The sequence below is a fragment of the Ketogulonicigenium vulgare WSH-001 genome, from assembly GCF_000223375.1.
Lineage (GTDB): Bacteria > Pseudomonadota > Alphaproteobacteria > Rhodobacterales > Rhodobacteraceae > Ketogulonicigenium > Ketogulonicigenium vulgare.
Genome location: NC_017386.1, coordinates 115,343 through 172,235, shown reverse-complemented (window position 1 = coordinate 172,235; position 56,893 = coordinate 115,343). Strand labels below are relative to the sequence as shown.

Sequence of the window (56,893 nt, the reverse complement as noted above, 5' to 3'; positions counted from 1 at the left end):
CCGAGGTGGAAACCGTCGTGCGCGAACTGGTCGCCTTTGCCGCCCAGGGATTTCTGGCGGCCTCTGCGGGGACACCGCTATCGGGACGTTGATTCGGCCCGCCAGCGCGCGCAGTGGTAGAATTTCCATTCTGCGAAACAAAGCGACTGCGTAATTCTTGATCTTATTTTGCATTGAAATGTGCAATCGCGGGCACCGCGCCTGACAACATGCTTGATCGCTCGAAAATGAAATGCATATTTGAATTACATTTTTGGGAGACAGGACCCTATGGCCCGCGATGCAGTTGCCCTAGAGATCATAAGCCGTAAGCTCTCTGCCGTTGCGGATGAGATGTATTTCGCGATCCAGCGGGCCTCGCGTTCGGCCTATGTGAAAGAGGCGGCCGATTTCGCGACCGCCATTTTGGATACCGAGGGCAATGTTTTTGCCTATCCGCCCTCGGCCACTTTCGCGTTTTTGGTCGACAGCAATTATCGCACATTGATCGATGCCATTCCCGATTTGCAGCCGGGCGATGTGGTGGCGACGAATGATCCCTACCGCTCGGGCGGGCTGGCGACCCATTTGCCGGATGTGAACCTGCTGCGGCCGCTGTTCCATGATGGCAAGCTGGTCGCTTATGCGTGGTCCTTTGCACATTTCGCCGATGTGGGCGGCAGCGTTCCGTCGTCAATGTCGCCCGCCTTGACCGAGATCTTTCAAGAGGGGCTGCGCATTCCGCCGCTGAAGCTGTTCCGCGCGGGTCAGCCCAACGAAGATCTGTTCGAAATGATCCGCATGAATTCGCGCGTGCCCGATATGGTGGTCGCCGATCTGCGGGCAATGGCCGGTGCGCTGGCCCTGGGCGAGGCGCGTCTGGCGGAATTGATCGATCAGATCGGCCCCCAGCCGTTCCACAGCTATATCCGCGATGTACAGGACTATGCCGAAAGCCGCGCCCGCGCTGTGCTGCGCCGCATTCCCGACGGCAGCTATGAATTCTGGGACTATATGGACGACGATATGGTCTCGCGCATTCCGGTGCGCATTCGTTTAAAGATGACGGTGAACGATGGTCACGTGACGCTGGATGTCAGCGGCACTGATCCGCAGGTCAAGACGGCGTATAACGTGCCATCGGCGGGCCAGCGGATGTATTGGCTGACCTTTCGCCTGACCGGATTCATCACCACGCATGATCCGGACATTCCGAAAAACGCGGGGATCTATCGCAATATTTCCATGATAAACCCGCCCGGCACCGTGCTGAATGCGGAATTCCCCGATGCAGTGAACCTGCGCGTCGCGGCGCCCTATCGCCTGTTTGATGCAACCGGCGGCGCGCTGATACAGGCGGTGCCGGAGCTGATGCCCGCCGCACCCGGTGGCACTATGGTGCCGTTTTCATTTGCCGAGGTGATGGACGATGGCAGCCGCCGCGTCGAAGTGGTCCAGCCGATGCGATCGGGCATGGGGGCGCTGAACGGGCGCGATGGCGTCGATGCGCGCGATAACTCGCTGAACAATATGCGCAATCATCCTGTGGAAACGGTCGAGGTGGAAAGCGCGGTTCTGATCACCGAATATGATATCCGCCCCGACAGCGGTGGTGCAGGGCGATGGCGCGGCGGCGTAGGGCAGATGATCACCATCCGCTCGAGCGTCGATGGCGGTGTCGTGCTGGCGCGCGGGATGGAGCGGTTGCGCTTTCCCCCATGGGGCATATTCGGCGGTGATGCGGGTGCAACGCTGCAGGCGGTGTTGAACAAGGGCAAATCCGGCGAGCGCCCGGTGCCGAAAATCCACGAATTGGTGCTGGATCGCGGCGACACGTTGACCTTGCTGATGCCGGGCGGCGGCGGTTATGGCGATCCGTTCCTGCGCGATCCCGCCGCCGTGCGCGAGGATGTGCTGGACGGTTTTGTGACCCGCGACGGTGCGTGGCGTGATTATGGCGTTGCGCTGAATGCGGATTTTACCATTGATCTGGCCGCCACGCTGGTGCGGCGCGATGCGCGCGGGCCGTTGCCCGTGCAGCCTTTCACCTTCGGGCGTTTTCGGCTGCTGTGGGAGGCCGTGTTCGACGACGCCTTTATGTTGGACATGAACCGCCGCCTTTATGCGCTGCGCAAACCCAGCCGCCATACAATCCGGCGCCGCATCTTTGAACGCATTTTGCCGGCGCTGGCGGATGGCAATGCGGATCTGAACGCCGCGCTTGAGCAGACCGAATCCCTGCGTCGCCACGCGGTGCAGGTGCTGGACGACATTCTTCCTCTGACTGCGGAAATAGCCTGATATGGACGATCTGACGTTTCACGCGCCTACAGGTGGATGCCGGATTGGCATTGATGTGGGTGGCACCTTTACCGATTTTGTGCTGGCTGATGCCGAAACCGGCGCGGTGACGATTTTCAAGGAACCAAGTGTCCCAAGCGACCCGTCGGCCTCGGTCGAGCTGGGCCTGCCAAAGCTGTTGGCGCGGGCTGGCAAGCGGCCACAGGATGTGCAGCTTATTGTGCACGGCACCACCATTGGGCTGAATGCGATTATCCAACGGCGCGGTGCGAAACTTGGCCTTGTTGTCTCGCGCGGGCATCGCGGTGTGCTGGAAATTGGCCGCAGCAATATGCCGAGCGCCTTTTCTTATCTGGTTCCCAAAGAGGAGGCGCTGGTCAAGCGCCGCCTGATCGCCGAAGTCAGCCAGCGCATCTTGCCCGACGGCAGTGTCGAGGGCGAAGCGACCGAAGATGCGTTGGACGCGATTGCCGCGCATTTCATCGCCTCAGGCGTTGACGCGGTCGGGGTGTTGCTGGTGCATTCGCACCGCCGCGCCGATGTTGAAATTGCGCTGGCTGATCGCCTTGCCGCGCGGATGCCGCAGGTTGCAGTCACGGCTTCGGCTGCGGTTTGGCCGGAACAGCGTGAATATGAACGCGGTCTGGTGGCGCTGATCAACGCCTATGTGCAGCCGATTATGACCAGCTATTTGAACCGCTTGCAGACCCGGGTCGCGGGACTTGGCATCGCTGCGCCGATTTACATCACCGCCAATAATGGTGGCACCCTCAGCCTTGCGACGGCGGCGGCGCGCCCGATTGATACGCTGCTGTCGGGGCCTGCATCTGGCGTGGTGGCGGCCGCGGCTGCGGCACGGGCCTCGGGGGTGCGGGATGTGATTACGGTCGATATGGGCGGCACGTCTGCGGATATGTCGGTCGTGTCTGACGGCCAGCCCGAAACCGGAAACCGCACCCATATCGGTGATTTTCCGATCATCGTGCCGGTGGTCAATGTCTCGGCAATCGGGGCGGGTGGCGGCTCGATCGTCTGGGTCGATCCGCATGGCGTGCTGAAAATCGGGCCGGCTTCGGCGGGGGCGGACCCCGGGCCGGTCAGCTATGGCCGTGGCGGCACAGCGCCCACTGTAACCGACTGCTTTCTGGTCAGCGGATTCATTGATCCCGACCGCTTTGTCGGCGGGCGGATGAGGTTGGATATCGCGGCCGCGCGCGCGGCGCTGGACGGGATTGGCGCCAAGATCGGCTTGCCCGCAGGTGAGACCCGAGCCGCCCGCGCGGCCGAGGCGGCCTTGCGTGTCACCACCGCCGTGATGACCGCCGAGATGGCCAAGAATATCGCGCAGCGCGGTCAGGATCTGCGCAGCTTTACGCTGCTGCCCTTTGGTGGCGCAGGGCCGACGCAGGCTAATCTGATCGCCGAAAGCGCTGGCCTGTCGCAGATTCTGGTGCCGGCGCGCCCTGGCACATTCTGCGCGCTGGGGGCGATTATGGCGGATGTGAAACGCGATTATGTGCGATCCAGCAGCTATAATCTGATGCAAGGGGATGCCGCCCCCGCACTTGCCGCCGCCATTGCCGATATGACCGCCGAGGCCGCGGCCTGGGTTGCAGGCGAGGGGGATATTCTGACCGGCCACGCTATCGCTGTGACCTTTGACATGCGCTATCACAAGCAGGCCTTTGACCTGTCGGTTCCGCTTGTCGGCGCGCCCGATGCCGCAGCCCTTGTCGAGGGGTTCCACCTTGCGCATGAGCGTCTTTATCACTTCCGCGACCCCGATGCGGATGTCGAGATCACAGCCATCCGTCTGCGCGTCACCGGCCATGTCGTGCCCCTGCGGCAAGAGGGCAATGGACAGGCCCTGACCACTGCATCCGGTACTGTCCCCGGCGCTGTTTCCGGCACTGGCGCCACGCAAAGCCGCCAATTGTTCTGGAACGGCGCGGCCCATCCGGCGGCGGTGCATACACGCGACAGCCTTGGCATTGGCAGCCGTCTGATCGGCCCTGCCATTGTCGAACAAGAAGACACGACCGTCGTCATACTGCCCGGTTGGACCGGCGAGGTTGATGATGCTGCTCATTTGATCGTGACCCGAAACGCCTGAATCGGCCCCGCCGACGCTATATAAAACAGGGAGTTAATGACGTGACGTTTAAACTTGCACGCCGCCCGCTGCTGGCAGGCTCTATCGCGACGCTGGCCATGATGGCCGCAATGGCGCAGGCCGAATTGGCCAGCCCACCCGACACAGTGCGGCTGGGCTTTGATATCGACTCGCTGTCGCTGGATGCGCGTCTGGCGGCGGAAACCACCAGCTACCGCCTCAATGACCTGCTTTATGATGGGCTGGTGCGTTTGGATCGCGACCTGCTGCCGCAACCCGCGCTGGCCACCAGTTGGGAGCAACCCGATGCGACCACGCTGATTTTCCATCTGCGCGAAGGGGTAACCTTTCACGATGGATCGGTCCTGAGCGCAGAAGATGTGGTCTATACCTATACGACGATGCTGGACCCGGCACTGAACGCGCGCAACCGCTCGCTTTATACGCCTATCGCGGCGGTGACCGCCATTGATCCCCTGACGGTCGAATTCAAACTGGCCGAGCCCTATGCGCCGCTGTTCTCGTATCTGGACCTTGGCATCGTGCCGCAGGCCCTGGCCGAGGGGAATGCCGATTTTGGCACCACGCCCGTCGGCACGGGTCCCTTCAAACTCGAGGCCTGGACGCGGGGCAGCCAGATCAATCTGACCGCAAACCCCGACTATTGGGGCGGTCGGCCTGCCGTGCAGAACATCGAAGTGGTGATCGTGGGCAACGGCACCGCGCGGGCACAGGCGCTGGCGGCGGGCGATGTGGATCTGATCATGACCCCCTTGCCCCCGGCGGAAACGCAGATGCTGGACGGTATGGGCCGCTTTGATCACACCATCACGCCCGCTGTGGCCTTTACCTATGTGAACTTCAACACCGGCGATGCGCTGCTGTCCGATCCGGCGTTGCGCGCGGCGCTGGCAAAGCTGATCGACCAGCCGACCATCGTCGATCAGATTTTTGGCGGCCTCGACCTGCCGGCGTCCTCGATCCTGATGCCCGCCTTTCCGTGGGTTGTGGATGACAGCATTGCGCAGCCCGGCTTTGATATGCAGGCCGCCATGGCCGAGCTGGATGCGCTGGGGTGGGTCATGGGACCCGCAGGTATACGCGTGAAAGACGGGCAGGAACTGGCACTCAGCATCGGCACCAATAGCGAGGATGCCGAGCGGATCCAGTCGGTCGAGTATCTGCAGAATGTCTTTACCGGCGCAGGTATCCGCACCGAGGCCGTGATCGTTGATTATCCGACGTTCATGCAGGGCAATCAGGGCAAGACCTATCAGATATCCTTCCTCAGCTGGGGTAATCTGGTCGACCCCGACCGCGCGATGTTCGGTCAGCTCCGCAGTGGCGGCAACTTTAACTGGGGCAGCTATGCCAATCCCGAGGTCGACGCCGCGCTTGATGCGGGCCGCGCCGCGACCACGGTCGAGGAACGCGCCTCTGCCTATCGCGCCGCCGCCGCGGTGATTTCCGCTGAAGTGCCGTATTATGTTATCTCGCATATGCAGCTTCATACCTTTGTGTCCGACAAGCTGGCAGGCTTTGCGCCCGATCCGCGCGGCTTCCTGACCGATCTGGCGGCGCCCGCGCAGTAAATACGGCCCCCCGCAGGATGGCCTGCGGGGGAAAACAAAGGGGAACAGATGCTGGCCTATGCAATCCGACGGGTGTTGATCCTGGTGCCGCTTGTCTTTGGCATGGCGATTGCGGCCTTTTGCCTGATGCTGTTCTTTCCGGGTGATCCGGTCACCGTCTTGCTGGGCGAGGCTGCGCCCCCCGAACAGATCGCCTTGATGCGTGACAGCCTTGGCCTGGATTTGCCGTGGCTTCAACGGCTTGGCCAGTATCTATGGGGGGTGGCGCAGGGCGATTTGGGGCTGTCGATTTTCCAGCGCCGCCCGGTTACGACTATAATTTTGGAACGCTTGCCCGCGACGGTTGAACTGGCTGTCTGTGCGATGCTGATTGCGGTGGTGTTGGGGCTGGTGCTGGGGGTGGTTGCAGCGCTGTGGCGCGGCTCGGCCATCGATCTGGGCGTGATGCTGATCGCGCAGCTGGGCATTTCGATGCCGGTCTTTTGGCTGGGGATCATGCTGGTCTATTATTTCTCGGTCACGCTGGGCTGGCTGCCTGCGATCAGCCGCGGCCCCGCGCTGGTTCCAGCGCTGGGGCAGGCCGTGACGGGCGATCCGGCGCCGCTTGGCACGGCCCTGCGCCATCTGCTGCTGCCTGCGCTATCGCTGGGCGTCGGGCAGGCGGCGATCATTGCGCGGCTTGTTCGTGCCTCTGTCCTCGAGGTGATCCGCGAGGATTTCGTCCGCACCGCGCGGGCCAAGGGCCTGTCCCGTCCGCGCGTCATGGTGGTGCATGTGCTGTCCAATGCGATGCTGCCGATCATCTCGGTGATTGGATTGCGATTTGGTGTGCTGCTGGCGGGGGCGGTGCTGACCGAACAGATTTTTGGCTGGCCGGGCCTGGGACAGCTTGCGATCAGTGCCGTCTCGCAGCGTGATCTGCCGCTGATCCTTGGGTTGTTGCTGACCTTTGGCCTGATGTTCGCGGTGGTCAATCTGATTGTCGATCTGCTCTATGGCTTGGTCGATCCGCGTATCACGTTGGAGTAGGCGATGCATTTCATCCGTCACAACCCGTCGCTGCTGATCGGTGCGATTATCACCGCCGCCCTGTGCCTGATTGCCATCTTTGCCCCGCTGCTTGCCACACATGGGGTCGAGCAGATGGATATGGCGAACCGGCTGCAAGGCCCCAGCGGCGCGCATTGGCTGGGCACCGACAATTTTGGCCGCGATCTATGGACGCGCCTTGCCTATGGGGCGCGTCTGTCGCTGGGGGTCTCGATCGTCGCCGTGACGATCGCCGTGGTCATTGGCACCGTCGTGGGGCTGCTCGCCGGCTATTTCGGAGGCTGGGTCGATATGGTGCTGATGCGGATCACCGATATTTTTCTGGGCTTTCCCGCGCTGATCCTGGCGATGGCGATTGTTGCGATCATCGGGCCGGGGACGGTCAATCTGATCGTCGCGATGGTCATGGTGTTTTGGACAGAATATGCCCGCGTCATTCGCGCCGCCACGCTTAGTCTACGCAGCCGCCCCTATGTCGAGGCGGCACGCACCACGGGCGCCTCGCATATCCGCATCATCTTTCGCGAAATTTTGCCCAATGCGCTGGGGCCGATCATCATTCTGGCCACGCTCGGCCTTGGTACAGCGATCATCACGGAAAGCGCGCTGTCCTTTTTGGGATTTGGTTTGCGCCCGCCCGCGCCGACATGGGGTGGGACGCTATCGTATGGCACGCGATTTTTGGCGCAGACGCCGTGGCTTTGCTTTGCCGCAGGGCTGACGATCATGCTGGCCTGCCTTGGCTTTAACATGTTGGGTGATGGGCTGCGCGATCTGCTGGACCCGAAAAATCGCCTGCGTAAAGGCGAGGCAACAGTATGACCCTGCTTTCAGTGCGCGATCTTTCGGTATCCTTTGCCGGCGCGGGTGCGGCGGTGCAGAATGTCTCGTTCGACATGGCGGCGGGCGAGACTTTGGCCATTGTCGGCGAATCGGGTTCGGGTAAAAGCGTCACCTCTATGGCGCTGATGGGCCTTTTGGACCCGCGCACAGCCCGTATTTCGGGGCAGGCGATGTTCCAAGGCCGCGATCTGTTGCAGATGGACGAGCCCGCCTTGCAGCAGTTGCGCGGCAATGAGATCGGCATGATCTTTCAAGAGCCGATGACCTCGCTGAACCCCGTCCTGACCATCGGCTATCAATTGGCCGAGGCGCTGCGCCGCCATCGCGGCTTGCGGGGCCGGGCGGCATTGGCCGAGGCCGAGGCGCTGCTGGAAAGGGTGCGTATCCCCGCTGCGCGCCAGCGTCTGTCCGAATATCCCCATCGTCTGTCGGGCGGTATGCGCCAGCGGGTGATGATTGCCATGGCGATGGCCTGCAATCCGCGTCTGCTGATCGCGGACGAGCCGACAACGGCGTTGGATGTGACGGTGCAGGCGCAGATCCTTGATCTCATGCACCGGCTGCAACAAGAGGAAGGCACCGCGATCCTGTTCATCACCCATGATATGGGAGTGGTGGCCGAAATCGCGGATCGCACCTTGGTCATGCACAAGGGGCGGGTTGTGGAAGAGGGCGAGACGGCGGCGCTTTTCGCCGCGCCGCGCGCAGCTTATACACGGGGTTTGCTGGCGGCCGTGCCGCGTCTGGGGTCCATGAATGGCGTGGCTTTGCCGCAGCTTTTCCCACATGTCGATTTGGAAACCGGCACCACCCGCGCGGCGGCTGCGCTGCCCGATACACGCCGCGATGCCATGGCACTGCAGGTCCAGAATCTGGTCACCCGTTTCGATCTGCGCAGCGGCATTTTCAAACGCGTCACCGCTCGTGTCCACGCGGTCGAGGATGTCAGCCTGACCCTTGGCGCGGGCGAGACACTTGCCCTTGTGGGCGAAAGCGGCTGCGGGAAATCCACCTTGGGCCGCAGTATCATGGGCCTGAACTTGCCCTCGTCGGGGCATGTGCGTCTGGCGGGGGATGCGCCGTTGCACCAACAGGTGCAGATGGTGTTTCAAGACCCGTTCGCCAGCCTCAATCCGCGTTTGACAGTCGGGGACAGTATCGCGGCGCCGCTGGTGATCCATGGTATGGCCGCCGCAGCGGCCTTGGCGCAGGCGCGTGTTTTACTGGATCAGGTCGGGCTCAGCGCTGCGATGGCTGCGCGATATCCGCATGAATTCTCGGGGGGGCAACGGCAGCGGATTGCGATCGCCCGTGCTTTGGCGCTGCGCCCGCAGGTGATCGTCGCGGATGAGGCCGTCTCTGCGCTGGATGTGGCGGTTAAAACGCAAGTGCTGAACCTGATGATGGATCTGCAGGTGCAGTTGGGCCTGTCTTACCTTTTCATCAGTCATGACATGGCCGTGGTCGAGCGTATCGCGCACCGCGTTGCCGTGATGTATCTGGGCCAGATCGTCGAGATCGGCCCGCGCGCCGCGATATTTCAGACCCCCCAGCATCCCTATACGAAACGCCTGTTGTCTGCCGTGCCCCTGCCGGACCCCGCACGCGGTCGCGCCCGCGGGCCGGTGCCGCTGCGGGAAATTCGCAGTCCCATCGTAAAATTGGGCGAGGCACGTCCCCCCATGGCATACCGCCAGATCGCCGAGGGGCATTTGGTGCAGGATTACAACCTTGCCGATTGGGCGGATTAGGCGGGCACGAACCGCAAGAACAGCCCCAGCGCGACCTCGGGCGTCAGGCTGATTGCATCATCGGCGCGCGTATAGGGCAGCGCGGCTGTTTCCAGCACCTGCGCGACCTGATCCAATGCTGTGCAGGTGATGTCCAGCGCAACCATGCGCATCGGTTCTGTTAAAAGATCGGGCAAAAGATCGGGCCGGTCGCCCCCAAGCAATAGTGCCAGCGCTTTGGGCGTATCGATGATCAATGTGGTTTGCGCCGTCTTGATCTGGTTGCCGGCGCGCGACAGGCCGGGCGTTTGCGCAAGCAGGTCAAGCACCACCTGCGGATTATTGGCGGCAATATAGGCCGCGCGGATATTTTGCGCGCCGTTTGGATGCTGCTGATCCGCCGCGCGCCAGATCAGTTCAGGCGTCTTGTGCTGACAAAAAAAGAACCGGCCATTTGCGATCAGACCACGATCCAGTTGAAAGGTACGAAAGGCCGCATCACATGTGGCGCCATCAACCTCGACCGGACGCGAGAAATCCTTCAGCGGCTCGACCGCAAGCCCGCGCGCCACCATCTGCGTATGGAGCGCGGCCGCGTCATCTGGGCGCAGGGCAAGACCGCTCAGACCCGGCGGATGTACCCACAGCTCGGCGCGTTTGCTGCGCTCGCCCGGCGCATATCCCAAAAGCTCAAGATAGGTGTCGCCAAATACGGCCAGATGGTTGATCGAACCCAGCGTATGATAACCGCGCGGCGTCAGCGCAAAGCCAAGGCTTGTGTACCGCGCTGCGGCCTGATCCATCTCGCCCAAAGTATTGATGACCCCATGATCGAACGGCAGCATGGCAAATTCCCCTAAAGCTTTGAAAATAATCGCAGCGCGGGGGTGAAAAGGCAACGCAATCCGCAGGTATTGCACAGATTTCGCGCGGGTCTGCACCGGCCCCTTGGGGCCGGTGGTGATTAGCTGCGCGGCTCGGCCATCAGGCCTTTGACCAGCGCGTAACAGGCGCCCAGCAGCACGATGGCAAAGGGGAAGCCGGTTGAAACCGCCATTGCCTGAAGTGCGGTCAGCCCGCCACCCAGCAGCAAAGCGATCGCGACCAGCCCCTCGAATGTGGCCCAGAACACCCGCTGCGGCACGGGCGCATTCACCTTGCCGCCCGCGCTGATCGTGTCGATCACCAGCGATCCTGAATCCGACGAGGTGATAAAGAACACCACCACCAGGATAATGCCGACAAAGGACGAGATCGCCGTCAATGGCAGATGGCCCAGCATCTCGAAGAGTTGCAACTCCAGCGCGGCGGTTTGCACGGTGGTATAGCCCTGATGGATCACCTGGCTGATCGCCGTGCCGCCCAAGGCCGTCATCCAGATTGTCGAGACCAGCGACGGGATCAGCAGCACCGCGATCAGGAATTCGCGCACGCTGCGTCCGCGGCTGACGCGGGCGATGAACATGCCGACAAAGGGCGACCAGCTGATCCACCACGCCCAATAGAACGCCGTCCAGCCGTGGCGGAAGTTGTCATCCGTGCGGCCAAACGGGTTCGACAGCGCCGGCAGATATTCCACATAGGCCAGCAGGTTTTTGAAAAACCCGCTGAGGATCTGCATCGTCGGCCCGACCGCCACGACGAACAGCAGCAGCAGCAGGGCAAGGGCCATGTTCACTTCGGAGAGCAGCTTGATCCCCTTGTCCATGCCCGAGACGACAGAGGCGGTCGCAATCGCGGTGATGATGATGATCAGCACCACCATCGATCCAATGCTGCTGGTCCAGCCAAACAGGAACTCCAGCCCTGCGCTGGCTTGCTGCGCGCCGATGCCCAGCGATGTCGCAAGGCCGAACATCGTCGCAAATACCGCCAGGATATCAATGATATGCCCCGGCCAGCCCCAGACACGCTCGCCAAAGATCGGGTAGAACACCGACCGCAGGGTCAGCGGCAGGCCTTTGTTATAGGCGAACAGCGCCAGCGATAGCGCGACGACGGCGTAAATCGACCAAGGGTGCAGCGACCAGTGAAAGATCGTTGCGGCCATCGCCAGACGGCGGGCGCCTTCCTCATCCCCGGCAAAGCCGTTCAGCGGCGCCCAATCGGTGCGCGCGCCATCGGGCCCGAATTCCGGCCCTGCAAAGGCGGCGGTGAAATTGCCCATCGGCTCGGACACGCCATAGAACATCAGGCCAATGCCCATGCCTGCGGCAAACAGCATCGAAAACCACGACAGGTAATTGTAATCCGGCGTCGCATCCGGCCCGCCCAGGCGCACACGGCCAAGGGGCGTCACGATCAGCCCGATGCAGACCAGCACGAACACATTGCCCGCGATGATAAAGAACCAGTCGAGATTGTTCGTCAAAAAATCGCGCAAGCCGCCAAAGACAGGCCCCAGCGCGGTCTGGAACATCAGCGTTGCAAGCGTAAAGGCGACGATGCCCAATGCGGATACGCTGAAGACGATATTGTGGATATCAAGTTCGAAGACGAAACGCCGCCGGTAGTTGATATTGTCTTGGCCAATTTCGTAATCGGTCTCGATGATTTCTGTGGCGCCTTCGGGTGCGGGAACCGCGTCATCGGGCGTTTGGGGCTCAATCGGGCCACGATTGTTATCTGGCAAACCCTCGTCCTTATGTTGTTGTTTTTATGATAGGGCCGTGCCCGCACCGGGGCAAAGGCATATGACCTAACGATCCTATGGCTCAAAAGGTTCCACGGGTGAAAAAACGTATGTTTTGGACGGTGAACAGACGGGTTATTGGCCCAAAATCGCAGGCCGGCGGTGTAATGTCAGGGCATTTGCCTGCAAGCGTTACGGCAAAACGGTCGATTTTGGCTGCATGATCTCTTCATAGATCTGCAAGGTCAGCAGATATTGACCCTGCAGTTCGGCCACCGCGGTTTCCACATCCCCCGCCAAAGTCGCATCGACAATCGCCTGATGCTCTTCGTTGCTTTTGCGGCGGGGATAGGTGTTCACCATGGAAATAAAGCGATAACGCTCGCCCAACAGCATCAGCTCATCCGAGAACCGCAGCAAATGCGCCGAGCCGCAATTGGCAATCAGCGCGCGGTGATAGATGCGGTGCCGCTCTTCCCACAGGCTGTTGTCGGGCGGTGGCATCCCCGGTTCGGTATGGGCGTAAAAGTGGATCGGCGTGTTGTTCAGGCGGTGGTTGGCCAGAATGATCGCATCTTCCCACGCCTCTGTTCGGTTGCGGATGGATTCCTCTAACGCCTTGCCCTCGACCCAACAGCGGGTTTGGACGATATCGCGGAAATCCTCGATCGAAATGGGCGGGACAAAGAAACCGCGCTGATCCTCGCGGTCGACCAGCCGCTCGGACGACAGGCGGTTCAGCGCCTCGCGCACGGGGTTGGTGCCTGCGGCATAGCGCTCGGCGATCTGGTCGATCAGCAGTTTATGTCCCGGCTCTAACGCGCCCCGCACGATGTCGCGTTTCAGCGCATGGTAAACCGTCGTCGCGGCGGTTTCCTTTTCGGCCTTACGCTTTGGCAATATGCGGGTCGTCATCAGGGGCCTTTCATCGGGCAGGTTTTAGCGTCGGTCGTCGATACCAGTAACCGAGGCGCGATGCCAGAACACCAGCCGCCGTTCCAGCAGCACCACCGACCAAAACAACGCAAAGCCAAGGACGCTGAGGTAAAGGATCAGCGAAAACACCCGTGGCGTCTGCAATTGACTGGCCGCAACGCGGATCAATTCGCCAAAGCCCTTGCCGCCGCCCAGAAATTCGGCGGTGATCGCCCCCGCCATCACACCCACCGCGCCGATTTTCAGGCCGGTAAAGATATGGGGCAGCCCGGCGGGGATCTTCATCCGCACCAATGTCTGCCAGCGCGAGGCGCCAAGGCTGCGGAACATCATGCGCGCGTTTTCATCCGCTGCATGGAGGCCTGCCGCCGTGCCGACAACAATCGGAAAGGTCGCGATAAAGGCGGCAAGCGCCACTTTGGACGAGATGCCAAAGCCCAGCCACGCCAGAAACAGCGGCGCAAAGGCGACCTTTGGCATCGTATCAATCGCCACCAGATAGGGCAGCACGGCGCGCTCGCCAAAGGTGGTCTCGCCCACCAGCACACCCAGCGAAAAGCCGATCAGGATCGCGAAAAAGAACCCCCACAGGATTTCCTGCGTCGTCATCCATAGCGCGGGCAGCATATAGCCGCCGGTCACCAGATTTTGCCCGACGAACAGGATGTCGCGGCCAACCTCTTGCGGAGACGGCAAAATAATGCGCGAGACGATCTGGAAATGATGCACGGCTCCCCAGATCAGTAGCACCACCAGCAGCAGCGCGATCATCGCAAGGCTGCGCGGGATGCGGTCGATCCAGGCGGTATGCTCGGCCCAGACGGTGTCGGTGAATGTCGCATCCTCGACCTCTATCGGGCGGCCAAGGGTCAGCGTATCGGTCGGTTTCATTGTGTGATGGCCCCCCCGTCCAGCCGGTTGCGAATATAACGGACGTATTCCCCGAACGCGGGCCACACCATCATATCCAATGTGCGCGGGCGGGGCAGATCAATGGGCACTTCCTCGACAAAGCGGCCGGGGCGCGCGGTCATGATATAGACGGTATCGGACAGCAGCACGGCCTCGGGGATCGAATGGGTGATCAGAAAGGATGTTGCCCCGCGCGACATGCAGATGCGCTGCAGCTCGATGTTCATGAAATCACGCGCAAGCTCGTCCAGCGCGGAAAACGGCTCGTCCAACAGCAGCACATCGGGTTCGGTAATCAGCATCCGGCAGATCGAGGCGCGCTGCGCCATCCCCCCCGACAAAGCGCGCGGATAGGCACCGTCGAACCCCCGAAGGCCCACCAGCTCTAGCAGGGCCAGCGCGTCGGCACGCTTGGCCTTGGCCGCTGCGCGACCGTCACGGATCAGGATCGGCAACAGCACATTGTCCAGCGTGGTCAGCCACGGAAACAGTGTCGCCTGTTGATACATCATGCCGATTTCGCGGCGGGGGCCCATGACGGGGGCCCCCGCCAGCATCACGCTGCCGCTGGAGGGCGGCGTCACCCCGCCATGATTTTCAGCAGCGTTGACTTGCCGCACCCCGACGGGCCGATCACCGCCGAAAACGTGCCTTGCCGCAGATCCAGATCAACCGGATCAAGCGCGATGACCCGTCCGTTGCCAAAGGATTTCGACACACCGCGCAGTTGATAGACCGGACGGGGCGGCGCTGCGTGCGGGGATGAGGCCTGTAGGGGCGCGTGTTGCATCATCCTACTGGCCCGCGTTCCACTGTTCGACGAACTGGTTGGTATAGGCGGCGGTCAGATCAGCGACGGGTTCGGCCAGATCGCCACTGCCGACCAGGCTGTCATGCCAAAGCTGCCAGGCGGCGGGTGGGAAATAGCCATGTGGGCTATCCGCGCTGACGGGGATGGTGCGGCTTTGGATGGCATCCAGCAGCGCACCCGCAAAGACCTGATCTTCGCTTTCTTGTGGATTGCCAGTGGCGACATGGCGCAGCACCGCCGCGCGGTTCGCAGGATCGAGGCCGAACTGCGTGCCGCGCACCAGCGCGCGTCCGAACCCTTCCAGCGTGGTCGGATTCGCGGTCAGGAATGCGCGCGACACCGCCCAGCCATTGCCGAAATATTCAAGGTAAGGCTCGGGCGTGATCTCGCGCAGCGGGATGCCGCGGGCCGAGATGATCGCCGCATCCGCGACCGCCGCCGCATAGGCGCCGACCTCATTATTGAGGAAAGCCGCAACCGCGGTGCCACCATCGCCGATGGCCAGAAATTCGTAATCCTGCCCCTCGACCAGCCCCAGATCCGTCATGATGCCGCGTGTGAATGCAACCTCGGCCCCATCCGCCGTGCCGACGCCAATCACCACGCCTTTCAGATCAGCAGGCGTTTGCGCCGGCGAGTCTTCGGGCACCACAAGGCCAAAGACCGATCTGGCGAAGTGGTTGTAAATCATCACCATATCTTCGCCGCGCGCCCGCGCCGCCATCAGCGGACCCGGCCCCGGCTGGCCGATATGCCCCTGACCCGATGCCAGCAGTTGCAGCACCGAGGCCGAGCCATTGACCGCCTCGACCCGCACATTCAGCCCCTCATCCGCGAAATACCCCTCACCCACGGCGACATGCAGCGGATAGTTGTTGATGGCAGACGGGTTCGGCACGACCAGCGTGAGGTCGGTGACCTCGGCCAAGGCCGGCGCAACGCTTGCCATGGCAAGCACGAGTGCAGCGCTAAAGCGCTGGAATGCAGACATGATTTCCCTCCCAACAGGCCAGTGATCCCGGCCCCCATTGTGACCATGGGCGCATAGGCCGCATGGGTGCCCTGCCGGCTCCTCTTCCGTTAGGGCACCTTTAGCTTGTGTCACGCATTTTATTCTGTCAAACACAAAATAATGTATGATTTGCGTTTACGGAAAAATCGTAGATGCTAACCTTGCAGAAGACCCGCATGCGCGAAGGAGGAGAGACCGCATGAGTTCCTACGTTGTAGACCCACCCAAACAGGCCAGCATTCCCGTCGTCGGCGACAGCAAAAGCTTTCCAGTGCGCCGGATTTACTGCATCGGCCGCAACTATGTCGCGCATGTCGAGGAAATGGGCGGCACCGCTGATCGTGACCCGCCGCTGTTCTTTCAAAAGCCGACCGATAGTGTGGTGAACAGTGGCGCGACCATCGCCTATCCCACCAAAACCGGGAATTACCACCACGAGGTCGAGCTGGTGCTGGCCATCGGCAAGGGCGGCCGCCATATTTCCGAGGCGGATGCGCAGGATCACATCTGGGGCTATGCCGTCGGCCTTGATATGACGCGCCGCGACATTCAGGGCGGCGGTATGCCGTGGGAAATCGCGAAATCCTTTGACGAATCCTTTCCCGTCGGGGCGATCACGCCAAAATCCAAGACGGGCGTGATCGACAAGGGCCAGATCCGTCTGACGGTGAATGGCAAGGTGGTGCAGGACAGCGATGTCTCGCTGCTGATCTGGCGCATCCCTGAAATCATCGCACGGCTGTCGGAATATTTCGAACTGTTCCCCGGCGATATCATCCTGACCGGCACGCCCCATGGCGTCGGCCCCGTGGTGCCCGGCGACAAACTGGTCGCGACATTCGACGGCCTTGCGCCGCTGGAAGTGACCTGCGGCCCCGTCAAATAGCGTGGGTTTACGAGATTGCCGCCTCGATCGCGGCAATCTCGGCATCGGTGATCTCGGCAAACAAGGCGCGCTTGGCCTTGGACAGGGTGCCGCCGTTTTGCAAGATCAGCGTGGTCAGCTGGCGCGCGCGGGCATCGGGCATGTCGATCAGCGCCTGCACGGCGGTATAGGCGCGGTCGAACCGGTCGATAAAGGCGATTTCCTGGCGCAGATCGACCTCGATCGTATTGCTGATGCGGTCGAACAGATATTCGACCTGCGCGGTGGCGTCGAAATAGCGGTAAAGATGGGCGGTCTCGTTCGTCACCGCAACCGCGCGCGCAGGCGTCCAATGCCAGTCGATCAGCGGCTGGATCGCGCCGGAAAACGCCTCGAGGCAGCGGTCATAGCCGTGACGGTCGCGCAGGATCGCGGCCGAGACCGGAAACAACATCCCCGGCGGCGTAAAGCCCCGATCCGACAGGATTTTGTGGATCAAAAAGCGGTGGATGCGCCCGTTGCCATCCTCGAACGGGTGCAAAAAGACAAAGGTAAAGGCCGATAGCGCGGCGGCGATCACCGGATCAACCTCGGCGATCACGCGGGCGCTAAAGGCGCGCCAGTCGGCCATCAGATCGGGCAGATCTGCGGGGCGGGGGCAGATGAAATGCACCTGCTCGGTATAGTCAAAACCGACCGTCTCGCCGACGAAATTCTGGAAATCGCGCAAAGATTCCGCACGATAGCGCGGATCAACAATCTGATTTTGCAGCGCAATCAGCGCATTTGGATCATCCAGGCTAAAGCGGTCCGCCATTTTCAGACTGGCAACAAAACGATCCGCCTTGGCCACGCTTGGCACTTCGTGCTCGATGGCAAAGGATGTTTTCGTCTCTTTCGTGTAAAGATAGTTCACCGCCCGCGCCAGCAGATCGGGCGGACAGGCGTTCAGCACATCACGTCCCAACCGGCCCAGATCCTGTGCGATATACCCTTCGATCAGGGGGGTGCGCCGCACTGTCAGGCAAAAATCACCATGGCCCAGCAGGTTATCCTCGACCTTATGGCGGGCTGATCTGGTGGGCGCGCCGGTGATATGCAGATCGGGGCGCAGCGCAGGGATATAAGAGGCAACCGCCACATCCGGCAGATCCAGCAACTGCCCTGTCAGGCGTTCGTAAAAAAACCACGCGCGGCGGGTGTATTGCCCGCTGGGCGACCCGCGGACCCAATCCGCCAATGCGATCGGGTCCATCGCCCGCATGGCCGCAGCCATCACGCCCATATCCAGCGCCTCGTATTTCAAGGCAAACCGCAGGTGGTCAAAGACCTCTGTGCCCGGATCGTAGGAGGCGATGTAATGCTCGTGCAGCCGCCCATCTTGCCATGTGGTCTGCCGCCGCCCGGGGCCGGTGGTGCTGGTCACATGTGGCGCAGGCACGCGCAGCCCCAGCAGGCTGACCAGCGCCGCCTGACCAGTCAGTTTTTGATGGGCCTGTTTTTGATCAGCCGGTGTTTTAGAGCGGGGCATGCGCGATGTATGAAAACGATCAGGGGTGTATGAAAACGCCGATATTCACGGCAGTTGCGTATGAATACCCATTTTCAGTTTGAATTTATACCAGAAAATTCAAATTTGTCTGAAAATGGCAAAATCCCCTGGCGCCTATTCCTCCGACCTTAGGCCATGCGCGCGCCCTGCGACAGGTAATGATGCACAAAAGCCAGCTTTTCGCGCGTCCTGGGCGTCAGGATAAAGGGATAGACATCGGGGTTGTCCAGCGCTCGGTTGATCTCGTTCACCGCAATGGCGACCTGCGCCGCGGCGGTCAGCAAGGCCTCGCCATCATGCTCGGCATAGGCGTCATAGCCCGGGGCAGGGATCTGCGGGCCGCTGAGGCGGACGGCCATGAAACTATCCGTCAGATCGGTCAGATGCAGCACATGCGCCGCGCTTTCGGCCCAGTCCTCATGCGGGTGCATCGTGGCATAGGCGGAAATATAATCCGCACCGGGGTCCTTGGGCGCCTCGTAATGGGCGGCGATCGCGGCGGCATAATCGGCGCGTTCATCCCCAAACAGCGCGCGGAAGGCGTCCAAAAAGCCGGGCAGGGCGGCCAGACGCGCGAACAGGAAATGCGCCATCTCGTGGCGCATATGGCCCAGCATCGACCGATAGAGCTCGCCCAGTTGATGCTGCCGCTCGACCCGGGTGGTGGGGTCGGCTTCCATGACATTGATCGTGATGACGCCATTCGCATGGCCCATCGTCACCTGCGTCGCGCCCACAGCCAGCATTTCCGACAGCATGTCGAAAATAGGGCGCGGCCCGGTATCTGCGGCGGTGAACCAACCCCAGCGGGCCAGATTGATCAGCATCCAGCGCTTGGCCCGCTCGCTTTCGGTCAGCAGCACGATGTTTTCCGGCACCGACAAATCGGGGATCGCACGGGTCATGGCACAGGCGCGACACAGGCCACCATCCTCGGCGATCCAGTTGCAGTCGATCTCGGCCCGACGCGCGCAAAACAAACCGTCGGCGACGAATATCCCCTGTTCGGGATCAAAGGTCAGCGCGGCGCCGCAGGTGCATTCGGTATTATGGGGGAAGACGCGGGTGTGGCAGGCGGGACAAGCAAGGTATTGCATGGGCGCGGCGACTCTCATCAGGGGCGATGGACGCACCCTAGCAGAAAATATGCGGCGCGGGGCATGGCTTGCTTGACGTTTGTGTAAACTTCATCAACCTTCCGTCTTTGGTGCGCGCCAATGCCACCCCTGATCGGAGAGAATGATGACCATCCGCCCCGCTTTGCCGAAATCGTTGACCCTGCGCCCGCGGCGGGCCGCATTGATGCTGGGCACGGTTGCGATGATGGCGATGGCATCTGTGGCCAGCGCTGAAAGCGTGACCTGGGTGCGCTCGCTTGATGCGGCGTCGCTGGATGTGCATTCGCGCAACGAAGGCGTCACGATCACCTTGCTGAAACACCTGTATGAGCCGCTGGTCGAGCGTGCCAATGACGGCAGCCTGCTGCCGCGCCTTGCGACCGACTGGCAGATGCTGCCCGATGATCCCGCGGTCTGGCAGTTCAAAATCCGCGAGGGGGTGACCTTTCACGATGGCACGCCCCTGACCGCCGCTGATGTGGTCTTTTCCCTGCAACGCGCGCAGGACGAGGGGTCGGGTTTCCGCTCTTACCTGTCGTCGGTGGCCGAGATTACCGCCCCAGATGATTATACTGTGAATATGCGCCTTGTCGGCGTCTCGCCGATTTTCCCGACCAACCTGACCCCGATCATGATCATGAGCGCGGATTGGGCCGCCGCCAATGACAGCCTGACCCCGCAGGCCGCCGGCAGCACCGATGTGAATTACGCGACAACCCATGAAAACGGCACGGGCCGCTATCAATTGCACAGCCGCGAGGTGGATGTCGCCAGCCACCTGACCGCCTATGATGCACATTGGTCGGGCCAGATCCCAGCCGTCGACGACATCACCTTCCGCGTCATTTCCGACCCCTCGACCCGTCTGGCCGCGCTGCTGTCGGGCGAGGCGGATTTCGTGCAGGATGTGCCGGTGCAGGATGTCGAGCGTTTGCGCGAAACCGCAGGCATCAATCTGGTCGACGGGCCGGAAAACCGCATCATCTATTTCGGCTATGATGTCTCGTCCGACAGCCTGATGTCCAGCAATGTGGACGGCAACCCCTTTGCCGATGCGCGCGTGCGCGAAGCGATTGCGCTGGCCTTTAACCGCGATGCGATCCACCGCGTCGTGATGCGCGGTCAGTCGGTGCCCGCAGGCGTTGCGGTGCCGCCCTTTGTCGACGGCTGGACGCCGGAACTCGATGCCTATGCCGCCCCCGATATCGCAGGCGCCACCGCCCTGCTGGCCGAGGCGGGCTATCCGGATGGCTTTTCCGTTCAGCTCGATTGCCCGAATGACCGCTATCTGAACGACGAGGCGATCTGTATCGCCACGGCCGGAATGCTGGGTCAGATCGGCATTGATGTGACGGTGGCGGGCGCGTCGATGGCGATCGTCTCGCCCAAGGTGATCGGCGATCAAAGCGACTTTTTCCTGCTGGGCGCGGGCGTGCCCACATTCGATTCTGCCTATCTGTTTGATGTGCTTTATCACAGCAAAACAGGTGCTTACGGTGCCTACAACGGCTCGCGCCTTGCTGATCCCGCACTTGATGCACGGATCGAGGCCTTGGCGAGCGAGGTGGATATCGACGCCCGCAGCGCCGCTATGACCGGTATCTGGCAGACGCTGAAAGATGAATTCATCGTGCTGCCGGTGCATAGCCAAGTGCTCAGCTATGCGATGCGCGAGGGGTTGAGCCTGCCCGTCCATCCCGAAAATATCCCGAACCTTGCCGATATGCAGGTGGCGCAATGACGGGGTTTGACAGCCTCGGCATCCAGCACACGGCGGCAGCGCAACATATCGCGGTGGTTGGCGCGGGCATCGTCGGCTGCGCCACCGCCTTTCACCTGCGCCGCATGGGCGTGCAGCAAGTCACGCTAATCGACCCGATGGGGCCGGGCGGCTCGACCACCAGCGCGGGGGCGGGTTTCGTCTCGCATTGGTCGGCGGGCATGGTCGATATGGGGGCCGAGGGGCTGCGCCTGCAGCAATACGGCCTTGATTTCTATCGCGCTTTATCCGCCGTGGCCGAGGGACGCGGACAGGATATCGGCTACCGCAATCGCGGCACGCTGATGCTGTCCCTGACGCCCGAGGGGCACGACCGCCATATCCGCCCCGTCCTTGAATCGCCCCATGCCCCGCCCGAGATGCGCGGCGTCACCCCCGCCCAGATCGCGGAAATGACCGCCGGCCTTGTCGATGGCGCGCGGCTGTATTCGGGCGCGTTCAATCCGCATGGCATCCAGTTGGAAACCGACCGCGCCATCACCCTGCTGGGGCAATTGGTGCAGGACGAGGGCGTGGATTTCCTGCCCCGCCGCGTCACCGCCATGGCCGAGGATGCCAGCGGCGTCACCCTGACGCTGGATCAGGGCAGCCTGCATGTCGATCAGGTCGTGCTGGCGGGCGGGGCATGGAACAATGCGTTGCTGGCCGCGTTCGGCTATGCGATGCCGCTGTTGCGCGTCGTGGCCACCCGTATCCGCACCGAGGGACGCGGCCTGCCTGCCGTCTCGCCCACCATCCAATGCCGCGAGCTGCGCCTGTGGCTGCGCGAATGTTTTGGCGCGGTGCTGTGGGGCACGGGCGTTGGCTATCGCCCATGGTATCAATTGCAGGGCGAGGGCACAGCCGCGCCGCAGGGGCGCCAAAGCTTCCCCGAACTGCTTGAGATCCTGAAGGAAAACCAGCACGACGTGCTCGAGGGCTATTTCCCGCCCCTGCGCGGCGCGGGGGTCGAACAATGGGTGCAGGGCATTGCCTGCTATACGCCCGATAACAATCTGATCGTTGGCCGCGTCCCCGGCACGTCCCGCGTGACGGTGGCGGGCGGCGATAATGAATCGGGCGTCAGCCACGGGCCGGGGATGGGCCGCCTTGCCGCCGAAATCGCGACCGCACGCGCCACGATCACCGATCCGCATCGCTTCCGCCCGGACCGCTTCGCCAAAGGGCAATTCCCCACCGAGGCGGCTGTGGCCGAGGGGCTCGCCCAGCATCAAGTGCTGCGTTTCACCCCCAGCGCCGCGTGAATGATGCGTCCCCGCCGCGCGCGGGGACGCGCAACCCTTAGGCCTTGAAATGCGCCTCTAGCAGGTCCAGCAGTTCGAACGCGGTCAGGATATTGCCGAACAGATATTCGGCAGAGGGCAGATAGATCAGATCGCCCTGCAGGTTCTGATAGGCGGCCAGTGTTTTCAGCTGTGCGGTATAGCCGGTGTCACCCATCGCGCCATTGTCCTCTAGCACCATGATAAAATCCGCATCCAGCACTTCCAGTGTTTCCAGACTGACGCGCACGAATGCGCTGTCGCTGGATTTCTCTTGGGTATCAGGCGCTTGGAAGCCCAGCTCTTTCAGAATATCCCAGATGTACGAGCTGTCCTGCGCCATATAGCGGACATGGTCGCTGCGCACGCGCACGACGCTGGCGGTGATTGCCGCGTCCCCGATTACGGCGCGCACTTCGGCCAGACGGGCCTCGTAACGGGCCAGCAGCGCCTCGGCCTCGGCCATGCGCCCGGTGACGGTGGCGATGTCCAGCAGGGCCTGTTTCCACAGGGTCTGTTCTTGGTGGATCATGACGGTCGGGGCGATATCGCTGAACCGCGCATACATGCCATCCTCATCGGGCACGTCGTCATCCGACATCAGGATCAGATCGGGGTCGAGCAGCAGGACCTCTTCGTAATTGGGTTCATCGGTGCTGCCGATATAGCCCAGATCAGCGGGCAGCAGCGCTTCGATCGCCTGCGCGAAACCGCCCGTGAACGCCGGTCGCGAGGCACCGACAATCGGTAAACCCAGTGCCACGGCGGGCTGCAAAATGGAATCGCCATCGGTCACAACGACGCGCTGCGGCTGGGCCGGAACGGTGACTTCGCCTTTGGTATCCGTGACTTGGCGGGTGTCTTGTGCAAGTGCAACGCCCGCCGTGCAGGCAAAGGCAAGGGCGCAAAGCGCGGTCAGCGTAAAGCTGGGCATGGGAGATGTCCTTTAGGAGGGGGAGGAGGTGTCAAGGCTGCCGCCGCGTGGCACGATCATGGGCGTGCCAGAGACGGGGTCGCTGATAATCAAAGCATCAAGGCCGTAAACATCGGCCACCATCTGCCGCGTCACCACATCGGCGGGGCGGCCCTCGGCGATGATCCGGCCCTTGCGCATGGCGATCATATGGGTGGCAAAGCGGCAGGCCTGGTTCAGATCATGCAGCACGGCGACAACGGTCTGGCCGTTGTGCTGGTTCAGCCGTTCCAGCAGGATCATCAGCTCCATCTGATGGGTGATGTCGAGGAAACTCGTGGGCTCGTCCAGCAGCACATGCGGGGTTTCTTGCGCCAGCACCAGCGCCACCCAAACGCGTTGCCGCTGGCCGCCGGACAGTTCATTGACGTGGCGCGTGGCCAGATCGGTCAGGCCCGTCGCATTCAGCGCGCGGCGCACGGCCTGTTCGTCCTTGGGCGACCATTGGCGCAGCGGGCCTTGATGGGGGAAACGGCCGCAGGCGACCAGCTCGGCCACGGTCATGCCATCGGGCGCGGTCGAGGTTTGCGGCATCAGCCCGATCTGGCGCGCCAGATCGCGGGCGGGCATCCGCGCGATGGCCTTGCCATCCAGCACAACTTGGCCGTGGCTGGGGGCCAGAATGCGCGACAAGGTCAGCAGCAGTGTCGATTTTCCGCAGCCATTGGGCCCGACAATCGCGGTGAACGCGCCTTGCGGAATGCGCGTTGTCAGCCCGTCCAGCACGATATTGCTGCCGCGCGTCAGGCGGATATCTTCAGCTTGCAGCGTCATTTGCGTGCCTCGCGGATCAAAAGCCATAGGAAATACCCGCCGCCTATGGCGAGGGTGACAATGCCGACCGGCACCTGCGCGGGGGCGATGATATGCTGGGCGATGTAATCCGCCCCGACCAGCAGCGCCGATCCGGTCGCCATCGACCCCAGCAATGTCGTGCCCGCCGCGCGGGTCAGCAGCCGCGCCATTTGCGGCGCGGCCAGTGCGACAAACGGGATCGGCCCCGCAACCGAAGTACTGATCGCCATGGCGGCCACAGCCAGCACCATCAGCAGCAGTTTCGAGCGCTCGACCGAAATGCCAAGCGCGGCGGCGCGCGCGTCGCCCATTTCCAGCAGGCGCATCCGGCGTGAAAACAGCAAGGTGAGGGCGATCAGCAGCAGTCCGGCGATCAGTGCGAACACCGCTTGATCCGCCTGCGTGCGCGCCAGCGATCCGCTCGCCCAGACGCCCGCCGCCATGGCGGTTTGCACGGGCAGGGCCAGCAGCACCCATTGGTTGACAGCTGTCAACATGGCGCTGACCCCGATGCCGATGACGATCAGGTGAAAGCCGGTGGTGCCGCGCCGCCATGCGAGCAGATAGATCAGCACGCCGGTCAACAATCCGCCCGCCATGGCCGAAACCGCCAGCGTCACCCACCCCCCCGACAGCAGCACCATCGCCACCAGTGCGCCGCTGTAGGCACCCGCGTCAAAGCCGACAATATCAGGGCTGCCCAAAGGGTTACGCGTCACCGACTGAAAGATCGCGCCCGACAGCCCCAGCAGCGCGCCCAGGATCAGCGCAGCGACGGCACGGGGCAGGCGCCATTCCAATATGACCATCTGGCTGCGGCGATCACCGCCGCCGCCCAGCACGTTCAGCACTTCGGCAAAGGAATAGGCGATCCGCCCGCTCGAGAGGCTGATCAGGAACAGCCCGATTGCGAGGGCGGCAAGCACCAGCGACAGGATCACAACGCGCGCGTCGATAATCATGCTGATACCGGCGCGGCGCAGGGCGAAACGGGGGGCGCGAAACAGCGGTGTCATAGCGCGGCGACCTTGCGGCGCATCACCACATAGATCAGCATCGGCGCGCCCAAAATCGCCATGACGATCCCCACATCAATGTCGCCGGGGCGCATCACCATGCGCCCCATCAGATCAGCGCCCAGCAGGATCGCCGGGGCGATCAATACCGTCAGTGCCATAATCCGCGGCTGGTGCGCACCGCAGATCGCGCGCGCCATCTGTGGCGCCATCAGGCCCAGAAAGCCGATCGGCCCGCAGGCGGCGGTGGCCGCTCCGGTCAGCAGGATCACCGCCAGCAGGGTCAGCGCGCGGGTGCGGATCAGGCTTGCGCCCAAAGCTTTGGCGCTTTGATCGCCAAGGCTCAGGATCTGCAGCGCCGGGGCGAGGGACGCCGCAAGGATCAGGCCGGTCAGAATAAAGGGCAGGACGACAGTGATCCGCCCGCCGCCGATCAACGCCAGCGTGCCGACATCCCAACTGAGCATCTGGTCGAAGATCACCGGATTGGTCAGCACCAGCGCCGCCGTCAGGCCGCGGATCAACGCCCCCAGCGCCACGCCCGCCAAGATCAGTCGCAGCGGGGTTGCGCCAAATTTCCCTGATGCGGCAATGCTATAGACGCCAAGTGCCGTGACGCCTGTGCCGATGAAGGAAAACCAGACGAGGCCGCTTGCGGAGGTCACGCCAAAAAACGCGATCCCCAGCACCATGGCAAAAGCCGCGCCTGCATTGATGCCCAAGACTCCGGTATCGGCCAGCGGGTTGCGCGTCATCGCCTGCAACAGCGCGCCTGAAATCCCCAGCGCCATGCCGGCCATCACGCCAATCACCGTGCGCGGTACCCGCAGCGACAGCACCGTCGTGTGATCCGCACCGCCATCATTGGCGCGAAAGGCCGCCACTATATCAGCGGGGGCGATGGTGCGCGGCCCGAGCATCACGCTCAGCCCACAGATCGCGATCAAAAGGGCGGCGAAAATGACGACCAGCAAGATAAAAGGCATAGGTGCACGCATCGCGCGCGATCCATCGGCAGGCGAAGAAAAGGTCATAGGAATGATATATGAGGCAGCGCCATTTTGCGGGCTGCAAGGTTTTCTTACTATTTTAATAGGGTATTGCAATGGCGAAAGCGCAGTGATTGCGCTATCGGCCGTGAATGCCCCAATGGACGTGTGAGTTGCCCATTTTCTGCACGCAATCCCGTTGTTTCATTTGAAAATACGCGAATATGCATGAAGCGTCATTCTATTCGCGTAATGTTTGTTATGTAATCTGTGCGGCGATTACAGGTTCATCTGCACGCCCAGTTCGACGACGCGGCCCGCCGGAATGCGGAAATAATCCGAGGCGGCTGTGGCATTGCGCGACAGGAAAATGAACATGCGCGCTTGCCAGCCCGGCAGGTCTGAGCGCACGGATCGGCGCAGGCTGCGTCGCGACAGGATGAAGGATGTCGACATGATATCGAATTTCAATCCATGCGGGCGCAGCAGCAGCAAGGCTTGGGGCACATCCGGCACCTCGGCATAGCCAAAGGACAGGATGATCCGCTGAAAACGCGGGTCAGCCGTGGGCGTAAGGTGCAAGCGATCCTGCGCGCTGATGCGTGGCACATTTGCAGTATGGATCGTGACGATCCAGTTTTGCGCATGCAGAGCGCGGAAATGTTTCAGGCTGTGCAGCAGCGCGCTGGGGGCGATATCCGGCGTGGCTGTCAGGAACACGGCAGTGCCCGGTACGCTGGCGAGGTTGCTGCCCGAGACTTGGGTAATCAGGCGATCCAGCGACAGCTCGGCCTCGTGATCCTTGACGGTCAGCAGGTTGGTGCCGCGCCGCCACGTCAGCATGACGAGCAAGAGCGCGGCGGACAGCAGCAGCGGGACATAGCCGCCGTCAAAGACTTTCATCAGGTTCGAGCCAAAGAACAGCAGGTCGATCGCCAGAAACGGCAGCATCAGCGCCGCCGCCTTTGGACGCGACCAGCCCCAATGCTTATGAATGACGATCAGCGCCAGGATCGAGGTCACCACCATCGTGCCCGTCACCGCAATCCCATAGGCCGAGGCCAGCGCAGAGGAGCTGCGAAATCCGATGACCAAGGCCAAAACGCCAATACATAGCAACAGGTTCACAACCGGAATGTAGATCTGGCCTTCATGCGCGGCCGAGGTGTGGAAAATCCGCATACGTGGCAACAGGCGCAATTGCACCGCCTGCCGCGTCAGGGAAAAAGCGCCGGTAATCACTGCCTGGGATGCGATGATTGTCGCCAGCGTCGCCAGCACAACAATCGGCACCAGCGCCCAATCGGGAAAACCGAGGTAAAACGGGTTCTCGAGTGCGGCGGGTGTTGTCAGCAGCACTGCACCCTGCCCCATATAGTTCAGCACCAGCGCGGGAAATGTCATCCAGAACCAGCCGAGGCGAATGGGCGCGCGGCCGAAATGGCCCATATCGGCATAAAGCGCCTCGGCCCCGGTCACGGCCAGCACTGTTGCGCCAAGGACGGCGAGGGCGACGCCCTGATGTGTGACCAAAAACGTCAGCGCATGCAGCGGGTTCAGGGCGGCCAACACAGCGGGCGTGCCTGCGATCTGCCACAGACCGCCCGCCGCCAGTGCCGCGAACCAGACCAGCATGATCGGGCCGAAAAAGCGGGCGACAGCCTCGGTTCCGTGCTTTTGGATGGCAAAAAGGGCGATGATGATGGTCAGGGCGATGACCTCGACCAAGGGGGCGGTGGCGGGCGCGATCAGTTTGATCCCCTCGACAGCGGATAGCACCGAGACGGCAGGCGTGATCAGCGCATCGCCGTAAAACAGCGCCGCGCCGCAGATACCCAGCACCAGCACCACCAGATGCGGGCGGCGCATCGCGCGGGCGGCCAGCGCCAGCAGGGATAATGTGCCGCCCTCGCCCTCGTTATCGGCCCGCAGCAAGATCACGACATATTTCGCCGAGACGATAATCATCAGCGTCCAGATGATCAGCGACAGCACACCCAGCACGCTGGCGGCGGGCACATCTGTAGGGGTCGCACCGCTGGCCAACATCGCCTCGCGAAAGGCATAAAGCGGCGAGGTGCCGATATCGCCATAGACAACCCCCAGCGCGCCGATCGTCAGCCCCGCAAGCGCGGTGCGCGCGGGGGAAGGTGCCTCTGCCATGGTCTGATCCTTTTGCATCGTCCTGTTCCAGATGATGACTGCCGCATAAGAATGCTATGCGGATCTGCGGCGAAGAAATAAGGATTTCGTAAAGATTGTGGACTTATCGCCGCTTCCGCATTCTGATCGCCCTCTCATGCAACAACCGCCCCCGCTTTTTACCACTCATCGCCCGATGATGTCCGCGCCGTCGCGCGGTTCATGACGATGGCCCCGCCCGAGGATTAGATGAGCGCCTTGCGCACGCGCGAGGATATCCCCTCGCTGACAATGACCGTTGCAAGGATGACGATGACGATCAGCAGCACTTGGGGCCATGCCAACATGTTCAGGCTGGATTGCAGGTTCATCCCGATGCCGCCCGCGCCCACTAGCCCCAGGATCGTGCTTTCGCGGATATTGATATCCCAGCGGAACACCGAAATGCCGATGAAGCCGGGCAGCACTTGCGGCCAGATGCCATAATGCAAGACCTGTGCGGGCGTGGCGCCGGTGGCGATCACCGCCTCGACCTGCGACGCATCGGTTTCCTCGATCGCCTCATACAGCAGCTTGCCAACAAAGCCGACCGAGCGAAAGGCGATGGCGATGATCCCCGCCAAGAGGCCCGGCCCAAGGATCGAGACCAGCAGCAGCGCCCAGATCACCGAATTGATCGAGCGCGAGGCGACGATCACAAACAGCGCAATGGGCCGCGCGATCATTTTGGATGGGGTGGTGTTGCTGGCGGCCAGAAAGGCCAGCGGCACCGCCAGAATCGTGCCGATCAATGTCCCGAGCGTCGCGATATTCAGCGTGTCCCACAGCGGCAGCCATAGCTGTTCCATATAGCTCCAGCGTGGCGGCCAGGCGCGGCTGGCGATATCGCTGGCCGCGCGCGGCGCGTCCCAGACAAAGGCCCAGATCGTGCGCTGGGTCATCACCTCCCAACACCAGACGAACAGCGCGACCAGCGCCAGCCATCCGGCCCAAAGGGCAAGGCGCGCGCGGGGGCTGCGGTGGTGCCAGATCATTTGACCGCTCATTTCAGCCATCCCCGCATCCGGCTGGATGCATATTCCGACAGCATCACAATGGCGATGATGATCAACAAGATCGCCCCTGCACTGCTGTAATCATAGCGCGACATGGCAGTGTCCAGCGTGCCGCCAATGCCGCCCGCGCCGACGATGCCGATGACGGCGCTTTCGCGAAAGTTGATATCAAGGCGATAGACCGACAGGCCGATCATGCGCGGCATCACTTGGGGCTGGACGGCGTAATGCACCACCTGCCCCCAGCTTGCGCCGGTGGCGCGGATCGCCTCGATCTGTTTGGGGTCGCATTCCTCGATATCATCGGCCAGCAGCTTGCCGATAAAGCCGATGGTGGCAAAGGTCAGCGTGACAAAGCCTGCAAAAGCGCCAAAGCCAAAGAACGCCACCAGCAAGATCGCGACGATAATCTCTTGCAGCGAACGCGACAGCGCAATCACCGCGCGGCAAAAGCTATAGACCCAGACGGGCGAGATATTGCGCGCCGCGCCGATGCCGAACGGGATCGAGATCAGCACCCCCGCCACAGTCGCGGTCAGCGTCATCGTCAGGCTTTCCACCAACCCTTGCGAGATATCGCGCCAGCGGGTGGTGAAATCGGGCGTCAGAAATCCACCGACAAAGCGCGCGCCGCGGGTCAGCCCCTCGGATACGCGGGTCCAGTTCACATCGATCGAGGCACTGGCCGCCACCAGATAGGCCAGCGCCAGCAGCATCAGTGCGATGCGCCAGAATTTAGAGCGGATGATCTGAGGCGGGCGCGTCCAGCGCGTGGGATAAGTATTCACTGGGCAGCCAAGACTTGCATCGCGGCGTCGGCCTCAGCCTCGGCATCTTGTTGTTCTGCGGTGCCCTTGCGCATGGCGTTCCAGTCTTCCTCGCCATAAATCGTGGTCAGCACATCATGCGACAGTGCGCTTGGCGGGCCGTCGAACACGATGCGGCCCGCGCGCAGGCCGATGATGCGGTCGGTAAAGGCCTGCGCCAGCACCACATCATGGATGTTCACAATCGCGGGCAGACCGCTTTCGCGGCAAATCTCGGTGATCAGGCGCATGATCTGGCGCGAGGTGCGCGGATCGAGGCTGGCGGTCGGCTCGTCCACCAGCAGCAGCTCGGGGTCCTGCTCCAGCGCGCGGGCGATGCCGACGCGTTGGCGCTGGCCGCCCGATAACGCATCGGCGCGTTTGTCGGCATGTTGGGCAAGGCCCACCCGGTCCAGCAGTTGAAAGGCGCGCGCGATATCATGGCCCGGAAAGCGGCGGGTAAAGCTGCGCCAGAACGGCACATAGCCCAAGCGGCCCGACAACACGTTTTCCATCACGCTCAGCCGTTCGACCAGCGCATATTCCTGAAAGATCATGCCGATGCGGCGGCGCGCTTTGCGCAGATCGCGGGCATTCAGGGTGGTCAGCTCGATCCCGTTCAGCTTGACGGAACCAGTCGTTGGCGCAACCAGACGGTTGATGCAACGGATCAGCGTCGATTTTCCCGCGCCAGACGGCCCGATCAGCCCGACGACCTGCCCCTGCGGTAGCGAGAACGACACATCGCTAAGGGCCTGATCGCCGGTGCGATAGGTTTTGGATAATCTCGTGACATCCAGCATTTCCGGGCCCTTTCATGGGGTAAGCAAAGGGGCGAGGCGTTGATCGCCCCGCCCCGCTGATGATCGGCTGCGATCAGTTGCAGGTGTATTCAACGCCCATCGCTGCATCGATCTGGCGCACAACGGCCCAGTCTGCGGCAAAGGTGATGGGCACGAATTTCGACTCGCCCTGCGCGGCAAACTCGGCTTCCAGCGCAGTGCCCGCCCAGTCAAAGCTGAAGAACGCCTCGGCGATGCTGTCTTGCAGTTCGGGCGTCAGGTTATGGGCAACGCCATAGCCGGTGGTCGGGAAGGTGGCCGAGGTATAGATCGTCGTCAGCGCATCGGCCGAGACCACATCACGTGCGATCATGCGTTTCAGCACCGAGTTTGCGACAGCCGCCGCATCGTAATCGGCATTGGCGACGCCCAGGATCGAATTGTCATGCGCGCCCGAGAATGCCGGTGTGTAATCGGTGCCCGCCACCATCGCGAATTCCGATTCCAGCAGCGCTTGCGGCGCCTTGAAACCCGAGTTCGAGGTCTCGGACGTAAACGCCAGTTGGCGGCCTGCCAGATCGCCAATCTCGGTGATGCCGGAGTTCGGATGGGTGATGATTTCCATCTCGTAGCCGAAGGTGCCATCCTCGCGCGCCATCATGGCGAAGGGGCGGAAACCCAAACAGGCGACAGCGATCGGATTGCCGCCGGTGTTCACGCCCGCGATATGCAGACGGCCCGCGCGCAGGGCCTCGTATTGGGCGGCATTGGATTGCACGGGGAAGAATTCAACTGGCTTGCCGGTGACGCTGGAAAGGTGATCCAGAAATTCCGCCCAGACATCGATATAGACCGAAGGGTCCTCGACAGGTGTATAGGCGAAGATCAGCGTTTCAGGATCGACCAATTGCGCCGGATCGGTCGGGATATCGGCAACCATATCGCCGTCGGCGTCGGTATAGCGCGCATCAAGTTGAAAGGCATGGGCGGGCAAGGCTGACATCAGCACAAGCGTTGCGGCGGCGGCGAGGAAACGGTTGGCCATCATATGCTCCGGTTTCTAAAAGGACCGGGCCGCGATAGCGGGCGATTGTAACAGATTTATCTGAATGGCGGCGGATCGGCTGTGATGACTATATTATGGGCACTTCATGCAGGAGATCATGCGCAAGGCCCTTCGCAGTTTTAGGTTTATGCCCCGCACGCGTGTTGAAGAATGTTGGAATTATATCGGATTGTCGCATAAGCGATCAAAATGATGCGGTGCGGCTTATCGGCTTTCGTCGTTTTAGATGTCTATGGACGTATTTTGGCAACATCGTATTACGCAATGGCCGTCGCATATTCGTTAATTCTTGTGATGCTTTCAGTCCATCGTGCAGATGAGATTAACAAATCGTAAAGGGCTGAGCCGATGTTTGGAATGCGTAGTTTGATGCTGGTGTCGCTATTGGCGCTTGCCGCCTGCAGTGGTGGTGATAGCGGCGCAGAGAGCCATCGCCGAGATTTCGGCTTTAACAGTAATCAATCTGCGAATCTCAACCGGGCGACGGTTGCCCCGACGACCCAAGGGTCGGTTGCGACAACAAGCAACGGCGCATCTTATAATCCTGCTGCAGGCACAATGGTGACTGGCAGTGGTCAGGGCGCTGGCCCGAATGAATATTCCGGCACTTATATCGAGGGCCAGTGGGGTACGGACAGAAACGGAAACAGGCTGCTGGTCACTAACCCAGGCAACACGCAATTCGTTCGTCAGATCGAGGTTGTCGGCACCAATATTTTGGGTGTGAGCCAGTGGCACCGCGGGGTTATTGGATTTGTGACCCCAGAAATGCCGCGCTCCGGCAATTTCACCTATAGGGGTGTCACAAATGGGGTTGCCCTAGCGGTTAACCAGAGCGGCACTGGACTTACCACCACGGACTATGAAGGCGACGTGCGCGTGACGGCGAATATGGCCACGGGTCGTGGCAACTTTGCCGTCAGTAACGTTCAGGCCGCCGATGGGGTTGGTGCAGCGCCCTTCAATGCTCTATCCAGTCAATTCCAAATTAATGGCAGACAGCTGCGCTCCGTTAATAATGGAAATGCGACGCTTGATGTCGCGGGCGCACCTACGGATAGAACTGTCTTCAGCGATGTGAACGGTCTTTTCTTTGGCCCGAATGCGATTGAGGTCGGCGCAGGGTATCAGATCCAGTCTGAAGATATACGCATCAATGGTGCGTTTGTTGCACGGCGCTGAAACTCGGAATTAGCGTTAGGTTTAACGGGTGACGCGAGCGGAGATGGACTACCGCTCGCACTTTTATGGTCATAGATATTTTGATATCTTCAGCCAAGCGTCCCGCTGTTCTACATTTCAGTATGAGGCTGTTCATTGATTGGGTGATGATGGGCGCATTTTGGCAACAGCCGAAACAACTGTCCGCTTCACCTGTTTGTTAACCCTTGTGATCATATCGGCATATCCGGCAGATGCTATTAACGGATCGTAAAGGGTGTTTAACATGTACGGAATGCGTGGTCTGGCGCTTGTGTCGCTTTTGGCTTTGGCAGCATGTGGCGGCGGCGGAAGCGGCGTAACCACGGGTGGCGGGAGTGTCGATAACGGCGCTGGCGCTGGTAATGGTGGCAACACTGGTAACAGTGGCGGTAACACCGATAATGGTAGTGGCACGGACACTGGTGGCGACAATACTGGTGGCACGCCTACACCGACGCCTACGCCCGTCACACTGGGGTTTGAGGGCACCGACCCCGCAGCACTGCGTCGTGCGACTATCACAAGGACGGCGACAGGTGCTGACGGCGTGACAACCTATAATGCGCCCTATGACCCGACTGCTGGAACCCTGGATTTGATCGACTATACGGGTGCTTATGTTGAAGGCGAATGGCAGACCGATACGGACGGCAATCGCCTATTGGTCATAAATCCCGCAAATACCCGATTTGTGCGTCAAATCGAGGCTGAGATCGTAGGCGAGACGGATAGCGCCTGGCATCACGGGGTTGTTGGCTTTGCCTCGCCAAACCAACCGCGCACGGGCAACGCGCTTTATCACGGCACATCCAGCGGAACCGTCGCGCTGGCTGACGCACCCGGCGTCGAGACCCCCTATAACGGCGAATCGCGTGTCTTCATCAATCTGGGCAATGCGAGCGGCAACTATGTCATCCATAGCGTCACGGCTGCCAATGACGGCGAGACCGTGCCTTTCACCGATTTGGCCGGCCAATTCGTTGTGCGCGATGGCAATCGTCTGGTGCAAAACATTGCGGAGCTCAGTGCAACCATTACGATGGCGGACGGTCGCAGCTATCGCGGCGTCTTCCATGGCATCAACGGCGGTATCTTTGGCCCTAATGCCGAAGAAGTCGGCGCTGGATACCAGTTCGGCAATGGGGACATGCGGATCAACGGCGCCTTTGTGGCTCAGCGTTAATCAGGGTCGCTTGTTATGATGCATTTCTTTAGGCGGCTTGCAAAATCCGCCGCGCGGATCCGCATCGGCGTGCTGGCCCTTGCCCTTTCGGCAGGGGCCGCAGCTGCGGCGACGGATGAGGCCTTGCTATCGGGATCTGATCGTCTGCTATTTGGCACGTTGGGTCGCGACAGACCGGCGGGCGGCGGGGCGGTTTATAGCAATACCGGGTTCAATTTCGGTCTGGGCTATACCGGCCAGCCCGAGCGTCTGACCACATCCGTGCGGATCAGTCCGATGTTGTATTGGGACCCGAACGTCAACAATGGTCTAACCCAGGACAGCGTGTTGATATCGGGTTTGGAATTCACCATTCCCTCGGACATGGTCGCGCAATCCGGTGTTGTTTATGGCCTTGAGGCGAGCGCAAGCCAACGATGGGCGGTCGGGCAAGGCATGACGATCCAGCCGGAAATCGGGCTGCAGTTGTCGAATGCCAGCGCTTGGGACAGTCCGGCCAAATCGGCGCGCGGCGCTGTCTGCGCCGTTCATACCCTAGAGCGCGGCCATTGGTCGAATGTTTGTGTGCAGCAATCGCATTACACCGGCGGCACCAGTCGCACATTTGACCAGACCGACCTGATGTTCGGCCATGATGTGTTTGTGGGCGGGGCGCGTGGTGGCGCTGCGCATCTATTGGGGATGACCGCGCGGCGTAGCTTTTTGCCCGAAGGGCATCGCGACATCTTCGGTCTGCGCCTGACCTCGGCTTGGCCGGGTCTGGGCAGCACGACGATTGCGGCGGAAATCGGCGGGGATATCGCGGGAATTCAAAGTCGTACCCGCTTTATCAGTGCCGGTGTCACGCGCATGATCTATGATCGGCCAACGACATTCTCGATCTTTGCCGATCAGCGCGAGGGCAGCTTTTTCCTGGGCGAGCCGCTGGTCGATTATGGCGCGGGTATCAGCTTTTCCCGGCCCCTGAGCGATTGGTTGATGATCGAAATCTCGGCCGAGCAAAAGAATTCCACCGCGTCGGTCTATGATGACGATTATATTCGGGTGAATTTCCTGATGCCCTCGCTGCGGTTTTATCGCTAGCAGAGGGTATCATTCGCGATCCCGGCGCTGGGATTTTACGGTGATCCAAGTGATGCAGAGCGGCAGCCGCGTCGCTTTTTTCACGCGCATCTTGCCTTGGATCTTGGCCGCGCGCAGGCTTTATCACGGGTGTCCCGGCCCAGAGATTGCCGCACGCGACCGACGGCCCAAGTGTTAATGCCGCGCGGACAAAGAATTGCGCAGCCGCATCGATAGGGCGCCATATCCTGACAGTTAAAATAAAGTGTGAAGCTTAACATATTGATATTCAATATGAATTCATACGACCTGCGCGCAGATATCTTATATTTTGAAATTCGCATCTGTGGCAGGATTGCTGCATGACCTAGCGTAATGCAGGAGTGTGATGGTTAACGTTTCATTAATGCCTAAATTTGCGGCAAACTTGCCTCACCTTTCAACTTTCAAGTGGATCTCGATCATGCGCTATATCTGCATTGCAGCTTTCCTTGCATCTACGTCCGCAATCGCAGCCAATGCGGGCGGACTTTCGACCCCCGTTATGGAACCTCCTGTTATCATGGTGCAACCGACACCGATGCCAGCGCCAAGCTGGCAGGGCGCCTATGTCGGGGCGAACGTCAACTACGGTGATCTTTCGGTTGATTCCACCGGCGTCCTTGAAACCGCCCTGCAAGGCGCGGGCTTTGACACCACCGTCGCGACGGCGGATGGGGTGAATTACGCCATTCGCGGCGGCTATGACTGGCAGTTCAACAACTGGCTGTTCGGTCTTGGCGGGGAATATAGCTTTGGCAGCTATGACGGCGGCCTCAGCGGTGATCTGGTGACGGCGCTTGGCACCGACATCGATCTGTCGATCGACAGCGTGGCGACCGCCTATCTGCGCGCGGGTTATGCCTTTAGCCAAAGCACCGCCGCCTATTTGCTGGTTGGCTATACTTGGGCGACTGCCGAGGCCACGCTGGGCGGCACCACCTATAGCGAGGATTACGAGGCCGCCAGCTATGGCCTTGGGGTCGAGCATCGCTTTAACCGCGCATGGTCGGTTTACGGTGAATATGTCTATACCGATTTTGGCGACATCAACCCGACCAATGACCCGACCTATGATAATCTGGCCGAGGCCGATCTGGGCCAATTCAAAATCGGTGTGAACTTCCGGTTCTAAACATCCTGTCTCTTGGCCCCGCCCTTTGTGGCGGGGCTTTGCTTTTTGCGCCTATATTAAGCCTTGATTTCAAGACATTATGCGATAGCATCGCGGCCAACTGCCCCAGATGTCACGAGGTCTATGATGCGGCCCGCCATGGATACCGTCACCGCCGCTGATGGCGATGCGCGGTATCGACAGCTATTCAACGCGATTGATCAGGGGTTTTGCGTCATCGAGATGATCTTTGACGATCAGATGTCCCCCATCGACTATCGCTTTATCGAAGTGAACGACGCCTTTGCCGCACAGACCGGCCTTGTCGATGCGACCAGCCGCACCATGCGCGCACATGCCCCCGCGCATGAGCAGCATTGGTTCGATATCTATGGCGAGATTGCCCTGACCCGCCAGTCCAAGCGGTTCGAGGCTGCGGCAGCCGCCCTTGGACATGATTACGAGGTCTATGCCTTTCCATTTGACGCGCCGGGCCTGCGGCGGGTCGGCGTTCTGTTTAACGACATCGCGCCCCGAAAACAGCTTGAGCGGATGCAAAAGACGCTGATCGCCGAGCTGAACCATCGGGTGAAAAACACATTGGCGGTGGTGCAATCGGTTGCGACCCAAAGCCTGCATCGCGTGGATCGGCCGGCGCTGGATGGGTTTTTGGGGCGGTTGCAGGCGCTGGCCAGCGCGCATGATCAATTGGTGCAGGGCCACTGGCTGGACGCCAGCATTGATGTGCTGATCCATGCCGTAACCGCGCCCTATCAAGATGAGGGCCCAAGCCGTGTCCAGATCAATGGGCCGGATCTGAAGCTCAACCCAAAAGCCGCGCAAAGCCTGACCCTCGCTCTGCACGAGATGGCGACCAATGCGGCGAAATACGGCGCGCTGTCGGTGCCCGCGGGCCAAGTCGCCGTATCATGGGATTACACCGGACATGATCATATCGCGCTGACATGGGCGGAAAGCGGCGGCCCCGAAATCCTGCAGCAACCCACCCGTCGCGGATTTGGCACGCGCCTTATCCAAGATGTGTTGACCCATGAATTCGGGGCCGAGATCAGGATCACCTATCCGCAAAGCGGCCTGATCGCCACGATCACCGCGCCTGCGGGGGCGATCGTGGCGCCTGTGCGTTAATCCGTCAGCGCCTCGGCATAGCGGTCGGACACTTTGCCCCAGTCAACCACATCCCACCACGCGGTCAGGTATTCGGGGCGGCGGTTCTCGTAGCTGAGGTAATAGGCGTGCTCCCACACGTCGTTCCCCAAAAGGGGCGTGCCCTGCACCTCGGCCACATCCATCAGCGGGTTGTCCTGATTGGGCGTCGATGTGATCTCCAGCTGGTCATCGGCGTTCACGATCAGCCAAACCCAGCCCGAGCCGAATTGCCCTGCCCCGGCCTCTTCAAAGGCAGTGCGGAACGCCTCGTCCGAGCCATAGACGGCGGTGATCGCATCCGAGAGTTCAGCGGACATCTCGCCCCGGCTATCGGCGGGGGCCATGCTTTCCCAAAAGAACGTATGGTTCCAGTGGCCGCCCGCGTTGTTGCGGATCGCGGGGGTAAAGGTGCCAGCATCGGCCACCAGCGTTTCCAGCGTCGCGTCTGCGGGTGCATCGCCTGCGGCAATGGCGTTGTTCAGGTTGGTGACATAGGCCTGATGGTGCTTGCCGTGGTGCAGCTCCATCGTCTGGGCGCTGATCACGGGTTCTAGCGCGTCACTGGCATAGGGCAGTTCGGGCAAGGTAAAGTGGTCGTCCTGTGCAAGGGCGGGTGTCCCTGCAATGGCGGCGACGGCGATAAGGGTGCGGGTCAGCATGGCATTCTCCTTTGTCCTTCGCTGACCTAAACCCCCTGCGCCCAATGGGTTCCCCGATGCGCGCGCGATGGGCCGCAAAGCGCCGATACTGGCCGCGTGATTGAACCCCGCGCCATGTCACGCGTTAGGCAGACAGCGACCCCGCAGCAACCGACAGGTGAAACATGGAAACCGCACCAAACATTCCCTATGCGAAAGTAGAAATGAAAGAGGGCGCATTGACCGTATCCGCTGCCGTCACAACCATTGACGGGCAGTTGCGCTTTCAGGACGCGATCGAGGAGTTTTTGGAAAAGTCGCACGATTGGACGGCGTTTCAGGAACACCGCTCGGCCCAGACCGGCATTATTCAATCGGTCGTGCTGATGCGCAAATGAGAAGGGGCCAGCGTAAGATACGCTGGCCCGCTTTGACGATCAACCCGGTGGGCGTGGCCCGCCGAGGCCGCTTTTGCGCAAGATATCCTCGGGGTCGTTCTGTTCTTCATCGCCGTTATCGAACGGATCGTCGTCACTGGGGTCATCACCCGGCAGGACGTTGTTCTCATCATCGACATTCAACGTATCATCGGGCTGCAAGGGCGAGGGATCATCCTCGCCCAGATCAAATACCGGGGGATTATCGTCGGGGGGCAAAACCGTGCTGCGGGGGTCCGGCTTTTTATCCGTGGTCATGGCAGGCTCCTTTCGCTTGTCATGAACCAAACGCTGTGCAGCCGCGAAATGTTCCCTAGGTCTAATCCGCAGCCCGCGCGCTTTGGTGGTGGCACAGCAGCTTCCAGCCACCCTCGCCCCGCGCATATGTCGACGAACATGTCGCACGATAGCCCTGCGCGCCCTTGCGGCTGGCCAGAGCATCATAGACCAGTGTCAGGCAATGGTCGCTTTCGATCGCATGTTTGTTTTGCAAGGTAACCTGATCCCATCGGGACGCCCCCTCTAGCGTCGAGATGATCGCCTCGCCCATCAAGATGCCCATCGCATCGGGAAACACCATGACCGCCGTTGGCGCCAAGTGTAGCCGGTAAAAGTCAGGGCCGCGCAGCCAAAAGGCTTCTTCCATCGCCCAAATATCATCCTGGATCATCGCCCTGCTCCGTCACATGGGTTCATATGCAGTTTGAAACGTATAACTTGGCGGTCTGTTCCGGATGGCATGGGCCGGCTTGTCGCATGCGCGGGTCGATTAGCGTTATGTGGGCGCTATAACGTCAAGCGCGATGTCAGGACGCTGATGCGCCTGTATCCGCGGAACTTGACACGTCCTCGCCCGCCCTGCATGGTCTGCCCATCATAACCAGGGGTGCTCCGTAAGGGGCTGAGATGCGCGATGCTGCGCGAACCCTTTACAGCTGATCCGGATAATACCGGCGGAGCGAGGGAAACATGTTCATTGGCGCGCAGGTGTCGCTTTATCCTATGACGTCGGATTTTGTCCGCGTCATCCTGTCGGGGTTGGATGCCCTGACCCCCTATCGTGATCGCTTGCGGATCGAGACGGACGATATCTCGACCCTGATGGTCGGCGCGCCGGGGCCGCTTTTGGATGCGATCCGTGATCTGTTTGCCCGCACGGCCAATGATCCCGCGCATGTGACGATGCATGTCACCCTATCGCGCGGCTGCCCCGGCGAGCCGGACGAGCCGCATTGCCGCTGCGATGTGCTTGCCGTCGCGCAGGGCACACCCCTCGCCGTGCGGCAGGCGGATGCACTGGCTGCGGTGCAGGCCGCGCCCGTGATGGGGGTCGAGATTGATGTGCAATTCTCGCTCTATGTACTGGGGCAGGACCGGCATATGGACGAGATCTATGGCTGCATCGATTTTCTGAAAACCTCGGGCACGTTCCTGCGGTCCAAGAATTTCTGCACGCGGCTGCGCGGCGATGCAGGTGCGGTGTTTGAAACCGTGCGGCAGGCCTTTTTGCGGTTCGGCCCGGCCGAGGGGCATGTGACCATCGACCTGACGGCATCCGCCAACAGCCCCAGCGCGCGCTGATCCCAACCCTAAAGGTTTATCATGCTGTTGCGTATTCTAACGCCGCTGCTGCCCTTTGCCGTCTTGTTGGCGGTATGGGAGGTCTATTGCGCGGCTATGGGCGTCTCGCCCCTGATCCTGCCGTCCCCATCGGGCGTGATCCGCGCGCTGGTTCTGAACCGGGCCGAGATTGGCCCCCATGCGCTGGCGACGCTTTGGGTGGCGGCGCTTGGGTTCAGCATTTCGGTGGGATTTGCCTTTGCCACCTCTGTTGCGCTGCACTTTGCGCCGGTGATCGAGCGTGCGGTGATGCCGCTGTTTGTCGCCAGCCAGACCGTGCCGCTGGTCGCGCTGGCGCCGCTGATGATCCTTTGGTTCGGCTTTGGCCTTTTGCCAAAGGTGCTGTTGGTGGTGCTGGTCACCTTTTTGCCGGTGTTGATGAGCCTGCTTTCGGGCTATCGCCAGACCCCGACGGCCTTTGCGGACCTGCTGACATCGATGGGCGCGGGGCGGTGGGCGGTGTTTCGCCGCGCGGTGCTGCCATCGGCGCGGGCGGGGTTTCTGGCGGGACTGCGGATATCGGCCACCTATGCCATTGTCGCCACGATTTTCGCCGAATATGCCGGCGCGCGGCGGGGCCTTGGTATCTATATTCTGGCCGCCAAGAACAACTTTCGCGCCGATCTGGTGCTGGCGGCGGTTGTGGTGTCGGCAGCTTTGACGCTGTCTTTGCTGGGTATTTTGCGCTTGGCCGCCTGGCTGACCGCGCGCGGGCCAGAGGGGCGCCGCGATGCTTGAGGTGCAGGGCCTGACCATCCGCAGCGATACCCGCGATCTGCTCAGTGGCCTGTCGCTGCGCCTGCCTGCTGACGGGATTACCGCCCTGATCGGCCCTTCGGGCTGCGGCAAGACATCGGTGGTGAAATGGCTGGCCGGAATTTTGCCGCCGGGTCTGCGGGGCGAGGGGCGGCTGTCGCTGCACGGCACGCCGATCCCCCGCCCCCATCCCGCCATCAGCTATCAACCCCAAAGCGATGCCCTGTTCCCCTGGCTGACGATCGCCGAAAACGCCGCGCTTGGGTTAGAGATCGCGGGGCATTCGCGCCGCGCCGCGATGGCGCGTGTGGCACCGCTGTTTGCGCCCTTTGGCCTGTCCGGATGCGAGGGTCTGTTCCCCGCGCAACTGTCAGGCGGGATGCGCCAGCGCGCGGCGTTCCTGCGCACCATCGTGCAAGACAGCCCCTTTATTCTGCTGGACGAGCCGTTTTCTGCGCTGGACGCCGTCACGCGCCTGCGGATGCAGGACTGGCTGTTGCAGCGCCTCGGCGCCCGCCCGCGCGGTGTCTTGCTGGTCACCCATGATCTGCACGAGGCGACAAGTCTGGCGGGCCGCATCTTGGTGATGGCGGCGCATCCCGGCCGCATCATCGCTGATATTCCCGTTGCCATCCCCCACGCCGCGCGCACCGAAGCTGTGATGGCTCCGCTGCGTGAAACCCTGAAATCCCTTTTGATCGAGGACGCATCATGATCCGCCCCCTTTTGTTCGCCGCCTGCCTCGGCTTGCCGCTTGCGGCGCAGGCTGAAACGCCCGTGACCATCGCGCTTGATTGGACGCTTAATACCAACCACATCGGCCTTGTGGTCGCGCGCGAGCGTGGATTTTACGCCGACGCCGGCTTGGCGGTGGACATATTGCCCTATTCCGACACCAGCTCTGCCGCGCTGCTGGCTGCGGGGGCTGCGGATTTTGGCTATCTGACCGCGCTGGGGTTCATCAGTGCGCGGGCGGGCGGTGCGGATCTGGTCGCGCTATGGGCCACGATGCAGCACGAGACGGGGCAGTTGGTCTATAACAGCGACAATGCCGCGATCACGCGGCCCGCCGATCTGTCCGGCAAGACATATGCCGGTTTCGGCAGCGCATGGGAGGCCGCCTTGATCGGCACCATGATCCGTCATGACGGCGGTGATCCGGTCTGGGATACGGTGACGCTGGGCACCGGCGCCTATGAGGCACTGGCCAGCGGCGCGGTCGATTTCACGCTTGAGGTCCGCACCTGGGAAGGGGTGAACAGCAGCTTGCTTGGGCGTAACCAATCCGCGTTTCGCTATGCCGATTATGGTATCCCCGATCAGCAAAATGGGTATATCGCAACGCGCGGGGCGGTTTTGGCCGATCATCCCGATCTGGTCGCGGCCTTTATGCGCGCCACGCAAACCGGTTACACATGGGCGGCCGACCACCCCGAAGAGGCCAGCGCGATCCTGATCGCCGCAGGTGACTTTCCGAACCCGGCGCTGGTCAGCGGATCAATGCAAGCCATCGTCGATGGCGGTTACCTGCGCGACGCGGATCGCCCGGTGGGGGGGATCGACGCCGATCGCTTTGCCCAGATGGCCCGCTTTTTGTTCGATGCCGAGGTTCTGACAGGTGCGGACGGCGCCGCCCTGGTCTGGCCTGGTGATATCAGCGACTGGTACGATCAGGACTGGATGCAGCCCTGATTTTCCAAGGCCCTGCCCGGCCCGGCTCGCTGCGCGCACGTCAGATCAGCGATCGCAGCGCGCAGCCCGAGGGCCAGCTATGCGTTCTGATGGTCTATGCGCCCCGCTGTACAAAGGCGTTGCGTTGCACAGAGGGCATGCAGCGCATGTATTGCGGTGCCGCGCTGACCTGACCGCCAAGTGCGGCGGCGGCGTGCCAAGGCCAGCGGGGGTTATAGATCACGGTGCGCGCAATGCCGATCAGGTCCGCCTCGCCATTGGCGATGATCGCTTCGGCGTGGGTGGGCTCGGTGATCAGGCCGACGGCCACGACGGGAATATTCACCGCCGCCTTGATCGCGCGGGCATGGGGCACCTGATAGCCCGGCGCGGGGGTGATCGCCTGGGCCGGATGCAGCCCCCCGGTCGAGACGTTGATTGCATCCGCGCCATGCGCCTCGAGCATCTGCGAGACAGCAATCGCCTCGTCCAAGGTAAAGCCGCCTTCAACCCAATCGGTGGCGGAAATGCGCACCGTCACCGCGCGATCTGCGGGGAAGACCGCCCGCACGGCGTCCAACACCTCTAGCGGGAAACGCGCGCGGTTTTCCAGCGAACCGCCATAGGCATCCGTCCGTTGGTTCGCGAGGGGCGACAGGAACGTATGCAGCAAATAGCCATGCGCCGCATGGATCTGCACGGCGTCGATACCCAAACGCGCCGCCCGCCGTGCGGCATCGACAAAGCCGTCGCGCACGCGCTTTAGCCCATCCGCATCCAGTGCCACGGGTGGATGCGCGCCAGTGTCATAGGGAATCGCCGATGGGGCCTCGGTCTGCCAGCCGTTCGGATGATCGGGCGCGAACGGCCCGCGTCCCAGCCAAGGCGCATCGGTCGAGGCTTTGCGGCCCGCATGGGCCAGTTGGATGGCAATCGGCATATCCGACCATTTGCGCACAGCATCGAGCGTTTTGGCCATCGCGGCCTCGGCCCTGTCATTATACAGGCCGACATCCGCATAGGTGATGCGCCCTTCGGGGACGACGGCAGTTGCCTCGATGGTCAAAAGGCCCGCACCCGATTGCGCCAGCGCGCCAAGGTGGCTGATGTGCCAGTCGGTCATGCAGCCATCAACGGCGGAATATTGGCACATCGGCGCGATGACGATGCGATTGGCAAGATCGAGGTTGCGCAGGCGCAGCGGCGTGAAAAGAGCGGGCTTTGACACGGGATTCCTCATGTATTGCGACAATCAAAGGTGCAGAGCGTGAAAGCGCCGCATGATATGCGGCAAAGGCTTTGGCGGTCACGTCTTGCAGGTCTTTGATGCGAGATGATTGATCTGGCATCGACGATAGCCCGCGGGGCCTGAGGTCACAACGCGCAAAGATTGCAGGTATTTGTGTGACCGCGCCGCAGATAAGCGCGGGCCAAAGATTTCCCTTGGCCCGAACTATGTTACGCGAAGGTGCAGCCCAAATCCTGCAGGCGCTTTTGCACCCATGCGCGATCATTCTCGCCGCGACGGATCGCATCCATCTGTTGCGTCTCGGCCGCGTGTTTGGCGCGCGCGCGGTCATGCGCCTCGGCCACCTGATCAAACGGCACGGCGACGACACCATCTGCATCGCCCAAGATCAGATCGCCCGCCGTGATGACCATGCCGCCGATCGCGATCGGCGCGTTCACGGTGCCGGGGCCGTCTTTATACGGGCCGCGATGCGTCACGCCGGTTGCGAAGACGGGAAAAGAGCCGGCCAGCAGCTCGGCGCTGTCGCGGATCGCGCCGTTGATGACGATACCGCCCAATTTGCGCTGGATGGCATGGGCGACCATCAGCTCGCCGATGATCGCATTGGTCGTATCACCGCCTGCATCAACCACAACAACCTCGCCGGGCTGCGCCAAATCCAGCGCGGCATGGACCATCAGATTGTCACCGGGGCGCGCCTTGACCGTCACGGCGGGGCCGATCATCGGCGCGCCGGTGTACCAAGGGCGCAGATCGGGGCCGGCGGCCACCATCCGGTCCAGCACATCGCTGACATTGGCAACGGGCAGTCCTTGATATTTCGCGACCCAGTCGGGTGATACTTTCCGCGCTGCGGTATAAATTGCAAAATTTCCCATAATTCCCCCCAGAATCACGCCGATAATTCGGCATTCGCCAGCGTTGCCTGATCCAGCACCTGGTCTTGCAGATAATTCAAAATGCCCGTCGCGCTTTGCATCGCCATGTTCCGCAGCGCAGAGCGGCTGGCGCCCGCGATATGCGGCGTGGCGATCAGATGGGGCGCCTGTAACAGCGGCAGATCCTTGGGCGGCGGCTCTTGCGCGAAACTGTCCAGCGCCGCGCCGGCAATCGCGCCGCTGCGCAATGCGCCATCCAGGGCATCTTCGTCGATGATGCCGCCGCGCGCTGTGTTCACGATGAAACCCCGCGTCCCGATCAGGCCAAGTTCACGCGCTCCGATCAGGCCACGGGTCTTGCTCGTCAGGGGGCAATGCAGGCTGACAACGTCACTTTCACGCAGCAAGCGATCCAGATCGCGGGTGACGACGGTGCCCTCGCACAGCCCCTCGTCCATCACGGGATCAAAGGCCATCGTCTGCATTCCCAGCGCCTGCGCCAAACGCGCCGCACGCCGTCCGATATCGCCAAATCCGACGACGCCGAAAACAGCGCCCGCCAGATCCCGTCCGACATAGCCCGCCTTTGGCCAGCCACCGGCCGTCACCGCATGATGCAGCCCGGGGATGTCTTTCAACAGCGTGACAGTCAGGCTGATTGCAAGTTCTGCGACCGATTGCGCATTGGCTGACAGCGCGCGCAATACGGGAATCCCTTTGGCACTGGCGGCGGCCAGGTCGATATTATCGACGCCCGAGCCGTGTTTTGCGATCACGCGCAGCCGGTCTGATGCGGCGATGACATCGGCATCGATCTTACCCTGACGCACCAGCAGTGCATCAACCTGATGATCCCGCGCAGCGGCGACAAGCGCGTCTTTTCCCGCGTAACCATCTATATTTACGACCTTTGCGCCCTTGGCGGCCAGCAGCTCCGCAGCCGCTTGATCCAATGCGGCGCCAGTGACCAGAACCGTCCACTGATGCCCTCCTTCCAAGTCTTTCATGCAGTCTCCTCCTCTGCGCGAACCTTGATATTGACGTAGCGGATGTAGCGGGTATTGTACTAAATGAAAAGCAGTTGTACCTAGTACAATTCGCTTTTGGGGGGAGAGTGAGATGCCGGGCAATGCAACTGCTGTCATAGCGGTCGAACGCGCCATTGCGCTTCTTGATGTATTTCAAGAGGGCGATACCACTTTGTCCTTGGCCGAACTTGCGCGCAGAACCGGCCTTGATAAATCGACGGTGCTGCGCATCTCCCGCACGATGGCGACGGGCGGGCTTATGGTTCAGGGCAGCGATTCCACATGGCGGCTGGGGCCAAAGCTGGCGCATTACGGCGCGCGCTATACCGCCAGCTTTATCCCCGAAAAGCATATCGCCCCTGAACTTGCGATCCTCAGTGCGGCCACAGGCGAAAGCGCGGCGATCTATATCCGCGAGGGCGACAAGCGCGTCTGCCTGTTGCGCCACGATTCCACCCAAGCGATCCGCCATTCGGCCCGCATCGGTGATGCGATGCCGATCAACAAGGGCGCGGCGGGATGGGTCATGATGGCCTTTGATGGCGAGGCGGGCGAGCCCTGCGCCACAATCCGCGCCCGCGGCTATCACGTCACCCGCGGCGAGCGTGACCCCGAGGTTGCCAGCCTTGCGGTGCCGGTTTGGACGATTGGCGGCAAGCTGTTCGGCTCGGTCGTTCTGACCGGCCCGCTGTCGCGTTTCGACGATGAGAAGATCAACGAATTCCTGCCGCACCTTTTGGAGGGGGCGCGGCGGATATCAGCCATTTTGGGAGCACCCACCGGCTGAAAATCGAGTTTGCGACAGAGGAGGTTAGCAAATGAAATTCCAAAGCATCACCACCGCGGCAGCAGCGGCTTTGATCGCTTGTGCCAGCGCCGCTGCGGCGCAGGATTATCCGCGCGGCAATATCACATTCACCGTGCCCTTTCCGCCGGGCGGCGGGACCGACATTCCGGCGCGCATGATCGTGGACAGTATCTCGCGCCAGACCGGATGGACCTTTGTCGTGCAGAACCAACCGGGTGCGGGCGGTAACATCGGCCTTGCGCAGGTGGCACGCACCACGCCCGATGGCATGAATATCGGCATGGGCCAGACGTCGAACCTGGCCGTGAACCCGACGCTGTATCCCGATATTCCCTATGACGTCTTGAACGATTTCACGCCGATCGCGGTTGTGACCTCGCAGCCGATGGCGATTGTCACCCATGCCGGATCGCCGTTCGAGACCTTTGCCGATGTGATCGAGGCGGCCCGCGCCGCCCCCGGTGATGTGCTGTATGGCACCCCCGGCGCTGGCACCGTCGCGCATCTGTCGGTCGAGCTGCTGTCGACGGAAAACGGCCTCGAGATGGCGCATGTCCCCTATCCGGGTATCGCACAGGCGATCAGCGATGTGATGGCGGGCGGCGTCGATATCTATGTCGGCAGCGTGCCCAGCGTTTTGCCGCATATCCGTTCAGGCAGCCTGCGCGCGCTGGCGGTGACGGCGCCCGAACGCAACCCCGCCCTGCCCGAAACCCCGGCTGTCGCCGAATTCGGGTTCGAGGGTTTCAACACCGCCGATTGGAAAGCGATTGTCGGCCCCGCGAACCTCTCGCCCGAGGTGGTTGCCACGCTGAACACCGCCATCAACGCCGCCCTCGAAGATCCGACCCTGCGCGCCGCGCTCGAGGCAGAAGGCAGCGTCGTTGTCGGTGGCACCCCAGAAGAATTCCAAGCCTTCCTTGCCGAACAGGTTGAAACCTGGGCCGAGGTGGTGCGGGCATCGGGCGCGACGGTCAACTGACCCTATCCGCAATTCACCCCAAAGATGCCCCGGTTATCCGGGGCATTTCCCGTTACATTCCATGGAGGTCGGCATGTCAGACCGCAGCTATCCGGACATCATTGCCGGCGTGATCATCGCTGTTTTTGGCACGATCGTCGCCGTTTACGCGGCAACCCATTACAATATTGGCACCGTGCGGCGCATGGGGCCGGGGATGTTCCCTACGGCCCTTGGCGTCATTATCGGGGTGCTAGGCGTGTTGCTGACGCTGACGGCGGCCCTGCGCATGATTCCCGCCGAGCGCATCCCCGAAATTAACTGGCGCGCCGCTGTGCTGGTGCTGACCTCGGTCGTGCTGTTTTCGGTGCTGATCAATACCGCAGGCCTGTTCCCGGCGGTCATCGCGGTGGTTGCGACATCGGCCTATGCGGACAAAGGCGCGACGGTGAAAACCACGGTGATCCTCAGTGCGATCCTCAGCGTGCTGGCCTTTTTGATCTTTAAATTCGCCCTCGGCATGAACTTTAAGTTGATGGAGTGGCCCTTCTGATGAGCTATCTGGACAATGTCCTTTTGGGACTGGAAACCGCCCTTAGCTGGTACAATCTGCTGTGGTGTTTTGTCGGGGTGTTTCTGGGCACGCTGCTGGGGGTCATTCCCGGTATCGGCGTGCTGGCGGCCATTTCGATGCTGTTCCCGCTGACCTTTCAGCTTGAGCCGACAGCCGCGCTGATCATGTTAGCAGGCATTTGGTATGGCACCAGCTATGGCGGAAATACGGCGTCGATCTTGCTGAATGTGCCGGGGTCGCCGTCAAATGCGATCACCTGCCTTGACGGCTATCCGATGACCAAACAGGGCCGCGGCGGCATTGCATTGTTGATGACGACGGTTGCGTCCTTTGTCGGCGGCTCGGTCGGGATCATTCTGCTGATGGCCTTTGCCGGCACGATCAGCGCCTATGCGCTGAACTTTTCATCGGCCGAGTATTTCTCGCTCATGCTGCTGGGGCTGGTGGCCGCATCGAATATTTCCAACGGCTCGATCGTCAAAAGCCTGATCATGGTGGCGCTTGGCGTGCTGTTCGGGCTGGTCGGCAGCGATATCTATACCGGTGCGCGTCGGTTCGATTTTGGCGTTCTGGATCTGGCCGATGGTATCAACCTGATCGCCCTTGCGATGGGATTGTTCGGTGTATCCGAGGTGATCGCCAGCATTGGCAAGGTTAACGGCAAGGATGTCGATCCCAAATCGGTCAGCCTTTCGGCGATGAAACCGACGCGCGATGATATGCGCCGCTCGTGGATGCCGATGGTGCGCGGATCGTCTATCGGGTCGTTCTTTGGCACGCTGCCGGGTACCGGCCCTTCGATTGCAGCTTTCATGGCCTATGCGATTGAAAAACGCGTCGCAAAGCAGCCCGAGCGGTTCGGCAAAGGCGCGATCGAAGGGATTATGGCGCCCGAATCCGCCAATAATGCCGCTGATCAGACCAGCTTCATCCCCACCCTTGCCCTGGGCATTCCCGGCAGCGCGACCATGGCGCTGATGCTGGGCGCGCTGATGATCCATGGCATCGCGCCCGGCCCGCAGCTGATGACCGAGCAACCCTCGCTGTTTTGGGGGCTGGTGATGAGCTTTTGGATCGGCAACGTGCTGCTGGTGATCCTGAATGTGCCGCTGATCGGTGTCTGGGTGCGCCTGTTGATGGTGCCTTACAACTGGCTGTTTCCGGCGGTTTTGATGTTCATCTGCATCGGCACTTACAGCGTGAACAACAGTGCGTTCGATGTGCTGCTGGTGATGGCATTTGGCGGGCTTGGCTATGCGCTGCGCGTGCTGGGGTTTCCGCCGGCGCCGATGCTGCTGGGCTTTGTGCTGGGCCCGATGATGGAAGAGCATTTCCGCCGCGCCATGCTGCTGTCGCGCGGTGATTTCGCGACCTTTATCGACCGTCCCATCAGTGCGGTTGTATTGGGCTTTACGCTGTTGATCCTGCTTTGGGGGTTCAAGCCAATGCTGATGCGCAAGCGCAGCACATCTGCCTGATGCCTGTGGGGCGGCGCCGATGGGTGCCGCCCCACATAGCGTATATCTTGCGCGTATGATCGCAAAGGCGATCGATTGTTCTCTTGCCGGCCCACAAATCAATACGTCCAAACTATTCCAATTCGGGCGATTATCTGTGAGGTTTCTTGCGTGATCCATCCACCGGAAAAGCAGCAATACCGGTCCCATCGCGATGGGACTGCTGCGCTTTCGATCCGATGGCAATCGCGTGCATTGGCAGGGTGCACCAGATCACAGGAGCGGTGATGCGTGCGAACAAGGCAAATTTGGAAATAAATCTGCTGCGCACCTTTGTGACCGGCGTGCAACTGGGTAGCTTTTCGCAGGCCGCCCAACAGATCGGGCGCACGCAATCCGCGATCAGCTTGCAGATCAAACGGTTGGAACAAATCACAGGGGTGCGTCTGCTGGAAAAACAGGGGCGCGGCCTGATCCTCAGCCCGACGGGCGAGACCCTCTATCGCTATGCGCTGCGTATTTTGGATATGAATGACGAGGTGGTCGCGACGCTGCGGTCACAGGATGTTGCGGGCGAAACCCGCCTTGGCATTCCGCCCGATGTCGCTGAAATCTGCTTGCCCAAAGTCTTGATGCGGCTGGCGCATACCCATCCCGAAATGCTGGTCGAGGCGCGCGTTGATCGTAACCGTAAGCTGATCGAGGATCTGGTCGCAAAGGCGCTGGATATCGCAGTGGTGTGGCGCAACGAACAACAGGTGGATAACGACGACAGCGCTTTGCACTATCGAGATATCTCTGCCTATACAACGGATTGGATTGGCGCGCGCGCCACACGGCTGGTGCCGGGCGCGCCGGTGCCGCTGGTGTTGATGGGCGCGCCTTGCATGTTCCGTGATCGTGCGATTGCGGCTTTGGATGCGGCAGGTATTCCTTGGCGCCTTGCCTTCACCAGCACCAGCCTGACGGGCATATGGGCTGCGGTCGAAGCGGGGATCGGGATCACCGCCCGCACCGCATTGGGGCGCCCGCGCGGGGTGCATCCGGTCTATAACCTGCCCAGTGGTACGCCTTTGCCTGCGACATTGGGCACGGTACGGCTGCGCGCGATCATGCGCAGCGATATGCCCAGTGCCACCGCCCGTTTCGTGATCGAGCTGCTCTCGGTGCTGGACAGCCAGTTGACGGGCCCGCCAGACGACGAGGGCAGCGCTTAAAGCTGCTCTAGCGCGCGGCGCAGGGCCTGTCGTTTTGCGCGATCCGCCCGGCGATCCGATCCGCCGTTCAGAACCGGGGCAGAGCCGACCAGCAGACGGGTATAGGGGTGCTGCGGCCGATTGATCACCTCGGGCGTGGGGGCGTATTCGACGATGCGGCCACGATACAGCACCGCCACACGATCCGTGACCCCCGCAACCGATCCCAGGTCATGCGAGATAAAGACCAAGGTTGTGCCCCCCGCGCGCAACGCATTCAGTATTTCCAGAACTTGCACCCGATTGGCCGCGTCCAATGCACTGACAGGCTCATCCAGCACCAAAATGGCAGGCGCGGTTACCAATGCCCGTGCCAGCAGAACACGCTGGCGCTGGCCGCCCGACAGCTCGCCGGGGAAACGCTGCAGCAGCTCTGCCGCCAGATCGACCCGCTGGATCTGCGCCGCGATGCGGGCATCGATCTGTGCGCGCGGCAGCCCCCGCAGCAGCAGCGGTTCGGCCAAGGATTGGGCGATGGTTGCCTCGGGGTCGAGGCTGCGCAGCGGATCTTGAAAAACATACTGGATCACGCCGCGCCGCCGAAAATCGCGCCATTGCGCGGGCGTGAATGCGGTGACCTCTTCGCCATTGATACGGATCTGACCCGCGCGCGCCTGCACAAGGCCGACCAGCGTGCGTGCCAATGTGGTCTTGCCTGAGCCGGTCTCGCCAATGATACCAACGGCGCTGCCAGCGGTGACGCGCAGATCGATCCCGTGCAGTACGGATTTCGCCTGCCGCCCCTGCCCCAGACTGACCGACAGGCCCGTCACGGCAATCGCATCGCGGGCGGTCTCATCACCTGTGGGCAGGTCGGGCGTGCCATCCAAGAACCGCTCGAGCCCGTATTGCGCATGTTCCGAGATCAGCAGCTTTGTATAGCTGTGGCGGGGGTGGTGCAGCACCTGCCGGGTGGGCCCATGTTCCACCACTTCGCCCGCGCGCATCACCAGAACCTCGTCGCAGATCTGCGCGACAACCGCCAGATCATGCGAGATGACGATCAACGCCAGCCCGTTCTTGTCTTTCAGCTCGACCAGCAGGTCGAGAACCTCGGCCTGCACGGTCACATCCAGCGCGGTCGTCACCTCATCCGCGATCAGGATCTGCGGGTCCAGCGAGATGGCGGCGGCGATCAGCACGCGCTGCAACATGCCGCCCGATAGCTCAAACGGATATTGGTTGAAGACGCGTTCGGGGTCATGCAGACGCACATCGCGCAGCATTTGCAGGGCATGTGCATTGGCCGCGCGGCGGTTCAGGCCCCGCTTTAGCCGCAGCGTTTCGGCGATTTGCGGGCCGACATGCGCAGAAGGGTTCAGATAAGATCCCGGATCTTGGAAAATCGCGGTCAGCGAAAGGCCACGCAGCGCCGTCCACTGTTTGGGTGTCAGCGCCGCGGCATCCTTGCCAAATAGCGCAATCTGGCCAGCCGAGACGGTAAAGAGCTGCGGTAGAATGCCCAAAATCGCGCGACATGTCAGTGTCTTACCAGAACCAGATTCGCCAACGATCCCGATCACCTGCCGTGGATGCAGGCTGAAAGATACGCCGCGCACCTGATCCTCGCCGGTTGCCAGATTGCCAATATGCAGGTCTGCCACCTGCAGCAGCGGTGTGCTGTCGCGCGGTGGCTGGGGCCCTGCGGCGATATGGTCTTGCGTTGAAAGCGGGCGATTGAACGACATCAGTTCCCTCCGGTTGCGGTTGCGGGCATGGGCGCGGTCTTGCGGCGCAACAGCAAACTGCGCCCCGCCTCGCCCGTCACATCGCGGATCACATCCGCCAGCAGGTTAAACGCCAGCACCGTCAGCACGATTAGCACGGTGGTGAAAATGGGCGCATAGGGCCGAAAGCCCAGATAGCCGAGGTCAGAGGCCAGCACCCCGCCCCAGGTCGGCGCGGGCGGCTGCACGCCAATCCCAAGGAATGTCAGGCTAGAGACGACCACAAACCCGGTGCCCATTGTATTTGCAAGCGCCACGGCAATGGCCGGCATCACCTTTGACCAGACATGGTGGCGCACGATCCATCCGGTCGAGGCCCCCGATAGCATCGCCGCCTCGACATATTGCGCGCGCGAGATGCCCAGTGTTGCGGCACGCGCCACGCGGTAAAAGACCGGCGAGACCATCACCCCGACCACCAGCATCGCCTGCGGAATGGCATTTCCTAGAAGGGCTGTGACCGCGACGGCGAACACCAGAAACGGCAGTGCGATCAATGTGTCGACCAGCCGCAAGGTCAGCCATTCAAAGCTGCGCCCCAGGTAGACCGACAAGATCCCCGGAATGGCACCCACCACCAGCGCGATGATGGCCACCTGAACCGATCCGAACACGCTGATGGTCGATCCCGCCAGAATGCGGCTAAGGACATCACGGCCCATATAATCCGTGCCCAGCCAATGCGCGGCGCTGGGATGGGCCAGCACCGCCGCAGAGCCGCGCAGCGGATCATAGGGCGCCAGCCACGGGCCAAAGACCGCAAGCGTCAGGATAAAAAGCAAGAAGAGGATCGAGATACGCCCGGACGGCAGCGACCAGATTTTGCGGATCATTGGCATTTCCCCCTAAACGCCGCGCGCCGCAGCGGGATTAAGCCGCAAGAGCAGCAGGTTGATCAGCAGGTTAAAGGCGACAACCAGCACGATGGCGACAACCAGAACGCCCTGCACCGCCGGCACATCGCCGCGATTGGCGCTATCGGCTGCGAATTTGCCATAGCCTGCGAGGCCAAAGACCGCCTCGGTCACCACAGCGCCGCCCAATAGATTGGGGAATTTCATGCCCAGCATGGTCAGCGCGGGCCCGCTGCCGCCCCGCAGCGCCTGTGTCCAAAAGACACGCTCGGGCGAGAGGCCGCGCACAATCGCGCCGGTGACGTAATTTTCGCGCTGCGCCTGCACAAGGCCGGCCCGCAATTGGCGGGCAATATCCGCAACCGTGTCAAAGCTGAGCGCGATGGCGGGCAACCACAGGTGATGCAACCACAGACACACACCCCCGCGCCCGATCGGGACATATCCGGCCGAGGGAAACCAGTTCAGGCCGACGGCGAAAATTGCGACCAGCGCTGTGCCCACGACGAAAGGCGGCATAACCCCCATAAAGGTGGTGAAGGCCGTAATGCCGCGATCGACCCAGCTACCTTGCAGACGCGCCGATAGCACGCCCAGCAAGAAACCCAAGACAACGCCAATGATCAGGGCCAGACCCGCAACAGACAGGCTGACCGCCGCGCGTGCCGCCAACAGCGCCGATACGCTGGCCCCATTATACCAACTGCGGCCCAGATCACCGACCGCGATCCCGGCAAGCCAGCTGAGATATCTTTCCCACAGGGGGCGATCCAGACCCCATTCATGTTCCAGCGCCGCAATCGCTTCGGGTGTCGCGGATTCGGCCAGTTGCAGATGCGCGGGGCTAAGACCGCTGAGGGCCTGCAGCCCGAATGTCACCAAAGTTGCGAAAAAGAACACGGTCACGAACACCACGATCATCTGTCCGATGACACGCAGCGTTGCGCCGATTGCGGTGCCAAACCATGGGCGCGGTGCAAAAGCAGGGGGCAGTTCAGTCATCGGTCAGTCCCGTCGCTGTATCAATGTAACGGCGCAGGACGCTGCGCCGTTACAGGGGTGAAGGCTGTCAGTCAGAAATCCGCACGCCGGTCAGGTGGATCTGTCCGGGGATCAGCGGCGGGTCAGAAACCCGCGGCGATTTCACGATGGTGACCGGCAGCGAAAAGGTGAAGACCAAGGCCCGGCTTTGCAGCGCGGCGCGCGTGGCGGCTTGCAAATTGGCGGCATAATCCGGGGAATCGAGGGGAGTTTCGCGGGCCAGCTTGATCGCCTCGTCAAATCCCTCTGGCACATAGCCGCCCGACAGGTTCAGCGGCCCACGTGGCCCGAAATGCGCCGTTAACGTCTGGACCGGGGACTCGCGCCCTGTCGTCGAATAGGTCGACAGAGCCAGGTCTTTGCCAAAGAATGGCGTCGCCCAGTCCGCGATTACCCGCAATTGGGCGTTGATGCCAATCGCCGCCAGCTGGGCTTGCAACAGCTCGTTCGTGGCTTGGCCGGTGCCGGGCTGGTTGCGCACGGCAAAATCCACCGTGATATCGCCGGGGCCAAAGCCCGCATCGGCCAAAATCTGACGCGCCAGCGCGGGGTCATAGGGCCACAGATCGGCGGATTGGGGGTCATAGGCGACGTAATGGGCCGGGAAAGGCTGCGTCGTGGGCGTCCCTGCCCCAAAGGTGACAACGTCGACCAGCTCTTGGCGGTTGATACCGTGGCGGATGGCGTCAACAACCGCCGGGTTGTCAAAGGGCGGGACATTTACATTGATGCTGAGGTTCCACGCCGAATAAACAGGATAGGCAATGACATCCAGCCCGGCGCGCCGCGCCAGATCAGCCTGGCTTGGGGCAAGACCATAGGCAAAGTCATACACACCGGTTTGCAGTGCTGCGACCAATTGCGAGGGCTCGGGCTCGGCATAAAGCTCGACACGGTCGATAAAGATATTCTCGGCATTCCAATAGCCGTCGAATTTCTCAAAGAAGATATGGGATTCCGGGACGTATTCGACGACACGGAATGGGCCGGCACCTACCGGCCATTGATTGAGCGCGGCAGGATCTTCGGCGGCCACGGGGCTGGTGATCTGCGCCACGCGGCTGCCCAATAGCAGCGGGATCTGGTAATCCACCTGCGTCAGATGCAGCGTGACATCGGTCTCGCTATCGGCGGTGATCTCGCGGATCGAGGTAAGATCGCCCGCCAGCGCCGAATTGGTCTGTGTCTGTGCCCGTTCAAGATAGCGTTTCACCGCCTCGGCGTTGACGGGACTGCCATCGTGAAAGGTCAGGCCCGGACGCAGGTGGAATGTGACCTGATCCCCCGCCGCGTTATAGGTCCAGCTTTCGGCCAAACCGGGTACAGCATTGCCGTTTTCGTCGATTTCGGTCAGCGGCGCATAGGCCAGATAGGTTTGGTTAAACCCATAGCCGCTGCCCTGCACGATCGGGTCCCAATGCGGCACAAGGGGCGCAGCCCACCGCAGCACTGACGGATCGTCTTGCGCCGCCGCGCCGCTTGCGCCGAAGGCCAGCGCGATTCCCGCAACAAAACCGGCCAATTTCATTCTATACGCCATGATCCTAATCCCTTGTTTTTATGAAATACATCACGCGTTTGTCGGAATGCGCAGACCCAGATTGCCGCGCAGTGTCGTGGCCTCGTAATCCGTGCGGAAATAGCCGCGCGCTTGCAGGATCGGGATGACCTCGTCGGTAAAGCGGCGGAAATTGGCGGGGTGCCCCAGCCGTACATTCAGCCCGTCAAACGCCTCGGCGTCGAACCAGCGGATAATCTCGCGCGCGACCGTCTCGGCGCTGCCGACAAAGGCCCCGGGGTGCGGCTCGCGGATATGTTCGATCATTTGGCGCAGGGTATAGCCCCGCGCGACCGCAAGCTCGGTCAACTGCTTTGACCGGGTGAAAAAGCTGTTGCGCGCATATTCCAAAGCGCCGACCGGAAATGGCGCATCAAGATCGTATTGGCGGAAGTCATGCCAGCCGAACGAGCGGCCGAATTCGGCCAAAGCCTGATCAAAGCTTTGATCTGCAAAATGATAATGACGCTCGAGATCGCGGGCCTCTGCATCGG

General features: G+C 61.6%; 53 protein-coding genes, 1 pseudogene and 1 riboswitch (2 of these 55 cut by a window edge). Of the genes and pseudogenes, 26 read left to right on the top strand and 28 right to left on the bottom strand.

Features of this window, described 5'->3' with window-relative positions; genetic code table 11:
• The 7 genes from KVU_RS14600 to KVU_RS14570 all read left to right on the top strand — a co-directional run.
• Positions 1-92, top strand: the final stretch of a protein-coding gene (locus tag KVU_RS14600) for a TetR/AcrR family transcriptional regulator (RefSeq protein ID WP_013368528.1). It extends 592 nt beyond the left edge of the window; only the last 92 of its 684 coding nucleotides appear in the window; its start codon lies off the left edge, out of view; the stop codon is at positions 90-92.
• Between the two features lie 178 nt (positions 93-270).
• On the top strand, positions 271-2,280 hold the full coding sequence (locus KVU_RS14595; protein ID WP_014538267.1) for a hydantoinase B/oxoprolinase family protein: 2,010 nt from the start codon (positions 271-273) through the stop codon (positions 2,278-2,280).
• Between the two features lies 1 nt (position 2,281).
• A complete protein-coding gene (locus KVU_RS14590; RefSeq protein WP_013368527.1) occupies positions 2,282-4,393 on the top strand; it encodes a hydantoinase/oxoprolinase family protein in 2,112 nt (703 codons plus the stop codon).
• Positions 4,394-4,434: 41 nt separating this feature from the next.
• Complete coding sequence (locus KVU_RS14585) at positions 4,435-5,985, top strand: ABC transporter substrate-binding protein (RefSeq protein WP_014538266.1); 1,551 nt, start codon at positions 4,435-4,437, stop codon at positions 5,983-5,985.
• A 48-nt stretch (positions 5,986-6,033) separates the two neighbouring features.
• The gene (locus KVU_RS14580; RefSeq protein ID WP_013368524.1) at positions 6,034-7,014 is read left to right on the top strand and encodes an ABC transporter permease; all 981 of its coding nucleotides are present in this window, start codon (positions 6,034-6,036) and stop codon (positions 7,012-7,014) included.
• Between the two features lie 3 nt (positions 7,015-7,017).
• Positions 7,018-7,857: an ABC transporter permease gene (locus tag KVU_RS14575; protein ID WP_013368523.1), complete on the top strand. Its 840-nt coding sequence runs from the start codon at positions 7,018-7,020 to the stop codon at positions 7,855-7,857.
• Positions 7,854-9,629, top strand: a complete 1,776-nt coding sequence (locus KVU_RS14570) for an ABC transporter ATP-binding protein (RefSeq protein WP_014538265.1) — start codon at positions 7,854-7,856, stop codon at positions 9,627-9,629. The genes KVU_RS14575 and KVU_RS14570 overlap by 4 nt, the downstream gene beginning before the upstream one ends.
• Here the strand turns inward: KVU_RS14570 and KVU_RS14565 are convergent.
• The 6 genes and pseudogenes from KVU_RS14565 to KVU_RS14540 all read right to left on the bottom strand — a co-directional run bounded on the left by KVU_RS14565 (position 9,626) and on the right by KVU_RS14540 (position 15,890).
• Positions 9,626-10,453 (bottom strand): VOC family protein, encoded by an 828-nt coding sequence (locus KVU_RS14565; protein WP_236953170.1) that lies wholly within the window; start codon positions 10,451-10,453, stop codon positions 9,626-9,628. The genes KVU_RS14570 and KVU_RS14565 overlap by 4 nt on opposite strands.
• A gap of 119 nt (positions 10,454-10,572) precedes the next feature.
• The gene (locus KVU_RS14560) at positions 10,573-12,240 is read right to left on the bottom strand and encodes a BCCT family transporter (RefSeq protein ID WP_014538264.1); all 1,668 of its coding nucleotides are present in this window, start codon (positions 12,238-12,240) and stop codon (positions 10,573-10,575) included.
• Positions 12,241-12,432: 192 nt separating this feature from the next.
• Positions 12,433-13,155 carry a GntR family transcriptional regulator gene (locus KVU_RS14555; protein ID WP_014538263.1) on the bottom strand — a complete coding sequence of 241 codons (723 nt, stop codon included), beginning with the start codon at positions 13,153-13,155 and terminating at the stop codon, positions 12,433-12,435.
• Between the two features lie 24 nt (positions 13,156-13,179).
• Entirely contained in the window at positions 13,180-14,067 is an 888-nt protein-coding gene (locus KVU_RS14550) for an ABC transporter permease (protein WP_013368518.1), read from the bottom strand.
• Positions 14,064-14,881 (bottom strand): annotated as a pseudogene (locus KVU_RS14545) (ABC transporter ATP-binding protein). The gene KVU_RS14550 and the pseudogene KVU_RS14545 overlap by 4 nt, the downstream one beginning before the upstream one ends.
• Before the next feature lies 1 nt (position 14,882).
• Positions 14,883-15,890 (bottom strand): ABC transporter substrate-binding protein, encoded by a 1,008-nt coding sequence (locus tag KVU_RS14540; protein ID WP_013368516.1) that lies wholly within the window; start codon positions 15,888-15,890, stop codon positions 14,883-14,885.
• A 220-nt stretch (positions 15,891-16,110) separates the two neighbouring features.
• Here KVU_RS14540 and KVU_RS14535 point away from each other — a divergent pair, with 220 nt between their 5' ends.
• A complete protein-coding gene (locus KVU_RS14535; protein WP_013368515.1) occupies positions 16,111-16,797 on the top strand; it encodes a fumarylacetoacetate hydrolase family protein in 687 nt (228 codons plus the stop codon).
• Between the two features lie 7 nt (positions 16,798-16,804).
• Here KVU_RS14535 and KVU_RS14530 read toward each other — a convergent pair whose 3' ends face one another.
• Together KVU_RS14530 and KVU_RS14525 are read right to left on the bottom strand one after the other, a co-directional pair.
• The gene (locus tag KVU_RS14530) at positions 16,805-18,307 is read right to left on the bottom strand and encodes a Fic family protein (protein ID WP_013368514.1); all 1,503 of its coding nucleotides are present in this window, start codon (positions 18,305-18,307) and stop codon (positions 16,805-16,807) included.
• 149 nt (positions 18,308-18,456) lie between these two features.
• Positions 18,457-19,425, bottom strand: a complete 969-nt coding sequence (locus tag KVU_RS14525; protein WP_049776504.1) for a putative zinc-binding metallopeptidase — start codon at positions 19,423-19,425, stop codon at positions 18,457-18,459.
• Positions 19,426-19,570: 145 nt separating this feature from the next.
• Here KVU_RS14525 and KVU_RS14520 point away from each other — a divergent pair, with 145 nt between their 5' ends.
• Positions 19,571-21,187: an ABC transporter substrate-binding protein gene (locus KVU_RS14520; RefSeq protein ID WP_014538261.1), complete on the top strand. Its 1,617-nt coding sequence runs from the start codon at positions 19,571-19,573 to the stop codon at positions 21,185-21,187.
• The gene (locus KVU_RS14515) at positions 21,184-22,470 is read left to right on the top strand and encodes an NAD(P)/FAD-dependent oxidoreductase (RefSeq protein ID WP_014538260.1); all 1,287 of its coding nucleotides are present in this window, start codon (positions 21,184-21,186) and stop codon (positions 22,468-22,470) included. The genes KVU_RS14520 and KVU_RS14515 overlap by 4 nt, the downstream gene beginning before the upstream one ends.
• Before the next feature lie 37 nt (positions 22,471-22,507).
• Here the strand turns inward: KVU_RS14515 and KVU_RS14510 are convergent, their stop codons facing one another.
• Genes KVU_RS14510 through KVU_RS14495 form a run of 4 tightly spaced genes read right to left on the bottom strand, consistent with a single transcriptional unit; the run spans position 22,508 to position 26,258 of the window.
• The gene (locus KVU_RS14510) at positions 22,508-23,422 is read right to left on the bottom strand and encodes an ABC transporter substrate-binding protein (RefSeq protein WP_013368510.1); all 915 of its coding nucleotides are present in this window, start codon (positions 23,420-23,422) and stop codon (positions 22,508-22,510) included.
• Between the two features lie 12 nt (positions 23,423-23,434).
• Positions 23,435-24,235, bottom strand: a complete 801-nt coding sequence (locus KVU_RS14505; RefSeq protein WP_013368509.1) for an ABC transporter ATP-binding protein — start codon at positions 24,233-24,235, stop codon at positions 23,435-23,437.
• Positions 24,232-25,272, bottom strand: a complete 1,041-nt coding sequence (locus KVU_RS14500) for a FecCD family ABC transporter permease (protein WP_013368508.1) — start codon at positions 25,270-25,272, stop codon at positions 24,232-24,234. Before KVU_RS14500 ends, KVU_RS14505 begins: the two co-directional genes overlap by 4 nt.
• Positions 25,269-26,258: a FecCD family ABC transporter permease gene (locus KVU_RS14495; RefSeq protein ID WP_044008239.1), complete on the bottom strand. Its 990-nt coding sequence runs from the start codon at positions 26,256-26,258 to the stop codon at positions 25,269-25,271. The genes KVU_RS14500 and KVU_RS14495 overlap by 4 nt, the downstream gene beginning before the upstream one ends.
• Here KVU_RS14495 and KVU_RS14490 point away from each other — a divergent pair.
• Positions 26,233-26,433: a hypothetical protein gene (locus KVU_RS14490; protein ID WP_162491192.1), complete on the top strand. Its 201-nt coding sequence runs from the start codon at positions 26,233-26,235 to the stop codon at positions 26,431-26,433. The two genes, KVU_RS14495 and KVU_RS14490, sit on opposite strands and share 26 nt — an antisense overlap.
• Before the next feature lie 107 nt (positions 26,434-26,540).
• On the opposite strand, the gene KVU_RS14485 is transcribed toward KVU_RS14490, so the two are convergent.
• The 5 genes from KVU_RS14485 to phnD all read right to left on the bottom strand — a co-directional run bounded on the left by KVU_RS14485 (position 26,541) and on the right by phnD (position 32,094).
• The gene (locus tag KVU_RS14485) at positions 26,541-28,442 is read right to left on the bottom strand and encodes a potassium transporter Kup (RefSeq protein WP_013368506.1); all 1,902 of its coding nucleotides are present in this window, start codon (positions 28,440-28,442) and stop codon (positions 26,541-26,543) included.
• A 206-nt stretch (positions 28,443-28,648) separates the two neighbouring features.
• Entirely contained in the window at positions 28,649-29,449 is an 801-nt protein-coding gene (phnE, locus tag KVU_RS14480) for a phosphonate ABC transporter, permease protein PhnE (RefSeq protein WP_014538258.1), read from the bottom strand.
• Complete coding sequence (gene phnE, locus KVU_RS14475) at positions 29,446-30,246, bottom strand: phosphonate ABC transporter, permease protein PhnE (RefSeq protein ID WP_013368504.1); 801 nt, start codon at positions 30,244-30,246, stop codon at positions 29,446-29,448. Before phnE (KVU_RS14475) ends, phnE (KVU_RS14480) begins: the two co-directional genes overlap by 4 nt.
• Positions 30,243-31,067: a phosphonate ABC transporter ATP-binding protein gene (gene phnC, locus KVU_RS14470; RefSeq protein ID WP_013368503.1), complete on the bottom strand. Its 825-nt coding sequence runs from the start codon at positions 31,065-31,067 to the stop codon at positions 30,243-30,245. The genes phnE (KVU_RS14475) and phnC overlap by 4 nt, the downstream gene beginning before the upstream one ends.
• Positions 31,068-31,140: 73 nt before the next feature.
• On the bottom strand, positions 31,141-32,094 hold the full coding sequence (gene phnD, locus KVU_RS14465; RefSeq protein ID WP_014538257.1) for a phosphate/phosphite/phosphonate ABC transporter substrate-binding protein: 954 nt from the start codon (positions 32,092-32,094) through the stop codon (positions 31,141-31,143).
• 366 nt (positions 32,095-32,460) lie between these two features.
• Between phnD and KVU_RS14460 the strand changes: the two genes are divergently transcribed.
• From KVU_RS14460 to KVU_RS14440, 5 genes are all read left to right on the top strand, one after another.
• Positions 32,461-33,294 carry a transferrin-binding protein-like solute binding protein gene (locus KVU_RS14460; RefSeq protein WP_013368500.1) on the top strand — a complete coding sequence of 278 codons (834 nt, stop codon included), beginning with the start codon at positions 32,461-32,463 and terminating at the stop codon, positions 33,292-33,294.
• 568 nt (positions 33,295-33,862) lie between these two features.
• Positions 33,863-34,498 carry a hypothetical protein gene (locus tag KVU_RS14455; RefSeq protein WP_164928162.1) on the top strand — a complete coding sequence of 212 codons (636 nt, stop codon included), beginning with the start codon at positions 33,863-33,865 and terminating at the stop codon, positions 34,496-34,498.
• Positions 34,499-34,513: 15 nt separating this feature from the next.
• Positions 34,514-35,581 carry a lipocalin gene (locus KVU_RS14450; protein WP_013368497.1) on the top strand — a complete coding sequence of 356 codons (1,068 nt, stop codon included), beginning with the start codon at positions 34,514-34,516 and terminating at the stop codon, positions 35,579-35,581.
• A 523-nt stretch (positions 35,582-36,104) separates the two neighbouring features.
• A complete protein-coding gene (locus tag KVU_RS14445; RefSeq protein ID WP_236953169.1) occupies positions 36,105-36,734 on the top strand; it encodes an outer membrane protein in 630 nt (209 codons plus the stop codon).
• 123 nt (positions 36,735-36,857) lie between these two features.
• Complete coding sequence (locus KVU_RS14440) at positions 36,858-37,862, top strand: sensor histidine kinase (RefSeq protein ID WP_162491193.1); 1,005 nt, start codon at positions 36,858-36,860, stop codon at positions 37,860-37,862.
• Here KVU_RS14440 and KVU_RS14435 read toward each other — a convergent pair.
• On the bottom strand, positions 37,859-38,542 hold the full coding sequence (locus KVU_RS14435) for a superoxide dismutase (protein WP_013368492.1): 684 nt from the start codon (positions 38,540-38,542) through the stop codon (positions 37,859-37,861). The two genes, KVU_RS14440 and KVU_RS14435, sit on opposite strands and share 4 nt — an antisense overlap.
• 164 nt (positions 38,543-38,706) lie before the next feature.
• Here KVU_RS14435 and KVU_RS14430 point away from each other — a divergent pair, with 164 nt between their 5' ends.
• The gene (locus KVU_RS14430) at positions 38,707-38,919 is read left to right on the top strand and encodes a hypothetical protein (protein ID WP_013368491.1); all 213 of its coding nucleotides are present in this window, start codon (positions 38,707-38,709) and stop codon (positions 38,917-38,919) included.
• Between the two features lie 39 nt (positions 38,920-38,958).
• Here KVU_RS14430 and KVU_RS14425 read toward each other — a convergent pair whose 3' ends face one another.
• Entirely contained in the window at positions 38,959-39,216 is a 258-nt protein-coding gene (locus tag KVU_RS14425) for a hypothetical protein (protein WP_013368490.1), read from the bottom strand.
• Between the two features lie 61 nt (positions 39,217-39,277).
• Positions 39,278-39,628 (bottom strand): DUF4440 domain-containing protein, encoded by a 351-nt coding sequence (locus KVU_RS14420; RefSeq protein ID WP_013368489.1) that lies wholly within the window; start codon positions 39,626-39,628, stop codon positions 39,278-39,280.
• 202 nt (positions 39,629-39,830) lie between these two features.
• A riboswitch (TPP riboswitch) is annotated at positions 39,831-39,937 on the top strand.
• Here KVU_RS14420 and KVU_RS14415 point away from each other — a divergent pair.
• The 4 genes from KVU_RS14415 (at position 39,928) to KVU_RS14400 (ending at position 43,026) form a co-directional block, all read left to right on the top strand.
• A complete protein-coding gene (locus KVU_RS14415) occupies positions 39,928-40,539 on the top strand; it encodes a YkoF family thiamine/hydroxymethylpyrimidine-binding protein (protein ID WP_013368488.1) in 612 nt (203 codons plus the stop codon). It overlaps the preceding riboswitch by 10 nt.
• Positions 40,540-40,560: 21 nt before the next feature.
• Positions 40,561-41,316: an ABC transporter permease gene (locus tag KVU_RS14410; RefSeq protein ID WP_013368487.1), complete on the top strand. Its 756-nt coding sequence runs from the start codon at positions 40,561-40,563 to the stop codon at positions 41,314-41,316.
• Entirely contained in the window at positions 41,309-42,049 is a 741-nt protein-coding gene (locus KVU_RS14405) for an ABC transporter ATP-binding protein (RefSeq protein WP_013368486.1), read from the top strand. The genes KVU_RS14410 and KVU_RS14405 overlap by 8 nt, the downstream gene beginning before the upstream one ends.
• A complete protein-coding gene (locus tag KVU_RS14400) occupies positions 42,046-43,026 on the top strand; it encodes an ABC transporter substrate-binding protein (protein ID WP_013368485.1) in 981 nt (326 codons plus the stop codon). Before KVU_RS14405 ends, KVU_RS14400 begins: the two co-directional genes overlap by 4 nt.
• Positions 43,027-43,120: 94 nt before the next feature.
• On the opposite strand, the gene KVU_RS14395 is transcribed toward KVU_RS14400, so the two are convergent.
• The 3 genes from KVU_RS14395 to KVU_RS14385 all read right to left on the bottom strand — a co-directional run bounded on the left by KVU_RS14395 (position 43,121) and on the right by KVU_RS14385 (position 46,142).
• Positions 43,121-44,233, bottom strand: a complete 1,113-nt coding sequence (locus tag KVU_RS14395; RefSeq protein ID WP_014538254.1) for an NADH:flavin oxidoreductase/NADH oxidase — start codon at positions 44,231-44,233, stop codon at positions 43,121-43,123.
• Positions 44,234-44,463: 230 nt separating this feature from the next.
• Entirely contained in the window at positions 44,464-45,135 is a 672-nt protein-coding gene (locus tag KVU_RS14390; protein ID WP_013368484.1) for an RraA family protein, read from the bottom strand.
• Between the two features lie 14 nt (positions 45,136-45,149).
• Positions 45,150-46,142, bottom strand: coding sequence for a hydroxyacid dehydrogenase (locus KVU_RS14385; protein ID WP_013368483.1), 993 nt, complete (start codon positions 46,140-46,142; stop codon positions 45,150-45,152).
• A 112-nt stretch (positions 46,143-46,254) separates the two neighbouring features.
• Here KVU_RS14385 and KVU_RS14380 point away from each other — a divergent pair, with 112 nt between their 5' ends.
• The 5 genes from KVU_RS14380 (at position 46,255) to KVU_RS14360 (ending at position 51,180) form a co-directional block, all read left to right on the top strand.
• A complete protein-coding gene (locus KVU_RS14380) occupies positions 46,255-46,950 on the top strand; it encodes an IclR family transcriptional regulator (RefSeq protein WP_013368482.1) in 696 nt (231 codons plus the stop codon).
• A 31-nt stretch (positions 46,951-46,981) separates the two neighbouring features.
• Positions 46,982-47,953 (top strand): Bug family tripartite tricarboxylate transporter substrate binding protein, encoded by a 972-nt coding sequence (locus KVU_RS14375; RefSeq protein WP_013368481.1) that lies wholly within the window; start codon positions 46,982-46,984, stop codon positions 47,951-47,953.
• A 73-nt stretch (positions 47,954-48,026) separates the two neighbouring features.
• The gene (locus tag KVU_RS14370) at positions 48,027-48,485 is read left to right on the top strand and encodes a tripartite tricarboxylate transporter TctB family protein (protein WP_013368480.1); all 459 of its coding nucleotides are present in this window, start codon (positions 48,027-48,029) and stop codon (positions 48,483-48,485) included.
• Entirely contained in the window at positions 48,485-49,984 is a 1,500-nt protein-coding gene (locus KVU_RS14365; RefSeq protein WP_060486318.1) for a tripartite tricarboxylate transporter permease, read from the top strand. The genes KVU_RS14370 and KVU_RS14365 overlap by 1 nt, the downstream gene beginning before the upstream one ends.
• Before the next feature lie 266 nt (positions 49,985-50,250).
• The gene (locus KVU_RS14360) at positions 50,251-51,180 is read left to right on the top strand and encodes a LysR substrate-binding domain-containing protein (RefSeq protein ID WP_013368478.1); all 930 of its coding nucleotides are present in this window, start codon (positions 50,251-50,253) and stop codon (positions 51,178-51,180) included.
• Here KVU_RS14360 and KVU_RS14355 read toward each other — a convergent pair.
• The 5 genes from KVU_RS14355 to KVU_RS14335 form a co-directional block, all read right to left on the bottom strand.
• Positions 51,177-52,907 carry an ATP-binding cassette domain-containing protein gene (locus KVU_RS14355; protein WP_013368477.1) on the bottom strand — a complete coding sequence of 577 codons (1,731 nt, stop codon included), beginning with the start codon at positions 52,905-52,907 and terminating at the stop codon, positions 51,177-51,179. The two genes, KVU_RS14360 and KVU_RS14355, sit on opposite strands and share 4 nt — an antisense overlap.
• Positions 52,907-53,779 (bottom strand): ABC transporter permease, encoded by an 873-nt coding sequence (locus KVU_RS14350; RefSeq protein ID WP_049776499.1) that lies wholly within the window; start codon positions 53,777-53,779, stop codon positions 52,907-52,909. The genes KVU_RS14355 and KVU_RS14350 overlap by 1 nt, the downstream gene beginning before the upstream one ends.
• A 12-nt stretch (positions 53,780-53,791) precedes the next feature.
• Positions 53,792-54,802 (bottom strand): ABC transporter permease, encoded by a 1,011-nt coding sequence (locus KVU_RS14345; protein WP_013368475.1) that lies wholly within the window; start codon positions 54,800-54,802, stop codon positions 53,792-53,794.
• Between the two features lie 67 nt (positions 54,803-54,869).
• Entirely contained in the window at positions 54,870-56,381 is a 1,512-nt protein-coding gene (locus KVU_RS14340) for an ABC transporter substrate-binding protein (protein WP_013368474.1), read from the bottom strand.
• Between the two features lie 30 nt (positions 56,382-56,411).
• Positions 56,412-56,893: the 3' end of an LLM class flavin-dependent oxidoreductase gene (locus KVU_RS14335; RefSeq protein WP_013368473.1), read on the bottom strand. Its footprint extends 838 nt past the window's final position; only the last 482 of its 1,320 coding nucleotides appear in the window; the start codon falls outside the window, past its right edge; it ends in the stop codon at positions 56,412-56,414.

What these genes read in the sequence shown, in the direction of transcription:
- KVU_RS14595 (WP_014538267.1), top strand. Translation starts at nt 271, where the DNA reads ATGGCCCGCGATGCAGTTGCCCTAGAGATCATAAGCCGTAAGCTCTCT.
- KVU_RS14590 (WP_013368527.1), top strand. Translation starts at nt 2,282, where the DNA reads ATGGACGATCTGACGTTTCACGCGCCTACAGGTGGATGCCGGATTGGC.
- KVU_RS14580 (WP_013368524.1), top strand. Translation starts at nt 6,034, where the DNA reads ATGCTGGCCTATGCAATCCGACGGGTGTTGATCCTGGTGCCGCTTGTC.
- KVU_RS14575 (WP_013368523.1), top strand. Translation starts at nt 7,018, where the DNA reads ATGCATTTCATCCGTCACAACCCGTCGCTGCTGATCGGTGCGATTATC.
- KVU_RS14570 (WP_014538265.1), top strand. Translation starts at nt 7,854, where the DNA reads ATGACCCTGCTTTCAGTGCGCGATCTTTCGGTATCCTTTGCCGGCGCG.
- KVU_RS14565 (WP_236953170.1), bottom strand. Translation starts at nt 10,453, where the DNA reads ATGCTGCCGTTCGATCATGGGGTCATCAATACTTTGGGCGAGATGGAT.
- KVU_RS14555 (WP_014538263.1), bottom strand. Translation starts at nt 13,155, where the DNA reads ATGACGACCCGCATATTGCCAAAGCGTAAGGCCGAAAAGGAAACCGCC.
- KVU_RS14550 (WP_013368518.1), bottom strand. Translation starts at nt 14,067, where the DNA reads ATGAAACCGACCGATACGCTGACCCTTGGCCGCCCGATAGAGGTCGAG.
- KVU_RS14540 (WP_013368516.1), bottom strand. Translation starts at nt 15,890, where the DNA reads ATGTCTGCATTCCAGCGCTTTAGCGCTGCACTCGTGCTTGCCATGGCA.
- KVU_RS14535 (WP_013368515.1), top strand. Translation starts at nt 16,111, where the DNA reads ATGAGTTCCTACGTTGTAGACCCACCCAAACAGGCCAGCATTCCCGTC.
- KVU_RS14530 (WP_013368514.1), bottom strand. Translation starts at nt 18,307, where the DNA reads ATGCCCCGCTCTAAAACACCGGCTGATCAAAAACAGGCCCATCAAAAA.
- KVU_RS14525 (WP_049776504.1), bottom strand. Translation starts at nt 19,425, where the DNA reads ATGCAATACCTTGCTTGTCCCGCCTGCCACACCCGCGTCTTCCCCCAT.
- KVU_RS14520 (WP_014538261.1), top strand. Translation starts at nt 19,571, where the DNA reads ATGACCATCCGCCCCGCTTTGCCGAAATCGTTGACCCTGCGCCCGCGG.
- KVU_RS14515 (WP_014538260.1), top strand. Translation starts at nt 21,184, where the DNA reads ATGACGGGGTTTGACAGCCTCGGCATCCAGCACACGGCGGCAGCGCAA.
- KVU_RS14510 (WP_013368510.1), bottom strand. Translation starts at nt 23,422, where the DNA reads ATGCCCAGCTTTACGCTGACCGCGCTTTGCGCCCTTGCCTTTGCCTGC.
- KVU_RS14505 (WP_013368509.1), bottom strand. Translation starts at nt 24,235, where the DNA reads ATGACGCTGCAAGCTGAAGATATCCGCCTGACGCGCGGCAGCAATATC.
- KVU_RS14500 (WP_013368508.1), bottom strand. Translation starts at nt 25,272, where the DNA reads ATGACACCGCTGTTTCGCGCCCCCCGTTTCGCCCTGCGCCGCGCCGGT.
- KVU_RS14490 (WP_162491192.1), top strand. Translation starts at nt 26,233, where the DNA reads ATGACGACCAGCAAGATAAAAGGCATAGGTGCACGCATCGCGCGCGAT.
- KVU_RS14495 (WP_044008239.1), bottom strand. Translation starts at nt 26,258, where the DNA reads ATGCCTTTTATCTTGCTGGTCGTCATTTTCGCCGCCCTTTTGATCGCG.
- KVU_RS14485 (WP_013368506.1), bottom strand. Translation starts at nt 28,442, where the DNA reads ATGCAAAAGGATCAGACCATGGCAGAGGCACCTTCCCCCGCGCGCACC.
- phnE (WP_014538258.1), bottom strand. Translation starts at nt 29,449, where the DNA reads ATGAGCGGTCAAATGATCTGGCACCACCGCAGCCCCCGCGCGCGCCTT.
- phnC (WP_013368503.1), bottom strand. Translation starts at nt 31,067, where the DNA reads ATGCTGGATGTCACGAGATTATCCAAAACCTATCGCACCGGCGATCAG.
- phnD (WP_014538257.1), bottom strand. Translation starts at nt 32,094, where the DNA reads ATGATGGCCAACCGTTTCCTCGCCGCCGCCGCAACGCTTGTGCTGATG.
- KVU_RS14460 (WP_013368500.1), top strand. Translation starts at nt 32,461, where the DNA reads ATGTTTGGAATGCGTAGTTTGATGCTGGTGTCGCTATTGGCGCTTGCC.
- KVU_RS14450 (WP_013368497.1), top strand. Translation starts at nt 34,514, where the DNA reads ATGATGCATTTCTTTAGGCGGCTTGCAAAATCCGCCGCGCGGATCCGC.
- KVU_RS14445 (WP_236953169.1), top strand. Translation starts at nt 36,105, where the DNA reads ATGGAACCTCCTGTTATCATGGTGCAACCGACACCGATGCCAGCGCCA.
- KVU_RS14440 (WP_162491193.1), top strand. Translation starts at nt 36,858, where the DNA reads ATGATGCGGCCCGCCATGGATACCGTCACCGCCGCTGATGGCGATGCG.
- KVU_RS14435 (WP_013368492.1), bottom strand. Translation starts at nt 38,542, where the DNA reads ATGCTGACCCGCACCCTTATCGCCGTCGCCGCCATTGCAGGGACACCC.
- KVU_RS14430 (WP_013368491.1), top strand. Translation starts at nt 38,707, where the DNA reads ATGGAAACCGCACCAAACATTCCCTATGCGAAAGTAGAAATGAAAGAG.
- KVU_RS14425 (WP_013368490.1), bottom strand. Translation starts at nt 39,216, where the DNA reads ATGACCACGGATAAAAAGCCGGACCCCCGCAGCACGGTTTTGCCCCCC.
- KVU_RS14420 (WP_013368489.1), bottom strand. Translation starts at nt 39,628, where the DNA reads ATGATCCAGGATGATATTTGGGCGATGGAAGAAGCCTTTTGGCTGCGC.
- KVU_RS14415 (WP_013368488.1), top strand. Translation starts at nt 39,928, where the DNA reads ATGTTCATTGGCGCGCAGGTGTCGCTTTATCCTATGACGTCGGATTTT.
- KVU_RS14410 (WP_013368487.1), top strand. Translation starts at nt 40,561, where the DNA reads ATGCTGTTGCGTATTCTAACGCCGCTGCTGCCCTTTGCCGTCTTGTTG.
- KVU_RS14405 (WP_013368486.1), top strand. Translation starts at nt 41,309, where the DNA reads ATGCTTGAGGTGCAGGGCCTGACCATCCGCAGCGATACCCGCGATCTG.
- KVU_RS14400 (WP_013368485.1), top strand. Translation starts at nt 42,046, where the DNA reads ATGATCCGCCCCCTTTTGTTCGCCGCCTGCCTCGGCTTGCCGCTTGCG.
- KVU_RS14390 (WP_013368484.1), bottom strand. Translation starts at nt 45,135, where the DNA reads ATGGGAAATTTTGCAATTTATACCGCAGCGCGGAAAGTATCACCCGAC.
- KVU_RS14385 (WP_013368483.1), bottom strand. Translation starts at nt 46,142, where the DNA reads ATGAAAGACTTGGAAGGAGGGCATCAGTGGACGGTTCTGGTCACTGGC.
- KVU_RS14380 (WP_013368482.1), top strand. Translation starts at nt 46,255, where the DNA reads ATGCCGGGCAATGCAACTGCTGTCATAGCGGTCGAACGCGCCATTGCG.
- KVU_RS14375 (WP_013368481.1), top strand. Translation starts at nt 46,982, where the DNA reads ATGAAATTCCAAAGCATCACCACCGCGGCAGCAGCGGCTTTGATCGCT.
- KVU_RS14370 (WP_013368480.1), top strand. Translation starts at nt 48,027, where the DNA reads ATGTCAGACCGCAGCTATCCGGACATCATTGCCGGCGTGATCATCGCT.
- KVU_RS14365 (WP_060486318.1), top strand. Translation starts at nt 48,485, where the DNA reads ATGAGCTATCTGGACAATGTCCTTTTGGGACTGGAAACCGCCCTTAGC.
- KVU_RS14360 (WP_013368478.1), top strand. Translation starts at nt 50,251, where the DNA reads ATGCGTGCGAACAAGGCAAATTTGGAAATAAATCTGCTGCGCACCTTT.
- KVU_RS14355 (WP_013368477.1), bottom strand. Translation starts at nt 52,907, where the DNA reads ATGTCGTTCAATCGCCCGCTTTCAACGCAAGACCATATCGCCGCAGGG.
- KVU_RS14350 (WP_049776499.1), bottom strand. Translation starts at nt 53,779, where the DNA reads ATGATCCGCAAAATCTGGTCGCTGCCGTCCGGGCGTATCTCGATCCTC.
- KVU_RS14345 (WP_013368475.1), bottom strand. Translation starts at nt 54,802, where the DNA reads ATGACTGAACTGCCCCCTGCTTTTGCACCGCGCCCATGGTTTGGCACC.
- KVU_RS14340 (WP_013368474.1), bottom strand. Translation starts at nt 56,381, where the DNA reads ATGGCGTATAGAATGAAATTGGCCGGTTTTGTTGCGGGAATCGCGCTG.